The organism is Paenibacillus paludis (assembly GCF_042610515.1).
Taxonomy (GTDB): domain Bacteria; phylum Bacillota; class Bacilli; order Paenibacillales; family Paenibacillaceae; genus Paenibacillus_AQ.
In genome coordinates, this window is the sequence record NZ_JBGJZP010000006.1 from 288,358 (window position 1) to 346,028 (window position 57,671).

The 57,671-nt window shown below is 41.3% G+C and carries 64 protein-coding genes, 2 tRNA genes and 3 pseudogenes (1 of these 69 running past the window's edge); 64 read left to right on the top strand and 5 right to left on the bottom strand.

What is annotated here, in order from left to right:
* The 8 genes from pyrC to ACAN56_RS14130 form a co-directional block, all read left to right on the top strand.
* Positions 1 to 392, top strand: partial view of a dihydroorotase gene (gene pyrC, locus ACAN56_RS14095; RefSeq protein ID WP_379143801.1) — the 3' portion only. 892 nt of this gene lie to the left of the window's left edge; only the last 392 of its 1,284 coding nucleotides appear in the window; its start codon lies off the left edge, out of view; its stop codon occupies positions 390 to 392.
* Positions 393 to 522: 130 nt separating this feature from the next.
* Positions 523 to 1,701, top strand: coding sequence for a glutamine-hydrolyzing carbamoyl-phosphate synthase small subunit (gene carA, locus ACAN56_RS14100; protein WP_379143506.1), 1,179 nt, complete (start codon positions 523 to 525; stop codon positions 1,699 to 1,701).
* 1 nt (position 1,702) lies between these two features.
* Complete coding sequence (carB, locus tag ACAN56_RS14105; protein WP_379143508.1) at positions 1,703 to 4,924, top strand: carbamoyl-phosphate synthase large subunit; 3,222 nt, start codon at positions 1,703 to 1,705, stop codon at positions 4,922 to 4,924.
* Between the two features lie 133 nt (positions 4,925 to 5,057).
* The gene (gene pyrF / locus ACAN56_RS14110) at positions 5,058 to 5,831 is read left to right on the top strand and encodes an orotidine-5'-phosphate decarboxylase (protein WP_379143803.1); all 774 of its coding nucleotides are present in this window, start codon (positions 5,058 to 5,060) and stop codon (positions 5,829 to 5,831) included.
* Positions 5,828 to 6,469, top strand: a complete 642-nt coding sequence (gene pyrE, locus ACAN56_RS14115; protein ID WP_379143510.1) for an orotate phosphoribosyltransferase — start codon at positions 5,828 to 5,830, stop codon at positions 6,467 to 6,469. Before pyrF ends, pyrE begins: the two co-directional genes overlap by 4 nt.
* A 188-nt stretch (positions 6,470 to 6,657) precedes the next feature.
* On the top strand, positions 6,658 to 6,822 hold the full coding sequence (locus ACAN56_RS14120; protein ID WP_019909365.1) for a hypothetical protein: 165 nt from the start codon (positions 6,658 to 6,660) through the stop codon (positions 6,820 to 6,822).
* An 82-nt stretch (positions 6,823 to 6,904) separates the two neighbouring features.
* Positions 6,905 to 6,981, top strand: a tRNA-Met gene (locus ACAN56_RS14125).
* A gap of 46 nt (positions 6,982 to 7,027) precedes the next feature.
* A tRNA-Ile gene (locus tag ACAN56_RS14130) sits at positions 7,028 to 7,101 on the top strand.
* A gap of 110 nt (positions 7,102 to 7,211) precedes the next feature.
* Here the strand turns inward: ACAN56_RS14130 and ACAN56_RS14135 are convergent.
* From ACAN56_RS14135 to ACAN56_RS14145, 3 genes are all read right to left on the bottom strand, one after another.
* Positions 7,212 to 8,363: a tyrosine-type recombinase/integrase gene (locus ACAN56_RS14135; protein ID WP_379143513.1), complete on the bottom strand. Its 1,152-nt coding sequence runs from the start codon at positions 8,361 to 8,363 to the stop codon at positions 7,212 to 7,214.
* Positions 8,364 to 8,426: 63 nt separating this feature from the next.
* Positions 8,427 to 9,392 carry an ImmA/IrrE family metallo-endopeptidase gene (locus ACAN56_RS14140; RefSeq protein WP_379143515.1) on the bottom strand — a complete coding sequence of 322 codons (966 nt, stop codon included), beginning with the start codon at positions 9,390 to 9,392 and terminating at the stop codon, positions 8,427 to 8,429.
* A complete protein-coding gene (locus tag ACAN56_RS14145) occupies positions 9,370 to 9,780 on the bottom strand; it encodes a helix-turn-helix domain-containing protein (RefSeq protein WP_379143517.1) in 411 nt (136 codons plus the stop codon). The genes ACAN56_RS14140 and ACAN56_RS14145 overlap by 23 nt, the downstream gene beginning before the upstream one ends.
* 147 nt (positions 9,781 to 9,927) lie before the next feature.
* Between ACAN56_RS14145 and ACAN56_RS14150 the strand changes: the two genes are divergently transcribed.
* The 7 genes from ACAN56_RS14150 to ACAN56_RS14180 all read left to right on the top strand — a co-directional run bounded on the left by ACAN56_RS14150 (position 9,928) and on the right by ACAN56_RS14180 (position 12,467).
* Positions 9,928 to 10,179: a helix-turn-helix transcriptional regulator gene (locus ACAN56_RS14150; protein WP_379143519.1), complete on the top strand. Its 252-nt coding sequence runs from the start codon at positions 9,928 to 9,930 to the stop codon at positions 10,177 to 10,179.
* 2 nt (positions 10,180 to 10,181) lie between these two features.
* Entirely contained in the window at positions 10,182 to 10,481 is a 300-nt protein-coding gene (locus tag ACAN56_RS14155; RefSeq protein ID WP_342436775.1) for a hypothetical protein, read from the top strand.
* A 323-nt stretch (positions 10,482 to 10,804) separates the two neighbouring features.
* Entirely contained in the window at positions 10,805 to 11,086 is a 282-nt protein-coding gene (locus tag ACAN56_RS14160) for a hypothetical protein (RefSeq protein WP_379143521.1), read from the top strand.
* 80 nt (positions 11,087 to 11,166) lie between these two features.
* The gene (locus ACAN56_RS14165) at positions 11,167 to 11,295 is read left to right on the top strand and encodes a hypothetical protein (protein ID WP_379143523.1); all 129 of its coding nucleotides are present in this window, start codon (positions 11,167 to 11,169) and stop codon (positions 11,293 to 11,295) included.
* 144 nt (positions 11,296 to 11,439) lie between these two features.
* Complete coding sequence (locus tag ACAN56_RS14170; RefSeq protein WP_342436772.1) at positions 11,440 to 11,835, top strand: hypothetical protein; 396 nt, start codon at positions 11,440 to 11,442, stop codon at positions 11,833 to 11,835.
* Positions 11,836 to 11,895: 60 nt separating this feature from the next.
* Positions 11,896 to 12,096, top strand: a complete 201-nt coding sequence (locus ACAN56_RS14175; RefSeq protein WP_379143526.1) for a hypothetical protein — start codon at positions 11,896 to 11,898, stop codon at positions 12,094 to 12,096.
* A gap of 164 nt (positions 12,097 to 12,260) precedes the next feature.
* On the top strand, positions 12,261 to 12,467 hold the full coding sequence (locus ACAN56_RS14180; RefSeq protein WP_379143528.1) for a hypothetical protein: 207 nt from the start codon (positions 12,261 to 12,263) through the stop codon (positions 12,465 to 12,467).
* A gap of 5 nt (positions 12,468 to 12,472) precedes the next feature.
* On the opposite strand, the gene ACAN56_RS14185 is transcribed toward ACAN56_RS14180, so the two are convergent.
* Complete coding sequence (locus tag ACAN56_RS14185) at positions 12,473 to 12,838, bottom strand: hypothetical protein (protein ID WP_379143530.1); 366 nt, start codon at positions 12,836 to 12,838, stop codon at positions 12,473 to 12,475.
* Positions 12,839 to 13,306: 468 nt separating this feature from the next.
* Between ACAN56_RS14185 and ACAN56_RS14190 the strand changes: the two genes are divergently transcribed.
* From ACAN56_RS14190 to ACAN56_RS14350, 33 genes are all read left to right on the top strand, one after another.
* Entirely contained in the window at positions 13,307 to 13,474 is a 168-nt protein-coding gene (locus ACAN56_RS14190; protein ID WP_379143532.1) for a hypothetical protein, read from the top strand.
* Between the two features lie 77 nt (positions 13,475 to 13,551).
* Complete coding sequence (locus ACAN56_RS14195) at positions 13,552 to 13,827, top strand: hypothetical protein (RefSeq protein ID WP_379143534.1); 276 nt, start codon at positions 13,552 to 13,554, stop codon at positions 13,825 to 13,827.
* Positions 13,828 to 13,932: 105 nt separating this feature from the next.
* Positions 13,933 to 14,151, top strand: coding sequence for a hypothetical protein (locus ACAN56_RS14200; protein ID WP_341377927.1), 219 nt, complete (start codon positions 13,933 to 13,935; stop codon positions 14,149 to 14,151).
* 66 nt (positions 14,152 to 14,217) lie between these two features.
* Entirely contained in the window at positions 14,218 to 14,376 is a 159-nt protein-coding gene (locus ACAN56_RS14205; protein ID WP_379143536.1) for a hypothetical protein, read from the top strand.
* A gap of 183 nt (positions 14,377 to 14,559) precedes the next feature.
* Positions 14,560 to 14,685 carry a hypothetical protein gene (locus tag ACAN56_RS14210; protein WP_379143538.1) on the top strand — a complete coding sequence of 42 codons (126 nt, stop codon included), beginning with the start codon at positions 14,560 to 14,562 and terminating at the stop codon, positions 14,683 to 14,685.
* Positions 14,686 to 14,819: 134 nt separating this feature from the next.
* A complete protein-coding gene (locus ACAN56_RS14215) occupies positions 14,820 to 15,521 on the top strand; it encodes a Rha family transcriptional regulator (protein WP_379143540.1) in 702 nt (233 codons plus the stop codon).
* A 400-nt stretch (positions 15,522 to 15,921) separates the two neighbouring features.
* The gene (locus ACAN56_RS14220) at positions 15,922 to 16,131 is read left to right on the top strand and encodes a hypothetical protein (RefSeq protein ID WP_341377932.1); all 210 of its coding nucleotides are present in this window, start codon (positions 15,922 to 15,924) and stop codon (positions 16,129 to 16,131) included.
* A gap of 27 nt (positions 16,132 to 16,158) precedes the next feature.
* Complete coding sequence (locus ACAN56_RS14225; RefSeq protein WP_379143542.1) at positions 16,159 to 17,535, top strand: replication protein; 1,377 nt, start codon at positions 16,159 to 16,161, stop codon at positions 17,533 to 17,535.
* Between the two features lie 56 nt (positions 17,536 to 17,591).
* Positions 17,592 to 17,774 carry a DUF6906 family protein gene (locus tag ACAN56_RS14230; RefSeq protein WP_379143544.1) on the top strand — a complete coding sequence of 61 codons (183 nt, stop codon included), beginning with the start codon at positions 17,592 to 17,594 and terminating at the stop codon, positions 17,772 to 17,774.
* A 184-nt stretch (positions 17,775 to 17,958) separates the two neighbouring features.
* Positions 17,959 to 18,234, top strand: coding sequence for a hypothetical protein (locus ACAN56_RS14235; protein ID WP_379143546.1), 276 nt, complete (start codon positions 17,959 to 17,961; stop codon positions 18,232 to 18,234).
* Positions 18,235 to 18,370: 136 nt separating this feature from the next.
* Complete coding sequence (locus ACAN56_RS14240; protein ID WP_379143548.1) at positions 18,371 to 18,820, top strand: hypothetical protein; 450 nt, start codon at positions 18,371 to 18,373, stop codon at positions 18,818 to 18,820.
* Positions 18,821 to 18,864: 44 nt separating this feature from the next.
* Complete coding sequence (locus ACAN56_RS14245; RefSeq protein ID WP_379143550.1) at positions 18,865 to 19,077, top strand: hypothetical protein; 213 nt, start codon at positions 18,865 to 18,867, stop codon at positions 19,075 to 19,077.
* On the top strand, positions 19,070 to 19,708 hold the full coding sequence (locus ACAN56_RS14250) for a hypothetical protein (RefSeq protein WP_379143552.1): 639 nt from the start codon (positions 19,070 to 19,072) through the stop codon (positions 19,706 to 19,708). Before ACAN56_RS14245 ends, ACAN56_RS14250 begins: the two co-directional genes overlap by 8 nt.
* Before the next feature lie 143 nt (positions 19,709 to 19,851).
* Positions 19,852 to 20,517: a hypothetical protein gene (locus ACAN56_RS14255; protein WP_379143554.1), complete on the top strand. Its 666-nt coding sequence runs from the start codon at positions 19,852 to 19,854 to the stop codon at positions 20,515 to 20,517.
* 57 nt (positions 20,518 to 20,574) lie between these two features.
* The gene (locus tag ACAN56_RS14260; protein WP_379143556.1) at positions 20,575 to 20,799 is read left to right on the top strand and encodes a hypothetical protein; all 225 of its coding nucleotides are present in this window, start codon (positions 20,575 to 20,577) and stop codon (positions 20,797 to 20,799) included.
* Entirely contained in the window at positions 20,783 to 21,085 is a 303-nt protein-coding gene (locus ACAN56_RS14265; protein ID WP_379143558.1) for a DUF7678 domain-containing protein, read from the top strand. Before ACAN56_RS14260 ends, ACAN56_RS14265 begins: the two co-directional genes overlap by 17 nt.
* A gap of 34 nt (positions 21,086 to 21,119) precedes the next feature.
* The gene (locus ACAN56_RS14270; RefSeq protein WP_379143560.1) at positions 21,120 to 21,305 is read left to right on the top strand and encodes a hypothetical protein; all 186 of its coding nucleotides are present in this window, start codon (positions 21,120 to 21,122) and stop codon (positions 21,303 to 21,305) included.
* 55 nt (positions 21,306 to 21,360) lie between these two features.
* Positions 21,361 to 21,669, top strand: a complete 309-nt coding sequence (locus ACAN56_RS14275) for a zinc-finger domain-containing protein (protein WP_379143562.1) — start codon at positions 21,361 to 21,363, stop codon at positions 21,667 to 21,669.
* A gap of 155 nt (positions 21,670 to 21,824) precedes the next feature.
* Positions 21,825 to 22,190 (top strand): hypothetical protein, encoded by a 366-nt coding sequence (locus tag ACAN56_RS14280; RefSeq protein WP_379143564.1) that lies wholly within the window; start codon positions 21,825 to 21,827, stop codon positions 22,188 to 22,190.
* 349 nt (positions 22,191 to 22,539) lie between these two features.
* Positions 22,540 to 22,719: a hypothetical protein gene (locus ACAN56_RS14285; protein ID WP_379143566.1), complete on the top strand. Its 180-nt coding sequence runs from the start codon at positions 22,540 to 22,542 to the stop codon at positions 22,717 to 22,719.
* A gap of 65 nt (positions 22,720 to 22,784) precedes the next feature.
* Positions 22,785 to 22,979, top strand: coding sequence for a hypothetical protein (locus tag ACAN56_RS14290; RefSeq protein WP_379143568.1), 195 nt, complete (start codon positions 22,785 to 22,787; stop codon positions 22,977 to 22,979).
* A gap of 234 nt (positions 22,980 to 23,213) precedes the next feature.
* Positions 23,214 to 23,351: a hypothetical protein gene (locus tag ACAN56_RS14295; protein WP_379143570.1), complete on the top strand. Its 138-nt coding sequence runs from the start codon at positions 23,214 to 23,216 to the stop codon at positions 23,349 to 23,351.
* A gap of 495 nt (positions 23,352 to 23,846) precedes the next feature.
* Positions 23,847 to 25,427, top strand: a complete 1,581-nt coding sequence (locus tag ACAN56_RS14300; protein ID WP_379143572.1) for a diadenylate cyclase — start codon at positions 23,847 to 23,849, stop codon at positions 25,425 to 25,427.
* 84 nt (positions 25,428 to 25,511) lie between these two features.
* Entirely contained in the window at positions 25,512 to 26,750 is a 1,239-nt protein-coding gene (locus ACAN56_RS14305; RefSeq protein ID WP_379143574.1) for an ABC-three component system protein, read from the top strand.
* Positions 26,747 to 27,250 (top strand): ABC-three component system middle component 4, encoded by a 504-nt coding sequence (locus tag ACAN56_RS14310; RefSeq protein WP_379143576.1) that lies wholly within the window; start codon positions 26,747 to 26,749, stop codon positions 27,248 to 27,250. The genes ACAN56_RS14305 and ACAN56_RS14310 overlap by 4 nt, the downstream gene beginning before the upstream one ends.
* Before the next feature lie 3 nt (positions 27,251 to 27,253).
* On the top strand, positions 27,254 to 29,317 hold the full coding sequence (locus tag ACAN56_RS14315) for a hypothetical protein (RefSeq protein WP_379143578.1): 2,064 nt from the start codon (positions 27,254 to 27,256) through the stop codon (positions 29,315 to 29,317).
* A gap of 699 nt (positions 29,318 to 30,016) precedes the next feature.
* A complete protein-coding gene (locus ACAN56_RS14320) occupies positions 30,017 to 31,303 on the top strand; it encodes a hypothetical protein (protein ID WP_379143580.1) in 1,287 nt (428 codons plus the stop codon).
* A gap of 12 nt (positions 31,304 to 31,315) precedes the next feature.
* The gene (locus ACAN56_RS14325; protein WP_379143582.1) at positions 31,316 to 32,629 is read left to right on the top strand and encodes a hypothetical protein; all 1,314 of its coding nucleotides are present in this window, start codon (positions 31,316 to 31,318) and stop codon (positions 32,627 to 32,629) included.
* Between the two features lie 215 nt (positions 32,630 to 32,844).
* Positions 32,845 to 33,102, top strand: coding sequence for a DUF7662 domain-containing protein (locus ACAN56_RS14330; RefSeq protein ID WP_379143584.1), 258 nt, complete (start codon positions 32,845 to 32,847; stop codon positions 33,100 to 33,102).
* Positions 33,103 to 33,222: 120 nt separating this feature from the next.
* Entirely contained in the window at positions 33,223 to 33,459 is a 237-nt protein-coding gene (locus ACAN56_RS14335) for a hypothetical protein (RefSeq protein ID WP_379143586.1), read from the top strand.
* A gap of 231 nt (positions 33,460 to 33,690) precedes the next feature.
* Positions 33,691 to 34,233, top strand: a complete 543-nt coding sequence (locus ACAN56_RS14340) for a DUF429 domain-containing protein (RefSeq protein WP_379143588.1) — start codon at positions 33,691 to 33,693, stop codon at positions 34,231 to 34,233.
* A 34-nt stretch (positions 34,234 to 34,267) separates the two neighbouring features.
* Entirely contained in the window at positions 34,268 to 34,486 is a 219-nt protein-coding gene (locus ACAN56_RS14345; RefSeq protein WP_379143590.1) for a hypothetical protein, read from the top strand.
* Positions 34,483 to 35,766: an RES domain-containing protein gene (locus tag ACAN56_RS14350; protein ID WP_379143592.1), complete on the top strand. Its 1,284-nt coding sequence runs from the start codon at positions 34,483 to 34,485 to the stop codon at positions 35,764 to 35,766. Before ACAN56_RS14345 ends, ACAN56_RS14350 begins: the two co-directional genes overlap by 4 nt.
* A gap of 423 nt (positions 35,767 to 36,189) precedes the next feature.
* On the opposite strand, the gene ACAN56_RS14355 is transcribed toward ACAN56_RS14350, so the two are convergent.
* The gene (locus ACAN56_RS14355) at positions 36,190 to 36,486 is read right to left on the bottom strand and encodes a hypothetical protein (protein ID WP_379143594.1); all 297 of its coding nucleotides are present in this window, start codon (positions 36,484 to 36,486) and stop codon (positions 36,190 to 36,192) included.
* Positions 36,487 to 36,928: 442 nt separating this feature from the next.
* Between ACAN56_RS14355 and ACAN56_RS14360 the strand changes: the two genes are divergently transcribed.
* From ACAN56_RS14360 to ACAN56_RS14435, 16 genes and pseudogenes are all read left to right on the top strand, one after another.
* A complete protein-coding gene (locus ACAN56_RS14360; protein ID WP_379143596.1) occupies positions 36,929 to 37,120 on the top strand; it encodes a hypothetical protein in 192 nt (63 codons plus the stop codon).
* A gap of 282 nt (positions 37,121 to 37,402) precedes the next feature.
* Entirely contained in the window at positions 37,403 to 38,038 is a 636-nt protein-coding gene (locus ACAN56_RS14365) for a recombinase family protein (protein WP_379143598.1), read from the top strand.
* 47 nt (positions 38,039 to 38,085) lie between these two features.
* Positions 38,086 to 38,769, top strand: a complete 684-nt coding sequence (locus ACAN56_RS14370) for a DNA-methyltransferase (RefSeq protein ID WP_379143600.1) — start codon at positions 38,086 to 38,088, stop codon at positions 38,767 to 38,769.
* A 739-nt stretch (positions 38,770 to 39,508) separates the two neighbouring features.
* Positions 39,509 to 39,775: pseudogene (locus tag ACAN56_RS14375) on the top strand (GBS Bsp-like repeat-containing protein); the annotation flags it as partial.
* A gap of 45 nt (positions 39,776 to 39,820) precedes the next feature.
* Positions 39,821 to 40,054 (top strand): annotated as a pseudogene (locus ACAN56_RS14380) (GBS Bsp-like repeat-containing protein); the annotation flags it as partial.
* 81 nt (positions 40,055 to 40,135) lie between these two features.
* A pseudogene (locus ACAN56_RS14385) lies at positions 40,136 to 40,669 on the top strand (GBS Bsp-like repeat-containing protein); the annotation flags it as partial.
* A gap of 68 nt (positions 40,670 to 40,737) precedes the next feature.
* Complete coding sequence (locus ACAN56_RS14390) at positions 40,738 to 41,778, top strand: RICIN domain-containing protein (RefSeq protein ID WP_379143602.1); 1,041 nt, start codon at positions 40,738 to 40,740, stop codon at positions 41,776 to 41,778.
* 79 nt (positions 41,779 to 41,857) lie between these two features.
* Positions 41,858 to 42,979, top strand: a complete 1,122-nt coding sequence (locus ACAN56_RS14395; RefSeq protein ID WP_379143604.1) for a GBS Bsp-like repeat-containing protein — start codon at positions 41,858 to 41,860, stop codon at positions 42,977 to 42,979.
* A gap of 84 nt (positions 42,980 to 43,063) precedes the next feature.
* On the top strand, positions 43,064 to 45,052 hold the full coding sequence (locus tag ACAN56_RS14400; protein ID WP_379143606.1) for an RHS repeat domain-containing protein: 1,989 nt from the start codon (positions 43,064 to 43,066) through the stop codon (positions 45,050 to 45,052).
* A 233-nt stretch (positions 45,053 to 45,285) separates the two neighbouring features.
* Entirely contained in the window at positions 45,286 to 46,695 is a 1,410-nt protein-coding gene (locus ACAN56_RS14405) for a hypothetical protein (protein ID WP_379143608.1), read from the top strand.
* A gap of 264 nt (positions 46,696 to 46,959) precedes the next feature.
* The gene (locus ACAN56_RS14410; RefSeq protein WP_379143610.1) at positions 46,960 to 52,401 is read left to right on the top strand and encodes an RHS repeat domain-containing protein; all 5,442 of its coding nucleotides are present in this window, start codon (positions 46,960 to 46,962) and stop codon (positions 52,399 to 52,401) included.
* Between the two features lie 80 nt (positions 52,402 to 52,481).
* The gene (locus ACAN56_RS14415; RefSeq protein WP_379143612.1) at positions 52,482 to 53,012 is read left to right on the top strand and encodes a hypothetical protein; all 531 of its coding nucleotides are present in this window, start codon (positions 52,482 to 52,484) and stop codon (positions 53,010 to 53,012) included.
* Positions 53,013 to 54,013: 1,001 nt separating this feature from the next.
* Positions 54,014 to 54,817: a recombinase family protein gene (locus ACAN56_RS14420; protein WP_379143614.1), complete on the top strand. Its 804-nt coding sequence runs from the start codon at positions 54,014 to 54,016 to the stop codon at positions 54,815 to 54,817.
* Positions 54,818 to 55,002: 185 nt separating this feature from the next.
* Positions 55,003 to 56,241 carry an IS110 family RNA-guided transposase gene (locus ACAN56_RS14425; protein ID WP_489685701.1) on the top strand — a complete coding sequence of 413 codons (1,239 nt, stop codon included), beginning with the start codon at positions 55,003 to 55,005 and terminating at the stop codon, positions 56,239 to 56,241.
* A 127-nt stretch (positions 56,242 to 56,368) separates the two neighbouring features.
* Positions 56,369 to 57,007, top strand: coding sequence for a hypothetical protein (locus ACAN56_RS14430; RefSeq protein WP_379143618.1), 639 nt, complete (start codon positions 56,369 to 56,371; stop codon positions 57,005 to 57,007).
* Between the two features lie 12 nt (positions 57,008 to 57,019).
* Positions 57,020 to 57,535, top strand: a complete 516-nt coding sequence (locus tag ACAN56_RS14435) for a DUF2247 family protein (protein WP_379143620.1) — start codon at positions 57,020 to 57,022, stop codon at positions 57,533 to 57,535.
* Positions 57,536 to 57,671 lie beyond the last annotated feature (136 nt).

Consider the following 57,671-nt stretch of genomic DNA (forward strand, 5'->3'; position numbering starts at 1 on the left):
GGACGCTGGATATCATCGTGACCGATCATGCACCGCACAGCGAGGAAGAGAAAGCGAAAGGCATGCAGCTTGCACCGTTTGGCATTGTCGGATTTGAGACAGCATTCCCGCTGCTCTACACCGCTTTTGTGGCAACCGGCAAATGGGACCTGTCCCTGCTGGTGCAGCGGATGACCGCTGATCCGGCCCGGGTGTTCCGGCTGAATACAGGCCATCTCACGGTTGGGGCGACTGCCGATTTGACGCTGATCGACCTTAAGGAGGAACAGGAAGTAGATCCGGCTTCATTTGCCAGCAAAGGACGCAATACTCCTTTTGCCGGATGGAAGCTTAAAGGCTGGCCGGTTATGACATGGGTAGACGGCACAGCGGTATGGACTAAAGCTAATTAATGAACTGGTGGAGCGAAGATGCCGGCTGTATGGGGCAAGGTGAACATGCGGCGGCATTTTGGCGCGTTACACTCCGCTAATGATGCAAGGCATAGAATCAGACTACAGAAACAAGAAGGAGTGGATGGGAATGCAGGCGAGATTGCTGCTACAGGACGGAACGCTGTTTACAGGCACCGCATTTGGCGCTGAAGGCGAAAAGACGGGCGAGGTTGTTTTTAACACAGGAATTACGGGATATCAGGAGGTGCTGTCGGACCCTTCGTACTGCGGGCAAATCGTCACCATGACTTATCCGCTGATCGGAAATTACGGCATTACCCGTGATGATTTCGAATCTGTGCGTCCTTTTGTACACGGCTTTGTTGTACGCCGCCATGAGGAAGTGCCAAGCAACTGGCGCGCCGAATACAGCGTGGATGACCTGCTGAAGGAATATGGCATTCCCGGAATCAGCGAGATCGACACGCGGATGCTGACCCGCATTATCCGCCACCACGGCACGATGAAGGCCATTCTAACCACTTCCAACAAACGTGTGGAAGAGCTCATGGAAATGATGGGCGACACGACCATTGAGGAGCTGCGCAATCAGGTAGCCCGGACATCTACTACCAAAACGTACAGCAGTCCGGGGAACAAAGAACGGATCGTGCTGGTCGATTACGGCGCGAAGACCGGTATCCTGCGCGAACTGAACAGCCGCGGCTGTGATGTTGTAGTCGTGCCGCATGATGTGACTGCAGATGAGATCCGCCGCCTGAACCCGGATGGCATTCAGCTCTCCAACGGTCCTGGGGACCCTAAAGACGTGCCGTATGCCGTCAACACGATCTCCGAGCTGCTCGGCGAATACCCGATCTTCGGCATCTGCCTGGGTCACCAATTGTTCGCCCTGGCTTGCGGCGCCGACACAGAGAAGCTTAAATTCGGCCACCGCGGCGGGAACCACCCGGTTAAGGAGCTGGAGAGCGGACGCTGCTTCATTACCTCGCAGAACCATGGCTACACAGTAAACGAGGATTCAGTTGTCAATACCGAGCTTGAGGTTACGCATATCAACAACAATGACAAGACAGTCGAAGGACTCAAACATACCCGCTACCCCGCATTTTCGGTGCAGTACCATCCGGAAGCGGCGCCGGGACCGCATGACAGCAGCTATTTGTTCGACCGTTTCCTGGAAATGATTGCTGATCACAAAGCGAAGACGCCAGCAGGCTCACGCCAGGCCCAGCTTGCCGCAAATGCCAGAATCACGGCACCACAACCCAAAGCACAGCTTGAAGCCGTGAAAGGAGCTCTATAACATGCCAAAGAACGATAAACTTAAAAAGATTCTCGTCATCGGTTCCGGCCCGATTGTCATCGGCCAGGCTGCCGAGTTTGACTATGCAGGAACACAGGCCTGCCAGGCGCTCAAAGAAGAAGGCGTGGAGGTTGTGCTGATCAACAGCAACCCGGCCACGATCATGACCGATACCAATATGGCCGACAAGGTATACATCGAGCCGATTACACTTGAGTTTGTTACGGCGATTATCCGCCAGGAACGCCCGGATGGCCTGCTGCCGACACTGGGCGGACAGACCGGCCTGAACATGGCCGTGGAACTGGCCCGAGCAGGTGTGCTGCAGTCGGAGAATGTGAAGCTGCTGGGCACACAGCTGGAATCCATCGAGAAAGCAGAAGACCGGGATTTGTTCCGCGAGCTGATGCGCGAGCTGGATCAGCCGGTACCAGAGAGCACAATTATCACGACTGTGGAAGAAGCGATGGGTTTTGCCGCAGGAATCGGCTACCCGCTAATCGTTCGTCCGGCCTATACGCTCGGTGGAACCGGCGGCGGCATTTGCGACAACGAGGAAGAGCTGCGTGAAACCGTCAAAGCGGGTATCCGTTACAGCCCGATCGGTCAATGTCTGGTGGAGAAAAGCATCGCCGGTATGAAGGAAGTTGAATATGAGGTTATGCGGGACGCGAACGACAACTGTATCGTTGTCTGCAACATGGAGAACTTTGATCCTGTCGGCGTACATACAGGCGACAGTATCGTTGTGGCACCAAGCCAGACGTTGTCCGACCGCGAATACCAAATGCTGCGCAGCGCGTCACTTAAGATCATCCGCGCGCTGAATATCGAAGGCGGCTGCAACGTGCAGTTCGCGCTTGATCCGCAAAGCTATCAATATTATGTCATTGAAGTAAATCCCCGGGTCAGCCGCTCCTCGGCGCTGGCGTCGAAGGCGACCGGTTACCCGATTGCCAAAATGGCAGCCAAAATCGCTCTCGGCTACACCCTGGATGAAATTGTTAACCCGGTTACAGGACAGACATACGCCTGCTTCGAGCCGACACTGGACTATATCGTCAGCAAAATTCCGCGTTGGCCGTTTGACAAGTTCACATCGGCGAACCGTAAACTGGGCACGCAAATGAAAGCAACCGGCGAAGTCATGGCGATTGGCCGTACCTTTGAAGAGTCGATTCATAAAGCAGTCCGTTCCCTGGAAATCGGTGTCCACCGTTTCCGCCTGCCGGGCGCAGAGCAGCTGGAAGACAGCGTGCTGCGGGGTCGTCTCGCCAAAGCGGATGACGAGCGGCTGTTCCTGATCGCGGAAGCGTTCCGCCGCGGCTACGGCCTGCAGGAGATTCAGGATATCACCAGCATTGATTGGTGGTTCCTGTCCAAGATTGAAGGCCTGGTGAACTTCGAGGATGTGCTGCGCAGCGAAGAGACGCTGAGTGCCGAAACCTTGTATCAAGCGAAACGCAAAGGGTTCACTGACCGGGCAATTGCCGAGATCCGGGCGGAAGGACGTCCGGGCGGAGCTCAGACGAAGGAAGTGGATGTTCGTGCTATGCGCCTTGCGCAGGGACTAACTCCAGTCTTCAAGATGGTAGATACATGCGCGGCTGAGTTCGAAGCCTCCACACCTTACTACTACTCCACTTATGAGACGGAGAATGAGGTTATCCATTCCGACAAGCAGAAGGTTATCGTGCTCGGGTCCGGACCTATCCGGATCGGTCAGGGGATTGAATTCGATTATAGTACCGTACATGCGGTCTGGGCGATCCAGAAAGCCGGCTATGAAGCTGTAATCATCAACAACAACCCTGAAACAGTATCGACCGACTTCAACACCTCGGACCGGCTCTATTTTGAACCGTTGTTCTTCGAGGATGTCATGAATGTCATCACCCAGGAGAATCCGATTGGCGTTATCGTCCAGTTCGGAGGACAAACTGCCATTAACCTTGCTGCGCCGCTGGCTGCAGCCGGTGTAAATATTCTCGGCACCAGTCTGGAAAGCATCGACGAAGCTGAAAACCGCAAGAAATTCGAAGCGCTTCTGGCCCGTCTGAATATTGCACAACCTAAAGGCAAGACGGTAACCGATGTGAGTCAAGCCGTAGAAACAGCTCAATCGCTGGGATATCCGGTACTTGTACGTCCTTCCTATGTACTGGGCGGCCGTGCAATGGAGATTGTCTACAACGATGCGGAATTGCTGAGCTACATGGTTGAAGCGGTGAAGGTGAATCCGGAGCATCCGGTGCTGATCGACCGCTACATGCTGGGCAAAGAGGTCGAAGTTGACGCGATTTGCGACGGCGAGACCGTAGTCATCCCTGGTATTATGGAGCATGTAGAACGTGCGGGTGTCCACTCCGGTGACTCCATCGCTGTCTACCCGCCGCAATATCTGGATGAAGGCCTGAAGCAGAAAATAAGCGAAATCACCATCAAGATTGCAAAGGAACTGAAAACGATTGGCCTTGTCAACATCCAGTTCGTCATTTACCAGAATGAAGTATATGTGATCGAAGTGAATCCGCGCTCTTCGCGTACGGTTCCTTTCCTGAGCAAGGTAACCGGCATTCCTATGGCCCATCTTGCTACCAAGATCATTCTCGGCAGCAAGCTGAAAGACGATGGCTACACCGAAGGCCTCTGGCCGGAAAGCGACTATGTGTCGGTAAAAGTGCCGGTGTTCTCTTTTGCCAAGCTGCGCAGAGTGGAGCCTACCTTAGGACCGGAAATGAAATCGACCGGCGAAGTCATGGGCCGCGACAAGCTGTATGCCAAAGCGCTCTATAAAGGTCTGATCGGAGCAGGCATGAAAATTCCGGCAACCGGAGCAATCATCGTTACGGTAGCAGACAAAGACAAAGCTGAGGCAGTTGAGCTGATGAAGGGCTTCCACGCCATGGGCTACAAAATCATTGCCACCGGCGGTACGGCGCAAGCCCTTGAACAGGCAGGCCTGAACGTGATGAATGTCAACAAGCTGGATGAAGGAGAGCCGACGATCCTTGATCTGATCCGCGGTGGTCAGGCCAACTTTGTCTTCAATACGCTGACTAAAGGCAAAACGCCGGAGCGCGACGGTTTCCGCATCCGCCGCGAAGCGGTAGAGAACGGTGTCGTATGTATGACCTCACTGGATACAGTAACGGCGCTGCTGATCATGCTGCAGACGATCAACTTCTCGTCGCAGTCCATGCCAGCTTTTGTCGGACAATAACCTATAGATGTATGAGCAGCCCTTTCGGGCATGCCACAGGAACGGTTTGCGTTATCGCAGACCGTTCCGCTATGCCCGGGGACCCGGTAACCGTTAAAAAATGACCAAAGGAGCTGAACCGTACGTGAAACAAATGGACTCACAGCAGCTTGAACACGAGAATATCGGAGAAATTACCAGACGGGATGAAATGGCTGGGCGGCTGATGATTGCCCTGGATTATCCTGATGCAGCGCAAGCGAGGCTGCTCATTGAGAAGCTGGAAGGCATTCCTTGTTACATGAAGGTTGGGATGCAGTTGTTCTATGCAGCCGGACCAGACTTCATCAGAGAACTGAAGGCCCGCGGTTATTCCGTGTTCGTCGATGTCAAAATGCATGATATCCCCAATACGGTGCGGGGTGGGGCGGAGAGCCTTACGATGCTCGGTGTGGATATGTTCAACGTACACGCCTCCGGCGGCTCGGCCATGATGGCTGCAGCCCTGGACGGGGCTGCCCAGGCGGTCAGCCTGCACCCGTCGCTGAGAATGCCGCTGATTATCGCAGTGACACAGCTCACCAGCACCAGTCAGGCAGTGATGAACAGCGAGATTGGCATTGCCGGGAATGTAGCGGACACCGTGGTGCGTTACGCCAAGCTGGCGGCTGAGGCCGGCCTGCACGGCGTGGTAGCTTCACCGCAGGAGTCGGCAGCGATCTCTGCAGCGTGCGGACCGGAGTTCCGCACGGTTACCCCGGGCATTCGTCCGGCAGGGTCTTCCCTGGACGATCAGTCCCGGGTGATGACGCCGGGACAAGCTATCCGGCAAGGCAGCCACTACCTTGTAGTGGGCCGGCCTATTACGGCTGCGGCGGATCCGCGCGCAGCCGCACTATCTATTATTGAGGAGATGACTCAAGCATGAGCACATTATCGAATACAAGCCAGCAAGTCGCCAGCTATCTGCTGGAGATTGGGGCAGTGGCGCTGCGTCCGCAGGAGCCTTTTACCTGGACCTCCGGCATCAAGTCGCCCATCTATTGCGACAATCGCCTGACCTTATCTTTCCCGGCAGTGCGCGGCTACATTGCCGCTGGCTTCGCAGAGCTGATCAGAGCCAGCTACCCGGACGCTGAAGTGATTGCGGGCACAGCCACTGCGGGTATTCCGCATGCGGCCTGGGTGGCCGACAAGCTGGATCTGCCGATGGCATATATTCGCGACAAAGCCAAAGGCCACGGCAAGCAGAACCAGATCGAAGGCATTATCTCTCCCGGACAGAAGGTCGTTGTGATTGAGGACCTGATTTCTACCGGCGGCAGCTCCATTAAGGCGGCGCAGGCGGTACAGGAGGCCGGAGGAGAGGTGCTGGCCGTACTGGCCATCTTCAGCTATGAGCTGGACCGGGCCACTGAGGCATTTGCGGCAGCAGGTGTGCCGCTGCAGAGCTTGTCCAACTACAGCACATTGATTGATGTAGCACTGAGTCAAGGCACAATCGCTGAAACCGATGTAGCGCTGCTGCAGTCCTGGCGCAAAGATCCGGCCTCGTTCGGCGTGTAGCAGAATTGTATCCGGAATGTTAGCCGGGGTTATCCGGCAATGTTTTTCAGGCCCTCACCGCAAGGTGAGGGCCTTGCTGTTTTTTTATTGGCGGATACCGTATTCGGCGGCTTATATTTTAAAAACTGGGCATGATAACTTCAGGGAAGGAAGACATCCATTATCGTAACAAAGGAGAAGAAGGCATCATGAACTGGATATACTTCGCGAAGCTGTTCAGGACGAGATTTCAAGCAGGCTGCCTGGCCAAGAGGCTGGAGCAGGACGGTTGGATTTACGGCTATCATGATCCGCGATTTGTGGAAATTTATCGCTCCCGCAAGGGCCGCTACGGGGTGCGTTTCCTGCCCTGAATAAATTAACAAAATCATCCTTGACTTTAGTGCCTGGTATATTGTATATTAACTATTGTCGCTGTTTGAATATGATTACTGACGCGGGGTGGAGCAGCCCGGTAGCTCGTCGGGCTCATAACCCGAAGGCCGCAGGTTCAAATCCTGCCCCCGCAACCAATTTATTTCCTACAGCCATTGTATATCATACGGATACTTTAGATCCGGGCCCTTAGCTCAGTTGGTTAGAGCGGTCGGCTCATAACCGATTGGTCACAGGTTCGAGTCCTGTAGGGCCCACTTCACTAAAACCCTTACCCTGTAAGGGTTTTTTACTGTATGTAGGCAGATAAAGTGAGAATGAAAAGTCTTCCGGGAATCTGCTGAAAAGGCAGATGGTCACATTTTGGTCACGGCGTTGAAAGATCCTCAGGATTCTTACTCAATGTCATCTTGGAATCGATCAGATCAGCAGCATCTCTCTGCATATCAGGGAGTAGGTGAGAGTAACGATCCAGATAGATCTGAACACTGCTGTGTCCAAGACGCTCGGCGCCGATTTTGGCATTTATTCCATTGTTCAATAACATGGAAGCATGTGAATGCCTAAGATCATGGAAACGAATCTTGGGTAGCTCTGACTTTCCTGTTAAGAATGCGAACGTTTCTGTAACTCGTCGCGGCTTAATGGGCTCGCCATTAGCATAGCAGCATACAAGATCATGATCCTTATAGTTGCCTACCCCAATGTTTTGTTTGTCAATTTCAATCATCTGCTGACGATGCTTTAGGTCAGCGATAAGCATATTGCCAATAGGAATTCTACGAGCTGAACTTGAAGTTTTGGTATCTTGAATGATAATGCCTTTGGAGGGTGTCCAGTTCACCGTTTGTTGAATCATCAGGCTCTTGCCTTCCCAATCGATGTCTCCCCACCTTAGCCCAAGGACTTCTCCTTTACGCATGCCTGTATGAATAGCCAGGGAATAAACAATATGATGAACATGGCCTTCAGCGGTATCCAAAAAGTGCAGACACTGCTCCATGCTCCAGGTCTTCATCTCCTTTCTCCGCAGCTTAGGAGCTTCTACCTTGTCCAAAGGGTTCGAAGCAATCATTTCCCACTTCACAGCTTGTCTGAATGCCTTACGCAGGATAGCGTGGATATGGCGCACGTAATCCGGAGAGTACTTTTCAAGTAGTCCATTGTAAAATCTGTTGATGGTCAAGGGTTTGAGTTGCTGCAGTTTTTGCCTTCCGATAACCGGGATAATTCGGCTATTAATAATCGATTCTTCAACATCGTAAACTGTGGCTTTATATTTCTGCAGGGCATATTCTTTTAGCCATATCTCGAAAAAGGCTGCAATTGTCATGTTGTTCTCAGGGATATATTCGCCTTTATGCACACTGGACAGAAGCGCTACCAATGCCCGATCGGCTTCTTTTTGTGTAGGAAAGCCTCCTTTCTTTTTTTGCATTCTTTTTCCTGTCCCTTGATCCAATGGAAGATCAACGACATAAGTCCATGTTTTTCCTCGCTTAAATACCTTTCCTTTCATGAGTTCCTCCCACTATGAATTTTTCATCAGTATATTTTTATGTGCATCACTCCCTTCAAGATTTTAGAAGTTCAAAGTATCGTCAATGGCTTCCATTGATAAATATAGCCGTGTCGACAATTTGCCGTGTCGCCATGCCACGCGCGATAAGTTTATAGCAACGAAGCCTTTGCGATCGGCATGGATAGAGAGATCGCCGGAAAGTATAGTTGCTGAATCATGGGACATATAAGATGGCATTTCGCAGCTTTCATAATTTCCATCAACCTCAATCTCTAAAGGGTTGTCCCAATCAAAGCCTTCAGATTGTTCGATGATAAGCGTATGCGGCCGGGAACAGTCGCCATCCCAATTGTAATAAGCACGAATATGTAAGTTGGCTCGATTCGATGTGTAGCTTTCTGAGGAGTCACGAATGATTTCATGAGTGATACCTGCTGATTCAATGGCGGATAAAAATACACCTTGCCTAACACGATCTTCAATTTCTTCATAGCGTTTCTTGGCAAAATCTAGCGGAACACTGAATTCCCGGGATATGTATCCTATTGCTTCACTTCTCACGGATGACAACCTTAACTTTTCAAGCATAAAGAAGGGGATGGCGGCGTAGAAAACAAAACGGTCTGCTTCACTCTCCTGCGCTTTGGTGAATAGCTCGGGCATTATTGTTTGATTTCCAGCATGGCGGAGCATATGGCATAGTTCATGAAGGAATTCAAGACGCTGTTTATCTTCAGGAAGGCGGTTATCCAGGAATATGGTGTATACGTCTGGGGAAACTTCAATTCCTTTGCTTTTTTTATTATGGTAATGGACCCACACATTGAATTTTGCTGCCAATGATTCGACAGATAAATGCTCAGGTTTTGTGATCCGATGCCCTTTGTACAATTCATTTATCTTTTGTTCGAGTGGGGGAGTCTTGTAATTCATAATCATGTTGTTCACCTCTAAACGGGATCGTATGTTCTTGTTTTGATTAAAAAGAAAAGCCATTTCTGGCTTAGGTATTTCTGTCAGCTTCACCTTGAATATCTCCAGGCTTCCGGCCTTTCTCTTTCTCCTGAAGTATCTTGAAAATTTCTCGCATTTCTTCACGGCGCTCTTCCGGTGCAGATAGATAATCTCTGAAGAAAATACCGTGCTCTGGATTATTGATAAACGCTTCAAATTCAGTTTGATTTTTAGAGTTCACAGTCCTGGACTTAGGTATATCTGTTCGGCCAAAGAGATAGTCAGTGTCAACATCGAAGCGATCCGCAATGTCATTCGCGAATTTAAAAGGAGGCTCCCTTTCGTCCCGTTCATACATACCAATTGCACTCTCACTCAATTTGAACAAGACTCCAAAGTCCTTTTGAGTAAGATTATTATCCGTACGAATTTTACGTAATCTTTGACCAAATGTCGCCATCGTTTCATCACCCGTCTATACAATAACACATAACGTGTTATTTTTTAATAAAGAACACAAAACGTGTTGACAGCACAAAACGTGCGGTGTATATTTATTTCAACAACACGAATCGTGGCTTTTTTAAGAGAGGCGGTGTGTAAAGGAATGAAAGAATTAATTGCAAAGAGACTGATTCGACTCCGTGGTGAAGCATCCAGAGAAGAAACTGCGAGTGCAATTGGTATTAGCATAAGTGCACTCCAAATGTATGAGAACGCACAAAGGGTTCCAAGGGATGAAATTAAAGTGAAGATTGCCGCGCACTATAAACAATCGGTACAAACTATTTTTTTTGATCTTGAACCGCACGAAACGTGCCTTTTAAACAAACACTCTGCTACCAAAGAGGTGATCTAGTCATGGCAAAGGCATTAAAAACACCTTCAACATTTGCTGAAGCCCTTCGCTTAGCTGCTGATTTGGCAGAACAGAATGAAAAGCTGGAACGGCAACTCACAGAGCTTCGCCTGAATGGAGAATATCCAGAAGTACTCCGGCCCGTTCATATCCAGAAGCTACTAGGTTTCAGCCCCCCGAAAGTGAATGAGCTCACCAAGCATCCGACATTCCCTCACTTGAACCGCAACCGCCAAAAGGGTGAGGCTGTTACCGTCCTTAAATCAGATCTGTATCAGTGGCTGAAGACTGAAAGGTACTAATATGTAAACCCGCCGAGTTGTACCGACAACAGTGATTGGGGATTCGGCTATGGGAATTGCTTAAGAACATCATACATCAGGCCTCTGTCCAAGTACAATTTGCTTTAAAACGTTAGTTAATAGAGTGTCAACACTAACATGGTATGAACTTGAACAAAAACGGATTTATTCAAATTGATATCGGAGGATAGCAGACTCTATGAAGATATTCCTCCTATATAGCCATGGGTTATACCGCGATTATTATGATCTTCAGTGCGTATCTTTGCCTCAAGTCCTGACACAGAATAATGCTTGAATAAATAATTGAGGAGTAGTTGTATATGGGAAGCTTTAAGAACTTGCTTAATATCCAACAGCCTTTAGAAAAGTCAAATGAATTTGAAGACATTGAACAAAGAAAAAACACTCTTTTCAATGATGATACTAAAAACATAGAAACCATATTACAAAACTGCTTCGACGCTGGATTTGAACCGAAACTACTGTCTGGAATAATCGACACGTATCGTCTCGACCATTTAAACGATCCACTATTGTTAGCTTTCATTGACGATTTGGAAGTAAGGTACGTTATCTCATTCGATTTACCAGGACTTAATTGAAGATCAGATTTAAGAGAAAATTTACACTTAAGCCAAATAAGCAGGTAAGACAACGTTCTTCAACCAGGAGGTGAATAGTGATGGCCATGAAGAATCAACATACCGTCACAATAACGGGTGGGCCATTACTTAAAGCTAACATTATCAATGCTCTTAAGTATCTGGGGAACAAAAAACTAGATGAAATGAAGAAGAAAACCGCAATGTAATTAGATTTAATTTTACTCAAGCTCATATATCATACCAGATTATGGGTTTTTCGTTAAAATCACAAAACACACCAGGATTGCAGTAATTATACAATTTTCCTTTTTTAAATCAGCAAATAATAAATTATTGGAGAGGGAGATATTATGGCGAATTTTAAGAATTTACTTTCCATTCAACAGCGCCTAGAGGAAAAGTCAGAGCAAATCGAAGCAATCAAACAGAGACGTCGCACACTATTCGCAGATGTTCCTGCCAATGAAAAGGAGATCATTTCTTTACATTTTGAAATTGAATTAAAAAAGCTCGAACTCTTACATATCAAACGAGAACAAATTACCGAGTTGAAGAGCTCCACGGATGTGTACGACAAGACTATGTATTTACACCAGTTAACCCGGCTTCAAAGTATCAATGAGAAATGCATCACACTATTGGTGAAACGGCTATTTGAGGAAGGTCATGGACTAGAACTAAAAAAAAGAGGGCTTGTCAGGGAATGTACCTATGTGAATCCAATGATTTTACATCAGAAAGTGTGAACCAAGGTGAATTTCTTCACTAATGACTATAATGACTATTCCTTGATGAGGAACTTTCAGATGAGTGATACAAATAAGCAAGAGTTTGCAGAAGCACTTGCTGATAGGTACATACAGCTTAAAAATCTGCTGAAACTATCGACGGAAGACCCCAAACGTCAGGAAGCCCAGAAGGAGTTTGATCGTTTCCAAAATGTCATTAATGATCTCCCAGCAGATATCTTTCGATTGGTCATGGAACGAGTAACCATAAGTGATTAAGGAGAACAGGCTTCGGCCTTGTCTCTCTATCAACTCTGATGAGGTAGTGGATAGAGAGATGCGGCTGACGTATCCAAATAGCTAAACGCAATTTTGCGTTTAGCTCTAGCAAGGAGAAGCGCACTTCATTATCAACAAAAATATTATGTAGGAGGAAAATTCAAATGAGTACTGATAACAATCATAACTACTCTTCAAAAGATTTACACAAAGAGATTACAGGATGGAACTTGCCAGAGAACCCGAAAGATTTTGCTAATATGGTGTACGCTCTTGTTTTAGAAACAGATATAGAGATCGCTCAGGCTCAGGGCAAATTGCAAGTTATTTTGTCAATGTTACTTGCGTATTCCGAGAAGGGGAATTCGTAAAGTATTTAAGATTTATACTTCGAGTATTCGTTATACGCCTCGATCAAAGGTTCAATGTAAATCTGACCAGTTGTATTTGTATTGAATTCATTTAGGAAGCTTGTGTTGAACAAATAGAATTCATGAACAATATCTTCAAATGCTGGAAGTTCTCCTTGTTTGAAGTCACTTCTGTAAAATGAATCTGCATGTTCAATGAGAGTAAATGCTTCTGTTAAATAGGCAATTGAAGATTGACGGTAACGGTCATTGTAGTTGCTGTAATAGGGCTTCCCATTTTCATCTAAATTAGTGAAGCCGCTGTAAGCATTTAAAACTTTTACCCAAAAACGATCTACGTAATCATTGATGGTTTCAATTCTGTTAGTCAAATAAATCCCTCCAAATAAAAAGTGTGTATCTTGATATTTTAGCATATTTTAGGACATTTAGTTTAGTGATTTGAAAATATACATCTCATGAGTAGTAGCCATAGCCGAGTAGATCAAACTTTTTAAATACACTCAACGCAAAAGTGCGTTAAGCCCAATTAAGAGAACGGGGATGTGGATTTGAAGTCCTTAGTAAACGATAAGCCATTAACCAAAAGTATGGTTGGAGAACGGATTTGGGCCTTGAAGTCGGTTGATTCTGAGGCATTTGCGCGGGAGCTTGAAGCGTATTTTGCACTGGGTTATCCAGGGTTCAGGGTGGTATCTGATGACTATCCCTATATCTTTTTGAGTGATGAAAGGGCACGAGAGTTAGCGAGATAGAAGAGCTGGTTAAGGGCAGTTTGGTTTTTTATTAACCAGACTCATGAGGAACTTATCGATCCAAAAATCAAAGGAGGATGCGTAATGGAACAGTGGAGTAATAATGCATGTCTGGGATACATCTTGGCAGCTCTGGAGCGTAAAGGGTGGGCGAAGGAACAGATTAGAGAAGTAACTCGTGCAGTGTATCATGAATTTGATTTCAAGACTGTCAAGGAAGCTGCCAATCTATATGAAAGATCATTTGACTAACTGCCATTACAAAGATTTAAGAGGAAACACTCGTGAAAGAATAATTAGGATCTGCTAACAACGAAAGGAGTACATATATGGGGGCTATGAGTTCATTGCCAGTGATCACTGGCAGAGCTGCTGCAGAATACCTGCAGGACTGGCTGCACATCTCAGCGATTGTGAAGGTAGCGTCGGACGACAGGAAGCATCTCTACTTCAGAGGTAAAGATCCGATTGGAAGACGGATGGAGTACCGTGTGGAGGCTATGGCTGAAGCAGATTACCATAACATTTACGAACGGACTCCAGATCCGGAGCAATCGGAAGCATGGGAATGGGCCGATGCGATCCCTGTGAGGCGTGAGGGCTAGCTCTTCAGAACTCTTAGGGGAAGGCGAAGGTCAAGCCAACTAGCAGTGTTAGGGGCTACAGCCCCACATCCTACAGCCGGAGGGCTTTAACCTTGGAGGATACTTATGGAAGAATTAATTCGCAAGGCCATGCGTTCAAGCTTGATTAACTCAAAAGAGGAAGCCCAGGAAGCGATTGAATTTGTTTCCAAACTGCTGAATTTGCAGATTAAAGAAACAATCGATAAAGAGCCGTATGCGAAAAATTGGATTGCAAGAGCTGAGGAAGCACTCCGGCTCGTCGATAATCTCTCTGAATTTGTTGACGAGAATCTGCCTGCCTGATGATGGCTCCAGTGGATTAATTGACTATTACGGGGCTACGGCCCCTCTAAAGGAGGAAATGAACAAATGAAATTCACCGCTAAAGAAAAATATGCTCTTGAGTCAGCGTTGGATGGTTACATTCTTCTAAGAGACATTCAAAAATGGCGTAGTGATGTAGCTGTGGAGGCTTGTAAGGAGTTATTGGCGTCGGCAGAATCAGCCATGGCAAAAATAAAATCATAATCCGCCTGATGAGCGCTGAGAGCGTCTTGGACCGGCTGCGGGGCTGGTTGAAACCTACCGGACGATTTATCCGGGATGGTCGCGGAATCCGCCATAGAGGAAAAGAAATCCCACTCCCTATGATATGTAAATAAACAGATTAGAGCTACATTACAAGATGGCTAATGGAGAGGAGGGAGAAGGATGGATAGCCAGACGGCTGCAAATTCACCTAATGAGGAGCGAACATGGGAAACAACAGAACGGATCAACAACGAGAATTGGACTGTTTCCGATAAGGTTATTGATTTGTTTATAATTGAAGGTTAGTGTATTTCCCGAGCCAATCAAATTATGGAGTTGGTAAAGCGCAGGCTGCTTGAACGCCCCTTGGCATAATACCTAATGGTTCTATGAGGACCAGGTAGAATCAAAAAATGTATGTATTACGAAAGGATGTGAAGATGCTGAAAGACGTTATCCATAAAGTGGAAATAAGTAATAGAAAAGCTTCCTCAGTCCTAGAAGAAGATAGAAATTTTGTCTATGTTGAAAATGGACAAGCCATGACAGACAGTCGAAGTATTGCGGACAAGTTTGGTAAGCGTCATGCGGATATTTTAAGAAGTATTAAAACGCTCGAATGCAGTGCTGAATTTACTGAACGCAATTTTGCGCTAAGCGAGTACATGGACAAATCGGGAAGAAAGAATCCGTATTACAAGGTGACTCGTGATGGATTTGTATTTCTGATTACAGGTTTTACGGGTAGGGAAGCTGCGAGGTTCAAAGAAGACTATATTGCCGCCTTTAATCAAATGGAAATCCAGTTACAGGGATTGCTTGCTTCGGCACAATCAAATCCTTTGGTTATAAGTGAAGTGGCATTTACTCAAATGAAGGAACGCGTAAAGGAAGTAGAGCAGCAACTGAACCACGTAACCAAAGAGATCACTCTCATAACGTGTGAACAGAAGATGTTGCATGCTGCTATTAGACGCAGGGTCATTTTGATGGCTAATCAACCAAGCCAGCGTCCAGGGGTTTTTAGACAATTGTACCGGTCAATCTATGCCGAATTTGAGGTTACCAGCTACAGGGATATCCGCAAAGGAGACTTGGAGAGGGCGCTGCAATATGTAGAATGCTGGAGACCGTTAGCTTAACGCGGTTTTGCGCTCAGTAGTAATACCCTCATTTACTGAACGATTCTATGCGTCAAGCGGACTGAACGCAGTCTTTCGTTAAGCGATCTCATCATTATTGCAGGATGAACGCAAAGTTGCGCTCAGAACTAGGAAGCTAAAGGGAGGTGAGAAAGCATTGGGGGAAGACATGACATTGCCACTACTAGCAACGATCTGGTTTGAACGTAGTCCGCTGCAGCATCAGGTGTTGGTGAAGAACATTATGCGATGTGAACATGAAAAAAGGTACATAAGCACTGCGAATGCTCATGTACCGGGTCCAACTAGCGGATTGATTATCTCATAGAACTTTGCATGGCGCAACACTGCCACTTAGCGCAATTTTGCGTCCAGTGTGAAGTGTGAGGAGGGCTGAGCCTTGGAACATGTTGAGCAAGTAGACCTGTTTGATTTGATCGATGTTCAACAAGACCCAAAACCCGTTGTCCTAAATGGGATGTATTACGAGCAGGCGACAGGTAAATACGTTTCGTTTGTCTGTGGGCGTAGGCACTATGAGATCCCTGCGAAAGGCTGCGGGTTGAATCGGGAATGGCAAGAGCGGACAAAACGTTTCAGAGCGATCTAAGCGTAAAAGGATACAGGAGGGGATGCCGTGGATTCCAGTGTTAATCCTCAGCCAACGGATGCACACATCAGAATATCGCACGAAATACACCGAGAGCTGATCCGGCGGAAGTTTTCTCAGCGCCAGAGGAATGTCATTGATTTTATTCTGACCTTGAGCTGGGGATGCGGGAAGCCATCGGCAATCATTCCGGAATTGAAGAATTTTCAAGAAGCAGGTATCGGTAGTAACCACATCCGTCAAGTATTAGACGGATTAGTCGCCGGAAATGTCATCCTATGGGATCAACTTATGAATATTTTCCAAGTCAATAAGCACTATGACCAATGGGAAATTGATACAGTGTCCAGTTCTGCAAAGAAATTCAAAGAACTGATTAATATGAATCTTGCCCGGCCTTCACCCAATTTATTGAAGCCTTCGATTCCTAAAAAGGGAAATGAGTCCCCGGAAGAGGAAACGGGTGCCTCAAATGGGAATCCAGTTCCCGAAAAGGGAAGTGTTATCCCAAAAGGGGAACCGAGTTCCGGAATGGGGAATCCTCCGGTTCCCGAAAAGGGAAACGAGTTCCCAAAGAAGGAATCATTCATTTCCCAAAAGGGGAAACGCACACTTCCCAAAAAGGGAAACGTCAGGCGCGATTATCCTAGTCATATCAACGGGTTCAGCGTTTCTAAAGCTAGTATTAAAGCTATCTTTAAATCTTTTAAAAGAACTACTACTACAACAATAACTACAAGGGAACCTCTAGATTTGCTAGAAGATGCTGATTCATTCCAAAGTGCCATGATCAATTACTCAAATAACTTTCTGGCAGGTAAAAAGGTTGCCCCGTTTGACGAAGAGGATTTGAAATCACTGTTTGACGACTTCGGAGGGGCATGGCTGCATGCAGCAATGAGGGCGGCTTATCGAGGTGGGCCGGAAAAACAGAACCTGTCCTATATACGAGGCATTTTAAATGGCTATCAACATCGTGGTGGCACGACTAGCCCACAAACCGAGAAGACGGACGCATCTTTTATTTCTCCAGGGAAACCCAAGACTCCTAAGGGATCGGGGAGAAATACCAGTAGAAGTGGAAAGCAGCAGATTCCGATATCTGTCGATGATGGCAGTGAAGATCCTCCTACTCCGGAAGAAATGGCTGAAATGATGCGGAAAGCTCAGGAAATAAAGGATGCCAAGGCATCAGCAAAGAGATCCGGGGGAGGGCGAAACGATAGCGGAAAAAGCAAAAAGCCGCAGATTGAAATTTGTACTCCGTCAAATCAACCACTTACTGCTGAAGAAATTTCTGTGCAAGATGAGGTGTTTGCCAAGCTTCTGGCTGAAGCAGAGGAATATGAGAAGAAACAACTAGAAAATCAGGAACAAGCAAGTTTATCGATAAGGAAAATCTAATAGAACATAAGGGGTAACTTGTCACTTTAACTAACTGAAGGGGAGTCAGGCTAACTATGAAAACTGTCAAAGAATCGAAAAAGAACCGGGGATTTCGTCCAACACGGCGGCAAAAGCAAGTGATCAGCCTGCACCGTCTTACTCCTGAGAACTGGTTAGTGCTTCGTGCTACACCTGAGCAGCTGGAGCTGCTGCACAAAAAGAAGGGTACTACTCGCGTAGTGAACTGCTTGTCGTAATTAAAGAATCATCAGAAAGATTGAACTTTGGGGAAGCAGTAGGCTCCAGAGAGGATACTCACGGTTTAAAAACAGAACATACGATCTCTTTATATTATAAAACGGTAGTTAAAGGAGGATTAATCCGATAGCAGCCGGGCAATTCGGGCAGTTACAGCTACTTTAGGAAGGAGGTACCGTTGATATGAACCAGTGTACCGCGAGTCCGATTCACCCACGTACCGTGGATATGATTAACAGTGCACTCCAGCATCTGCTTCTTAAAGACAAGGAATGCAAAATTGAGCGCCTGAAATTGCATGTATGCCCAGATTCTGAGATGGCACAATATCATTCCATTCCCACGGCTTTCGGAACACTCAGGGTATGTCCCAGCATTTATGTGACCAAAGGTGTGGCTTATGTGCTTGAAGATTCAGGGCGTGGGGAAAAGGCGTTTGCCTGGGTTTGCCGCAGATAATAAAAGGCACTAGCGATACCCAACATCGGTACGTAGTTTTGTATGATCGTACAGATGCTAACGGAGTGATTAAGGACAAGCTACTTCCGCACGAGGTAATGAGAACCAACTAACCTACAAAGGAGAGATAAATGACATGGCAAAACAACCAAAGTTTAAGAAATCAGGACTACAACCGGAAGACAAGGTAATCATGCATTCCTGCTACGAAGCACGTAAGGAAGAAAATAAGGATAAAGTTTGGACGGTGAAATCGGAGCCGTGGGACCTGTGCGGATCAGAAGTGGTGCTGTTGGAAGGAAAGAGCGGTGGCTTTGCTACTGAGTTTTTGAAGAAGGTTGAACTTCACGCCGTAGCCATCGGACCGGATCGGACAGAAATTGTAGTAGGGCATGAGCCTAATGAAGCATTAGCAGTATGGTACCGCAATTATCACAACATCCCCGAGGTTGAATGGAAGGATTACAAGGTATCTGATTTCCCAATGGACAAAAAGCTGGAGTGGGCGGATGAGGGCGGCATGACATTGCGAGAAATGATTCGCGGTATGTCAGAGTTCCCCGGAGTTGTAGGATTTCAGGACTGAGGGAGGGTTAACCACCCTCTCCCCTAAAAAGGAGCTGATAAGCGATGCACGCTGAATGCAAATATTGCGATAACCCTATGCCTCCAACAACTTGCGGCGGCGACCTGGTATGCAGCAGATGCGGCGCAGAATGGGCGGATGCACGCATGATTTGTGAGGATGAGGAATACGAGTCGCTGGATATTGACGAAGATGATGGCCCATTATTTGACGATTACGATTACGATGACGATTGGGAGGATAACCAGTATGAATGAGGCACTGAATTTATATGAAATTTCATATCCCGGATACTTTGACGAATTTCCTGATTATTCAATATTGAAAACAGCGAAATCATCTGGAGCAGCCAAATATGATGCATACCTTAGCTTTAGTGACTGTGACCCGGATATGACCTTTTTCGATTATTTGAAGATTGCTAGGGTACGCAAGGTTGGGCAGTCGAAACCAGCACCAAGCGAAACTCCGTTCCACTCTCAACATAGGATTGATATTGTCAACGCATTAATCAAAGAGATCGGCAGCAGAGGGCGGAAATTCCTTTACTCGGCCAAGTACGATCGATACGCACAGCTTAATTGGGCTTCAGGCAAACTTTGGCTGGTAGACGACTACACCGGGACCCCATTGCTTTTGCATGAATCGATGCCCGATGAACACTACCATTTCAGCCACGGTGGCACGTTGTGGGGCTTGATGTGTGACTTCCGGGATTATATCAATGGTGACGATGATGCTAATCACAACAACGGTTATGGCGGCCTGTATTGCCCACATTGGGGATACCCAGAAGAGGACATGCAAGCAGTCCGGTATATGGCTGTGGAGTTGGGATACTTGAAACCAAGAGAGGCTGCTCAGAAAGCAGCGACTAAGCGAAATTGATTTGCCTTCATTGCGGCAATAGGTGCCATGAAGTAGGAGAGTACGCCTTCCAGTGCAGCGTCTGTAAAAAGAAATTTGAACAAAGTTCTTGGGATTTTGAGTTGGAAGAGACAGAGGGCTTATCGGGGGGGGAGTGTGGGGGATTGAAGAACTTTCAGGTCACAGAGCTAAACATCTCATTGGTGCCGGTAGATTGGTTGTTTGCCCGATACCAAAAGTTGAAAAAATCAGTGAAGACAACTTCTTCACATGCTGTGCAACAGGAACTGATGATCATAAAGGAGCATTTGGAGAAAACAGGTAAATCATCAGTCAGTAGTTGCGATGAAGAAGTGGAACAAATTGAAATGAATATACCTGTAGCCATTCGGCAGCAATACGTTTCTATCGTAGAGTACCGCTTAAAGCAATATTACCAAGCAAATAAGCGTAAACACTGGTTAGACGTAGAACTTCAAAAAGTTAAGCCGAAGGAGCCGAAAGTTACAGCTGGAATGGAGCTTACCGGTGTCAGTGGCCGATCAGGACTTCCGCATTCTTCCACCGAGCACGCAGTCATGAGCATGTTTGATAGAGCTGAACGCCTCCAGGATGAGATTTGGGAGGTGGAGGATCAGTTATATCCCATGGAAAAGGCCTTGCGTAGTCTTGATCCTGATCAACTCAGGCTTATTGAGGCTAAATACTTTTGCCGCGAGGAAGCATTGGATGAGTATCTCATGAACAATTTCAACTGGTACCGCGCTAAATATTATCAGGTTAAAAAAACAGCACTTATTTTACTGGCCCAGTCCTTACGAATTATTTAAAGAATGATCAGGGAGTCTATTTTGCTCCTTACCTATATTGTAGAAAGGATGAGTGGTATGGACTTTGATTATCCAGTATTCAATGCAGCGCAAATGCTCAGATTTGTTAAAGAGGATGCTTATCTCAAATGGATGTATACCGATCTTTTGAAAAAAGGGCATGCCTCTGAAACAGCACTAGAAGTCCTGTTTAACGGAAATGTATTGGGGGATTCTGCCATGACTGATGAATATGAATCATTTGCCAAAGAAGGAGAAAAAAATAATGCTAATGGTATATAAAGGTCGCCTGTACGCAGGGGACATCTTTGAAGGAGAGATTCAAGGCCTCTTTGTACAAGTACAAGTTTTTTCAGAGCCATCCTCGTATGGGATATCAGAAGGTCGAATCAGTCGGTTGACCGTGTATCCGGATCAACAAAAAGAGTTCTGTAAAAGGCTGGCCAATTATGATCGGGGCTGGCATGGTAAACCTCCAGAAGACAGCAAGATTCGTGCAGTTATTGAAGCGGTAGTTAGGTGGTTTGATGATCAAGTACTAGACTGGTCTATTGAGGCCTCACGATAGATTCCGATGAGTCCACCAGGTTAGGAGGTAAGTTATGGAGCTAGGTTTGTTTGAACAAATGCTTTTGTGCCGGGTATTAACAGAAGCAGATTATAAAGAAGTTCAATATGCACATTCAAATGATAGATGCCATGTGTTTCACACTGATATCGGTTTGGTGGCTGTCGATCGGGAAACGGGGAAATTCGATTCCAAGGATTATAAACAGATGTTTCGATAAAACCGTGTGTGAAGAATGGTAGATGCATACGGTTCAACCAGGAAGGAGCAGTAACATGTACCGGACGCAGATTGTTAATGAAATAAGCGATGCACTGCAATACTGCGCGAGCTGCCCGCAACGTGTGGCACTTATGCAAGAGTTCGGAAGCATTTTTTCGCGAATTGATGGTTACTGCAACAGGGAATGTCCGGTAGGCGGCCTGCTGCAGCTTAGAGGCAAGGAACTGGAAAGGGGCGTACGCAGTGAAGCGAATCATCTATGTTGCCGGAGTGAACCGGAAGCACCTGGCAGAACAAGCAAGCAGCGTCCCTTACTGGCTCCTGAGTGCCACGCTGCTACGGAAGTATCCATCTTGGCTTGAGCGATATCTGAGATTCAGAACGGTTATATGGGACCCCGGGACGTTTACAGAGGATTGCATATCTTATCAAGGTTACCGGGCTTATATTGACCATATGTGAAATCCCGGCACCAATACATACAATATGACGAGATAGGCAACCCAGAGGCGACGGAATGGTATCTGAAGGACATGCGGAGCCGAGGCCCGTACCCATCCTGCAGCCAGGCGGCGATGAAAGTATGCTGCAGACGGAATCACTGCTCTTTATTGGCGGGCTGGTCCCGATGAACGAGCTCAGCCGTATGCAATATCTGGATGGACTGCTGAGCAGCAGCATTCGGGCAAAGCTTCAACTTTTGGGAATGATGCGGCATGAATGGTTCGCGCCGTACTCGGCGGCTATTCTGGGCGACAACACCAGCTGGATACCACGGAGTGAGTGGAACCGACGGAAGACTCCGGAAGAATGGATGCGAGAATACGGTGAGCAATGGGTGCTACATCAGCCGCGAAAGACGGTGCAATTAACACTATTCTAGGAGGATATAAGTGAGGGGTATTGTCATAGTGAACACAATATGCGTACTAAGGGGATTATTGAATGGAATGTCCACATTGTTCTGAGGAGACTATGGATTGGACTAATTTGGAATGTAAAAGTTGTGGTGCAAATGAGTCAAATGATTATATTCCAGATAATAGCAAATTAGGGATTTGTAAAAAATGTTCCAATGAAAAAATGATCAATAAAGATGAACTTTGTAACCACTGCTTTGTCTTTGGAAAATAAAACACTTCACCATTATTCACGATATCGCTGGATGTAAGGATACTTAATGAAAAAAATCGTAATCAATAATAGACAGAAACTGTTAAGGAGTGAGAATAATGAAAAAAATAGGTGTTCATGATGTGTTTATAGGTTGTGGTGCTAAAGAAGATGAACCTGAATGTGAGTGCGAATGGGCTACTTGTAATTGCGGTTATCCTGATTGTTTGGTAAGGGAAGATGGCACCTACCATAGCGGAAATTGTGACCATGATACAAATCCAAGAGCTTACGATTAGTAGTTCACACTTCGAAGACACTGAGCAGTTGACGCATGCTGTGAATCAAGAAAGGGGTAAGGGAAATGGAAAGATTCTATACAGGTGGAACGGAATATGTCTTGGATTTTTCAATTCGCAAAGGACAGTATCAGATTTGCGAAATACTAGATGATGAAACTTGCGATTTTAATGTCGTGTACTCTGGCAATTATGCTGATTGTCAGAAACATGCAGCAGATATCAAAGCTAGAAATGCTGATTTTGATTACGATCTATGAAGAAAGCGACTAATTGCTGCTGGAGCACTCCTGATGAAACCTATGTCGGAAAAATCGTATGTTCGCATTGTGAAAGGGAGACTGTGCTAGTCGATGTATGTATTAACTGTGGCTGTGGGGATTGTGACGAAATGGATAGATGCGATTACGATCCTGAATATGACGATTTGAACATTTAGTGCGCCGTACGAAGACACTGGCGGTAGACGCATATAGCGAAGAAGGGTTGATCGTATGAAACAGAAAGTTTGGTTTTTATTAGACGGCATAGACACGGTAGAAACAGTCGATGTCGATAGCGATAAAGAAATAAAGGCGTATTTAGTCGAGGAACATATGACGGACGAAATTCTGATTTATCACGTTGAGTAATGCACGTTACGATGAAAGGAAGATTCATTTGGGCGGAAAATGTGGAACTTGTGGTACTTATTTACCCTGCATATCAAGTCGTATCTGTGCAGAATTGTTGGCTTTTGCTGATTTTGGTGTTAGCTTTTGCTATTTTTCTTGAGTTATCAACCTATTAGTGAATCTCTCATTGATTTTCCTATTTATCGCACTTCCATATTACAATGCGTAATTTGGTTTTTTTTGTATTTATAGCAGGACTTTCCCCTTAATTTGTAGAAATTTATGGAGATGAAATTTTTCACCAAAAATAGATTTATTAGCGTCCATCCAAGCATTTTTCTTTTCGTATGTATTCAGTAACTATAAAAGTAGCCTAAGCAAGAAGGATTACAAGTAGAAACTCTTTTATCTATTTGACATGATCGTCGGATGGCGTAATAAGTACAAGCTGAAAAAATAACTTAAAAAAATATGAGTAGTCCAAAAAAAATTCCACAAAGATGGTGGTGTCTTATGGAAATACCTAATGAAACTGATGCAATTGATTTTGTGATTAACTTATATAATTCTTTAAATCATTATATATCAGACTTTATTGGTACAGATATAGAATTTTATTTTGAGGAGCAAAACGAAGAAGAAGAAGAAGAAGAAGAAGAAGAAGAAGACAGTTTTTCATTAGGAGCTAGACTTAATTTTAAATCTTCAATGAGAGAGTTTGATGAAGAAATATTCGATACATTATTGAGACCTATAGAACTTACAATTGGGAAAATAATTAATGAAGGTGAGTTGAAAGCGAAGTTAAGGCTTTCAATTGTTGAAGATTCTTCTATGAATTTGATCTTTCCTACACATGATGAAGAAACTGAAGATATTAAGTTAAGGCAATTGGAATTTATCGAAGAACTTAATGAAATAAGCTTAAAAACATATGAGGCAGCTCCTGTTAGTGTGGGAGTTTTTTATTGTTTGAATGATAAAGCTTTCGATGAACTAAATGAATTCGACTTCGAATATATTCCAATTCAAAACAAAAAGTCGCTTAAGTTATTCATTGAAGGTGAAAAACCTTTATTAAAACTCATTGATAATAAATCCTTATCCTTGGTCGTCAATAATGAATTTCAAGTAGTAGGGTTTGTAAAGAAGATAAAAGACAGCAAAAGTATTTATGAAGTAATTGAAGCTGTCTATTTTTCTAAAAGTATTCCTTCAATCTTAGTTGCAAGCTTGAAGGCGTACAATGCTCTCATAGAAAAAAGTGCAACCCAAATTTATAAGGAAAGAGAAATGTTCGAGGAACCTTTCACAGATGATGAATTATCAGCAGTCTTGGGTAACGTCATGAGGTTATTTAAATATCCAGATGAGGAATTAGAAAAGTTAATAAAGACCAAAAAAAATAAATTTGAAAACTTTATTTTTATAGAAATTAATAATCGTGAGATACAATGGCTCAGTCAATATAATTTTGTTCTTTCATTAGAAAATAAAAGATGGAAAGCAAAACAATATGGCTTATTGTTTTCTTTACTATTTAGTTTTTCTAGCCCCCAAGTACTAAATATTTTAGGAATGTCCATAAGAGATAAATCAACCTTACTTTCTTCATTTACGGAAAGAGCAAAAAAAAGCCTGTACTTATTTAGTCTTATACGTAAATTATCTAGAAATAATAATGGAGCATTATTCGTTATTCTAAATAATCCAAAAGAGAAACTGGGGTTAAATAAAAGAGAAGTTAGACAACTTTTGAAAAAACCAATTTTTAAATTAAAAACAACTGAACCTGAATATAAATTGATTCTTTCAGGAACTCATGATCAATCAAAAAATATTGAAGAAGTAGATATGCATTTGTTGGAGTCTATAGCTTGTATAGATGGTGCAGTAATATTGGATACAAACTATAATATTTTGTCCTTTGGTGAAATGATCCAGCCCGCTAAAAAGAGCAAGGACAGTGAAATTGCATTTGGTGCGAGAACTAATGCTAGTATTAATGCTTCTTACTATGGACTAGCGATTAAAGTTTCTGAAGATGGTGATATTTCAGTTTTTAAAGACGGCAACATCGTACTTAAAATTTAATAGCATTTCATTGGATTCTATTCATAAGGTAGCCCGCTCTAGGGCATATTAAAGTAAGCAAAGAATATATGAGGTGAATGGAAGATGGACGAATCAACTTATAGTTCTCCTAAAAAGAATATTGTTCTATTTCTACACGGATTCACCAGTGGTAATGCTACTTGGGAATCTGATGGATTAACACTACCTGATTTGCTATTAAAAGATGATGAGATTAAAAATAACTTTGATATGGCTTATGTTGATTACTATACTAAAATAGCTGATTTTAAAGAAGTTAGGGCTGGATTAAATATTTTTAAGATGCTGTTTAAGAACAGATCCACATATGTCCCAATAAATAATGGAGTCATAACTTTAGGTGATTTTGTTTATGATAAGATTTTTTTGAATTACGATGATTATGAAAATATCATTATTACCGGACATAGTATGGGGGGATTAATAGCTAAATATTGTATATTGGAGAATATAGAGAGATATGGATCTAATCAAAAAATAAAATTATTTTTATCGCTATCTACCCCGCACATGGGGTCCAATTGGGGTGCTTTAGGTAAGAATTTGTTTAATAACAAACAAATAATAGACCTTGCTCCATTGAGTGATACGTTAGATGAACTAAATCGTGATTGGCATGACAAACAAGAAGTGATCCCAAGAACTATATATTTCTATGGTAAAGACGACCTTGTTGTAAATGAAAATAGCGCAGTAGCATACGGAGCAGAAAAAAGTGATATTTTTGCTTGTGATGATGACCATTTTTCTATTACTAAACCAGATAGATTTCAGAAAAATACTATCTTAGCTATAAAAAAAGAATTAATTAAATTCATACACAAGGTAAATATGGAAACAAGTTTAGAAATAAAAAAACTAAAAGATGGAAAAAGCTTAGATAATGAAATCTTTGCTATTAAATTACTTATTGCAGATGTTCATTCAGGACTTGTTGAAGGAGCGAAAGAATCTTTTTTTAATGCCGAATATGCTACACGTGCTTTGTTAGCTCAGGGGATAACCCAGGAAAAATTAGATAGCTTATATGTTTTAATACATGATGTTTATATTGACGCTTTTTCGAAATTATGCAGCAATGAAATAAAAGACAGTAATGCGTTAGTACGTGAAGTGAAAAACCAAATTCGTGATAATAATGACACTTTTTTATCAGCAACGGAAACACATAAAATTTTAAATGCTTACCACAAGAATGGGATGCTTCAACAACTTGCTAATAATTTTGATGAAGATATTTGGTGGGCAAAAGGCCATAATATTAAAAATTTCGAGGAACTGAGAAGGAACAAAAGCTTATGAAAAAGGTCCCTTTTATTATTCCTGAACTAGACTTAGGAGTTCGTATACAACGCTTAATGGTAATAATTCATAAACTGGGGTTGAATAAAAACAAGAAAGCAGTTCTTGATAATGAAAAGATAGCTATTTTCGATTTTTTGGTTAAAAATCCATATATCTTAAATGAAGTTTTGAAAACAGAGGGAAAGGCAAATACTATTGATATAGGTGAAACAGATTATGGCACCATAGATTCGCTTTATCCAAGTGTTATTTCACTGCTTGATTATGGGTCCATAAAAGGATACCTTCAAATTCTTGTAACATTAGATTTTATCGAGATACAAGTGAATGAAACAATCTTTTATATCTCTACCACAAAAGGCGAAAGATTAATCACTGAAGATGAATCTCCCTACTTATTAAGAATAGAGCAACTTAGTTTAGCTGTACTTCCTCTGCGGAACTTCTCAACATTACAGTTAATAAAGAAAATCAGACCATTTATTAAAGGAGTTTAGGACATGGGAGAAAAGGTCATTGTTTCATCCCCTTCTTTATTTGTTGAAAAACTAGTGATTGTTGGGAGAAAGAAAAATTATATCGTTTCATTTACAAAAGGATTAAATATCATTTATGGTGATTCAGACACGGGGAAGTCGAGCATTCTTAATATAATTAATTACTGCCTTGGTGGTTCTGAAATTGATATGTATTCGGAGTTAGAGATGAATGGACTGTATTGTCTTCTACAAGTAAGTTTAAACGGAACGCAATTCACAATAAAGCGTGATTTATTTGATACAAGTGCTTTTGTCGAGGTTTTTAATTCTGACATTGCAAATATAGATACCATCTTTCCAAGAGAATATGGTCCGAATTACAAAAAATCTGGACAAGATGGCTATTTTTCTGATTTTATGCTACAGGCTTTAAATCTTCCTATTATTAAGGTCAGACAAGCTCCCACAAAAGATGATTCTTCTCAGGTTCGTTTGAGCTTTCGAGATATTTTTAAATATTGTTATTTAGATCAAGATGATGTGGGGAGTAAGAATTTACTAGATAATAAGAATTTTTCCCAGTATAACAAGGTTAAACAAACATTTAAATTTATACATAAACTATTAGACACTCAAATAGCTGATTTAGAGGAAGACATAGGTAATAAAACTGCTCTAAAAAAGGAGAAAGAGGAAAGTTATAAGAATATATCTTCATTTTTTCGAGAAACACAATTAGGTACTCTAGAAAGTTTAAATGAAGAATTAGAAATTATCGCAGATAAAATGGACAAGGTTCAAAGCGATATCAAAACAATAACAAGTAATATGACATCCGATACAATGCAATTCGATGAAATACGTCAAACAATACAGCAATTTCAAGATAAGATAAATCAAAAATCAATTGAAAAAAGAAACAAAGAAACCCAACTGGAACAAAAATTACGTTTGAAAAAGAACTATCAATTGGATAAGGAAAAACTTGAATCTTCTTTAAACATCACAAAAAGGCTTCCGCGAAGTGAATCAATTAATGTTGATTGCCCTATATGTGAAAGGGGAATGAGCTTTGACTTTTTACAAACTAAATTAGGAGCTAACTCTACTAATACTATTGAAGTGGAAATTAGACATATAAACTCTCATATTAAATCAATCGAAAGTTTTATTGAAGACGAACGGCAACAAATTACAACAATCGATAATCAAATTAGATTACTCGTAGAAAATCTAAATAAATACAAGGATTTTCTTGATATTGAAACTAATAAATTTATATCTCCTTATGTTCAACAGCGTGATATTGTAATGTCCAGCAAGGCTTCATTAATTGAAGAAAAGAAAAAAATAGAGCATTTTAAAAAATTAAGAAAGCAACTGAATGAGCTATTTAATGAAGGGGAAGTACTTAGCACTCAAATACTTTCATTAAAAGGGCAACTTGAAAATTTAAAGCTAACTACACCGTCAATAAATGCAGTATTACAAGATATAACAGATCATTTGGATGAGTTTTTAAAATTTATCCCTATAAGAAATCCTTCAGATATTTCTGTGAGTGAAAAAACATTTCTACCTGTAGTTAGGAATCGTGATTACGTGAAACTTACATCTGGAGGTTTAAGAACCCTTGTAAGTATAGGTTTTCTTATGAGCATTTTAAAGAATTCAATTCTTAAAGATACCTATTATCCACGATTTCTAATGATAGATACAGTGGGGAAGTATATTGGTAAAACAGCTACAAGAATTAAACTTTCAGAGACCCCAGTTAATCAAAATAATTTAGTAAACCAATATATTCAACAACAAAATGAAGATACAGATGTAGCAGAAGATTTAATAGAAAATATAACTGATCCTCACAAATATAAGAATCTATATGAATTTTTTATTGGATTCAATAAAAAATATAATCATCAAATGCAGATAATTATTGTGGATAATGACCTTCCGGCAGATGTAGAAGATGAATTGCAACAATTTGTTGTTAAACATTTTAAAGTAGATGGTAGCAATGAATGTGAAATTGGTCTAATTGATGATGCTCAATTTGAACATCAATTAAAGCTGCAGAAATAAGAATTTACAATGTATTGCTGAATTTGTTAATTTAGCAGTAATTGACTTTTAGCAAAGAATTGATTATTGTGAATTTATATTAATCTAACGGAAGCACCGTAAAATAAGGCATCAATTTGATGCCCTTTTTTAACGGTGCTATTTTTATGTGAAGGCGGGCTACAATGAAAAAAATAGAAGATTATTACGAGTCTGTACCTTGAAACAAATTGAAAACTGTCTTCAATCGCGCGTTGAAGTAGAGGTATGGTTTGAAGATAGGTTTGAGGGTAGAGGGGTTATAAAGTCATACAATGAAAATTGCTTGCGCTTAGGTAATGAGCACTATTTTCATAAAAATGTGACATTTATACTTTTAATAATTATTTTTATGTAGTACCAAAAACCTAAATATTTTTGGAGATATTGTTATTATACCTAGAATTAAGTCGTAGGTAAATATATAATATAGGTAAATATTGTATGGTTAAAAAACAAAAGCAAGACAGAATGTGATCTATTAACTGAGCTATTTCATGGAGGGTTTAAAAGAGAGACGTTCTTATAAAGTCTGATGTAGCACTCTATGATATTCAGAAGTTAAGTGCTGGCTAACATTAAGTTCGACCCAGCATATTATTAGTTTTAGAAAATGAATAACTGAACTTTCTAACTTAGAATATACATAATAAATTTGACTAGATGATTGGAGACAAAATGATGGGGAATTTAAAAGAAGGCTACTGGGCAATAGCAACCCAGAAACATTTGAAAAATTATAAACCTGATAGTCCTCATTTAGATGAGTTCGATTCATTAAATGTAGCAGGAAAAGCTGGACGGTTATTGGGGATTATTAGAGGGAATTCCATTATTGATAATGTTAAAAAGCTTGAGAAAATGGCTTCTTCAGTAGGTATTGGAAAGCAAGAATTACACAGAACCATTCTTCCTGAAATTGAAAAAGCATCAGATCAACAAGTTGAAATCAAAAGAAATTCGACAGGGGATTTTCAAAGACTAGAAGAATATGTCTTGGCAAACAATCAAGTATTAGGTATAACAGGTCAAGTATATGAAAATTTGAATCCTTCAGATATCGAAAGAATTGCTGTTGAAACTCTAGACCAAACAAAAAAAATTCCTTTATTACAAAGCGAGTTAATGAATCTTCTGGCAGGGCAGACCTTTACTGAGGAAGATATATATTTAGCTTGTTCTTTACAAGAACAATTTAGACTAATTCAAAAGCTCACTAAGACCAAAGGAAAAGAGCCTATTTATAGTAACGAATATGTTTGGGGTCCCAATCATGAGAAAATTGCAATGACAGTTTCATCTTTAGATTTAGGTAAAAAACATACCCTGAGAGATGTTGTTGATACTATTCAGAACTATCAAGGGTACCCATTAGAGAAATTACCTATTCTAGATGTGGAATTACTTGATATTGCTAAAAAGGTTGGAATGATAAATCCAACTACAATTTCATCAAAGCGTGGAATATCTAAAGAATTTGCGTTCAGTACTAATTTACTGGAAATATCCGGTTATAATGATGATATACTCGATGATGTAAAAGTCCTATTGGCTTCTATTCGATTTGGTCAGAATTATACTGAGCATTCAACCATATTTAGTCCAGAACGCTTTTTATCTAATTTTATTTCAAGGATGGAGACTTCACCACACTCAGCAAATGGAACGGATTACATACTTCTTGAGAAAAGAGGTATCGTACAAGTACAACAAGTATGGGGCGACCGATATAAAATGAAGTTAATAAAAAAAGATGTTGCTCAAGAAGCCTTGAAAATTATAAAAGATCCTTTGTTTAATATGAATTTTTCAAGTGATAGGGATCATGCGCATGATATATTGGCTGTTCAACCGTATGATAATTTCAAGTCTCCAGAAGAATATCGCTTAGAAATGGGTAAATCCACTGAAAATGTTGCAGAAGCTATGGATTATTTAACTCGTGTCCTCAGAGACGAGAATTTATAAGGGGGAGATATGATGAGCAAAGAAAAAGATGAATTAGTAACACCCCCGTTATCTGAAGCAATATCAAATGGGAAAGTAGAATCACATAATGAGCAACAATTGGAATTTTCGCTCGGTGATAATAAAAGCACCAAGCCCCAAAATAGTAAATCGAAAAATTATAGTAAAAACTCCACTTCAAAACCAAAGAATAAGGGGAATGAGGTTGGTGAATTATTAGAGTTTAGAGCCAAAAGACTTTTATTTCACATGGGTTACTATCCTCGAAGTAATATTATTGTCAAAACATCACTAGATGATGAAAGTGAGACGATTACTGATTTAGATGTTTATGGGGTATATGTTCATAAGGATTTTCGATCTAAGAAAGTTTGGGTAGATTGTAAGGCTGGGATGGCAAGACCTCATGAAAGAATTTCGTGGATAAAAGGAGTACGTCAGTTTGTTGATGTAGATGATATTTTATTCATTAAATCTAATATAAGAAGTCCTATAAAGAATTTTGCACGCAAGAACAACATACAAATATTGGAATTGCATCAACTTGAAAAATTGGAGCAAGATTATAAAATTAAAGCAAATAATTGGATGGGGTCTTGGAATCCTTCCACTATTTCTGGAAAGTTAAAAGAATTCACAAGTATATCAATTCCAAATAATACCCAATATAAAAAGATTGGAACATTTATTTCAATAGAATATTGGTCATATGATATTTATACAAGACTAAAGAAAAGTATGGCTGCTCTACGAGAAGTTGCATCATTACCCTTCGAAGCAATGAAACCAAACGAATTGATGGCTTCTAAATGGGCAGTGTATGAGGTGACTATACTATTTGCATTGTCAGTGTTAAGTATATGTGAAGAGCTTTACTATTTGGATGACAGAGAAAGAACTAGTGCATTATACGAAGAAGTTGTTAATGGAGGCATTGATGCTAAAAAGAGGAATGAATTAGTGAATGCCTCATTTAGAGCTGCATTTGAAATCACAAAATCAAAATATCCTGATTTTGTGATTCCGAATATAACTGACTTAGCTAAAAACAATCCCCCTTCGTATTTTCAACCTTTAAACGACTTATTATCAAGAATTGTGCATAACCCACTAGATTATTATGATGTTCTAAGACCGCTTGACTTTGTATTAATGGAAAATGAATTATTAGACCGGAGAATAAACTTGTCTCTACTCAATGAAATGTTTACAAATATTGAAGGCAATTTTAGAGGGATGAAGACTATAATAACTTTTGTAACTCAGGTTTTAGGTGTTCCATCAAATATGTATATACAGTTTAATACAACCAAATCTTCAATATAGAGGAAACAATGATTTAATGAAAAGAGGATGTGGTTCTTTGGCTACCTTTAAAGAATTAATACCCACTTAATGGAGAAAGAGCATATATTTAATAAAAGGCGTATTCCGAAGTGGTTTTTAGTGGTCAAGATTGTTGAATGAAACTCCCCACAGCTTGCTGTGGGGAGTTTCATTAGGGTCTTTCTTTAGAAAATTCTTGAAGGGAAGTATGTTATGTGAGTAAGTACGAGCCATTAAGAAAATACCTTGATACAGCAACACTAACCTTATCTTATGATGAAATTGAAGAGATTCTTGGCTTTAAATTGCCTCAATCTGCCTATATTCATGATGCCTGGTGGGATAATTCCACCAAAAGCCATACCCAAACGCATGGCTGGATTGAATCTGGCTGGATAGTTGTTGAGAAGCAACTTGGAGTATCAATAACTTTTCAAAAAAGAAGCTCTGAAGAGAATGAACATAAGTTATAGACTTTTAATCAGAATGAGTTAATGCTATACTTCAAATAATCAAATACATTAAAGACGGAAGCACCGTCCAATCGCTATTGCGATATGGAGGGTGCCTTTTTGTCTTTTGGGAGGATAATAATGAAAAAAGAATTACGTGAGATTGTAACAGATGAGCAATTTAGCTGTTGTTTTTTGTCGAAGGTAAGGGTGCTTTTGTGTTGTGGAGATGATCATAATAATGCTGACGAATCGGTAATTGTAGGATTTAATACTGATATTATTAAAGCAGCAAATGGCTCCTACTACGCAAGAGGAGCCTGTCGTGTGCTTACTTCTGAAAATTACTTTCGACTAGCGCATCCCCAAAAAAAGTGAAATGTAAGATGTAAGGTAGATGCAGGGGAAGAAGTGTATTTGTCGAATAATAGCATTACACCCATTTAGTTCATTTGAATTAGATATCGGGACTACTAATGAATAGTAGATGCTTTCACTCTGCACCTTCCCCACATCTACACCTGAATTTCACCTTACACATCCAAAAAAAAAACACATTGCAAATCGTTTACTTGTAGTATTGTCTTTATTTAAAGGAGGGATATCGACTTGTCTTTCATTGGAATTGATGCTGCGGGAAGTCGTTTGGTAGTAGCCGAACTCAATGGTCGCAAACTTAAGATTTATTGTAAAGATAATCTCAATTTTCTTTTAGAAGAAAAGGAGTTAGAAAGAGTGTTAATAGATATTCCAATTGGATTAGCTGATAAATCAGAATATCGCCAATGCGATGCTTTATGTAGAGATTTGATCAGCGGGCGTAGCTCTTGCTTTTTTGCACCTGATATTAATGCTTATTCGAAGTGGATAAAAATAGATAAACAAAAGAAGAAGTTAAACAAGATTCAGAAAGAATTGAACCAGAAGTTAAGTAGAGTCAAGTTAAGTTCACAGGTAGTGGCAATAATGCCTAAGATAGAAGAAGTAAGAACGTTTTTAGAAACAAACGGTAGAGCAATTAAGGGCGAAATATTTGAGTCTCATCCAGAACTTTGTTTTTCAGGACTAAAAAAAGGCGAACTTTCTAAGAAGAGTAGTGCGACAGTACTATCAGAGGCTAAATATTCTAAAAGAGCATATAGATATTGTTGAAGAGAAAATAAGGGAGCATGTGTTAGTTTGTAAGATGAATGAAAGATTAGATGATGTTTTAGATGCCATTGTGTTGGCGTTAGCAGCTCAAATATCAGTTACAAAAAAGACCACTTTCAGAGAACTTGGGGACGCTCAAGAAGCAACGAATCTAAATAATGAAAAACTCAAAAGGAATTTGTCAATAGGCTTAGAACCAGGTACTTGTTTTAAGCGTTCTATGATTTATGCTGAGTGGAAGGTGATGAAATGAAACATCAGAATGATGGAATTATTTGTTTTGAATGTACGGAGCTGATTAAACCTTTATGGCGGTATAAGATAAAAATTGATGAGTTAGATCAAGCTACAATCCATGTTGTGGGATACAATCAGCCAACCGAGTATAGTTGCATACGTTGTAACAAATACTTACTAGGTGGAGAGTTATACTTCAAAGACTCTGTTGAATACGCTAGATTCGTTCAGGTCGCGTCAGGAGCATTTGCTTCCAAAATCTCAGAGGAGATATATTGCTGTGGAAATTGTAGCGGATATACTATGGAAAAACATGTTTATAACGTAAATCAGGGTGAGCCATATGATTTGATTAATGAAAATAAATATGGCTCTTATATTGCTTCATACTTAGAAGATAATGACCTTCCTGAACATATAATTGAATTGGTTTCAAAATTACTTGTATGTCAGGAATGTGGGTATGGATCACCTAGATATCCTTATGGTGATCCCAAAAAATATTATAGATTTGATATGTGGGATAAAATATATTTTGAAGAAGAAGTGGAAGATTTTTGGGGATGGAACATTATTCGATTTGCAAGTAAATTTAATATCACTATTAGGGACTATGAGCTTGAAGAGTTTAAAGAGTTTTTGAAAAAACAACCGATGTTAGGTCTTGCAAACGAAACTGGAAAGAAGCTTTACGATGCTATTAAGCAAAGTTTATTTTCAAAAGAATTTGTAGTTTTAGCTAATAACAAATCTTTGTTTAGAGGAAGAGTAAGGCATCAGGATGAAAAATCATACTTAGAACATGAATTTTGGAGTCCTCCGCAAGGTAAGGCAACTCATGGAAGATATAATTCAATTGGTAAATCAGTTCTGTATTGTAGTGACCAGAAAGAAGTATTAGCATATGAGCTTCATCCAACTAACGCACAAATTATTGACATAGTTTCTTTTGAGGTGAATAACGAATTTAGATTATTTGATATGGATAATGCTTTTGAAAAATTTGAGGGATTTATAGCTACTCCAAATTCAGAAAGTAATTTATTGAAACAAGCATATCTTTTTACTAATTTTATTGGCTCTTGTTGCGAAGAAGTAGGGTATGATGGTGTTAAATATAGTGGTGTTGGGAATGTTAATTTGAATTACACTAACTATGCGCTTTTTGAAAATGAAAAACTTAGAACATTTTTAAGTGTTGTGGGCGTTGTAGAACAATATAAAGTTAAAGTGACTTATGAAAATAGTCAATATCGGGAAAAAAGTATTGTGGAAATGCTGAATTTAATTAAATAGAATTTATTTATGCTTAAATCGATGTAATCACAAGTATAAGTTCAGTGAGGTTATTTCATTTCTTTAATACATAATGTTTATCCAAAATTTTCACTTATAGATACTCCTGAAAGCTTAGGGATTGATAAGGACAATCTGGATAAATGTATGGATAGGATATCTGAACTACAATCATCAGATTATCAGATTATACTCACTACTCGATTAGGTGAATATCCAGCCTCACTATCAGGCTTTGTAAAACAAACAATTCCTGATGGTGAATACTTGTTACAATTGAAATAGTAATTCTAAGCAGAAACCATATTTGCTAAGGTTTCTGCTTTCTGTTTGAAATCATATCATTTTGTATATAGCGTCAATCTGGAATATTATTATTGTATCGAACATTCACACGTGTATGAAATCATACAGCCCCTTCATTCAAGCTTCCACAATTTCATCTTTTAACAACTCAGAGGCTTTGACAACAACCCATTTAGGCAACTTAATCGAAGCAACAATGATTCGAAGGGCTTCAATATGCTCATTTCTTTCGAATAGCTTTCTGGATAAGTTGATGCGAATAATTTGGGCTTTGAGGGAATGTGCATCTGGATTCTCATTGCACATCCGTACTGCAAGCTCCTCCTTGTTGAGGTTAAAATTCTTCAAGTCATTATAGTAGGTAATAAAAATTTCTTTGCCAATTGAATTTAAGTGATTGTTAATTTTGGTCAATTTAACCACCTCACTCTTTTTTTTAAGCGTAGCATAAAAATGCGTGATTTTGTCTTTGTAGTTTTAAATATAACATTGACAATTAATTTGCAATTTTATTAATACAGGGAAGCACAATGTATTTTAAGCAACTGATTAGTCTCATATACCATCAGAGAGGCAAAGGACTGCATATGTAGTTATTACTAAGAGAATTAAACTATTTTGTAAATTTACATTATTTTTACTTGTTTTGAATGTACATATACAATAAAGCATCAGCATCTAAGAATAATGCACACTGTTAAACGCTGATGCAGCAAGGGATTGAATCTATGCACAGTCCAATTAATAGCGATAATGAAAGGGCTAGAATTACCAGTTTACAAAGGGTCAAAATAATTATTTTGGTACGCAGTACGAAGACACTGATCGGTAGACCATAAAGCCAAGGAGGATTGAGATGATCAAAGCTGAAAGGGTCGAGCAGTTTTATATTTTGAAATGGCTAGAAGCAAATTTCGTAACGGAGTTACTGGAAATAAAGATAGTTGATAGGTACACAGTGAAGATAAAAGATGCGGACAATAAAATTGCTCGTGTTACTTACGCTGGCACAGACAACATCACACTAACTAACGATACAACATATTAAAGAGTACGAAGAAATTTGCTCTTTGGGAAAATAGCATATTAAGTTGAGCAATTAGAGTACGTGTGTAAACGATATAAATAGATTTTCATTTATGAGTTTCAATTTGAGGTGACCCAGGTCACCTTTCTATTTTAATGAAGAAACAGTTCCAAAAAGCATGCATTTTGAGACAGAGGAATAACTGGGCATTAGTTCGTTTCAAAAAGCCATAAAATCAATTATGGAACGTCTCAGTGATTCAAGGGGTCATTTGAGACGTTTTTTCTATTAGGAGGGGTTCCATTGAAGATTGCATACGGAAGAGTTTCAACGAAGGAGCAAAATGTAGAGCGGCAGCTTCTGAAATTCCGGGAGTTAGGGATCGAGGAGCGATTTGTTTTTGTCGATAAACAGAGTGGCAAAGATTTTGATCGTCCACGCTATCAGGCGATGCGGCTTATGCTACGGGAAGGAGATCTGGTTTATTTGGATGCACTGGATCGGCTAGGCCGGGACTATGACGGTATCATTACCGAGTGGAAGCATATCACACGAGAGATCTGTGCGGACATTGTATGTCTGGATAACGAAATACTATTCGACTCCCGAAAGTTTAAGACGATGGGAGACTTCGGAAAGGTCATGGAAGATCAATTTCTAAGCCTGCTGGCATATGTGGCTGAGCAGGAACGGAAGAAGAATCGTTCGAGACAGGCTGAAGGCATTGAGGTCGCTCGAAATGATGGGGTTACCTTTGGTCGACCCAAATATGAAATTGATACCAAATTTATTGAAGTGTATGAGGAATGGAAGTCCGGGGGATTTACTGCAACGGAAGCGATGAGAAGGATCGGAATGAAGAAGCCTACATTTTATCGTAGAGTGAAAGAATATGAAAGTAAGTTGCCTGAAAATAATAGGAACCTATGTTCCTATTAATCCGTATATAACCATTGGAACTAAATACACCAATGGGAGGACTTAAAATGTTATATTTGGATAGTTGTATAGAAGGTGCTCAAAAAGTAATTGCAGATGAAACCGTAGATTTAGTGATCGCCGATCCACCGTATAATTTGAAATTCGGAGGAACAAATTATACTAAAAATAATAAACCTCGTTTTCAGATTTTCGCCAATGATAACCTACCTTTTCCCGACTACCGCAGATTTTGCCTCGCTTGGCTGAAGCAAGCCTATCGAATCCTGAAACCGGGAAGTCATGTGTACATCTTTATCGATTGGCGCACCTACCCGGACATGGTCCGATGGCTTAAGATTACCGGGTTTACCATTAAGAATTGCATCGTATGGGATAAGAAAAACATGGGCATGGGGTGGCAATACCGGTATCAACATGAATTTATTATTATGGCCGTGAAGGGCAAGAAGAACGTCAGACGGATACGCTCACGGAATCAAACGGACGTATGGCAAATCCCCCGGATTCCAGGGAATCAGACCATACATCCTACAGAAAAGCCTATAGACTTAATGAAACGGATCATCGAGAACAGTACCGAGGAAAATGAGTATGTCGTTGATTTATTCGCTGGAAGCGGTGTTATTCCAGAGGCTGCAGAGAACTTAAACCGCAAATGGGATGCATTTGAAATTGATCCAGGTTGGGCTCAGGTCTCGTTAGAGCGATTGAACCGCGAATCTACATAAGGCATACTTTTTACGATCATTCATAGCACGATTTAATCTCTTTGGAGTTATTAATTAACGTCCCCGTACTTAAATAATAATGATATTGTTGGTGGAACGTACGTGTCATTTTATGGATATGCTTATCAGTGACGACAAGAGTTGTCGTTACAGTTCTCCCTAGTATAGGTATGAACCACATGCAGCGTTTCGATCCTTCCCAAAAGTGTAGGGTGCGAATAGGAAATCTGCTTCAGTAAATAGTGTAATGTTAACCACACGTGAGTCACATTCTCCATGTGGTTTTTTCTTATGAGATAGCATTCGACATTCTGAGGGAGTAACAATAATATTACTTAATTACCAACTAAATGTATATTATTTAATGATATTTATATTAAATAAATTTACACAGAATTTTATAACAAAGTTCGACAATTTCTGAATATATGATTTGCTATAATGAATCGATTCACACTTGAGAAACGAGAGGTGTTATTTATAGATGAGCTGTATTAAAGGGATCCTGAAGATTGTTGCTATTCTTTTCATTGGAAATTTAGGTTTGGGATTTTCGCCAGTTCAAGCTGAGGAGGCAATGAACTATCCCAATTACATTGTTTATAACTGGGCCATTATTCAAAAAGAACAAACCATAAATATTTACAACACGGGGAAATTAGACTCTTCCATATTAAAGGATAATTCGATAATCAAATATACATATGATTCAAATGGGAATTTAATTAATAAAAATAAAATGACTTCTTCCTCTGAGCCATATAAAGTTAGTTTTTCTTCTCTTTCTTATGATATTTATTTAAAAGGAGTTCCTGACAACGTCAGTCAAGTCCGCTTTCCAACTTGGACATTAAACAAAGGTCAGGATGATATTGAGTGGATAAACGGCGAGAAGGTATCCGAAGGAATTTGGAAAGGGACAATCCAATTTTCAAAACATGGAAATGAACTAGGAACTTACATCACCCATATGTATGTGGATAATGATTCAAAGGGGATTTCAGTTCAGGTCGTATCCACTACTTCAGTAGCAGGGCCGCAGAATGCAAAATTAAGTGCCGGTTACTATGAAGTCACCGCAAAAGGTGTGGGTGCCAATATTGAACAAGTGAAATTTCCAACTTGGACAGAAAAAAATGGCCAGGATGATTTGGTAAATCCATGGATTGTTGGAGAAAGAATCAGCAGAGATACCTGGAGAATTAAGGTCCCATTCAGCGAACATAACTTTGAGACAGGACTATATAACACTCATGTCTACGCGTTTGATAAGTATGGAAATGTTGGGGGAATTGGGAGTTTCTCCACAAATGTTTCAGGAGGTATAGGTGGAGCTTCAAACTCGGACCTGTCAGGTGTCTCCTACGATGTTTTTATCTATGGAGTTGACGATAACGTGGTCAAAGTTCAGTTTCCGACGTGGACTGACAGTGGAGGGTCTGATGATCTTGAATGGATTAACGGGGTAAAGGTAGCGAAGGGTGTTTGGCGAGGTACAGTAATATATTCTAAGCATAACAATGAGACAGGGAAATACTTTACTGATATCTATACCGATGGAAAATATAGTGGTGGAACCACATTTGAAGTGAAAAATGAATCCAAAGTAACTGTTCCAGCGGAAGTAGCCTTAAGCAAGGGATCTTATGAAGTTTTTGTCGAAGGGGTTCCTTCCAATATAAATGAGGTTAAATTTCCAACATGGACAGAAGCCAACGGTCATGACGATTTAGAGATTCCATGGGTTCAAGGAGAAAGAATCAATCAAACAACATGGAAAGTTAAGATACCATTTTCTAAACATAATAATGAGACCGGGAAATATATCACTCATATTTATAGTGTCGATTCTTATGGCAATCAATATGGGTTTCGGAGTGTACAAGTAAATGTTAAATAAGCTTGTTCTAATCTAATATGATGGCGCTTGAGAACTTACATTATCAAAAGGATAGGAAGATGTTATTAATGAAAAAGTTCATATTCTTTATAGTATTTTGTATGTGTATCTTGTTTTACCCCAATACAACTACTGCGATGAAGTATACCTATCTAAAAACAGGACAGCTAGGTCTTATCAGCATTTCTGAAGGTAAATATATGGATTTTCAGTACGACAACAATGGAAATATGATCGGAAGGAAAAGCTTAACCTGCAAAAGTTCTGAGTTCAAGCTAATCAATGTAAATAGTAATAAAGCTTTGGATGTTTTTGCAGGGAACACAAGCAACGGTACGAAAATACAGATTGAGGAAGATAATGGGACTGATGCGCAGCGCTGGTTGATTTGTAATGCACCAAATGAAACCTATAAATTAATCAATGTGAATAGTGGAAAAGCGCTTGATATTACAGGAGGAAAAACGGCTGAGGGTACATCCGTTCAACTTTGGAATGATAATGGAACCGAGGCTCAAGCATGGCGTATGGTGGATAACGGTGATAGCTCTTATACACTTTTAAATGTATACAGTAATAAAGTGCTTGATGTAGCAGACGGGAGCGTGAGCAACGGATCAGCTGTTCGGATTTGGGCATCTAATGGAACATCGGCACAGAAGTGGAGACTGGTCAAAGCAATTTCTAACGGAGCTGAATTCAAAGTGTTGAATTATGGAAATCAAAAAGCGTTAGATGTCACTGGAGGAAACACTGCTGATGGCACCCCGGTACAAATTTGGACAGATAATAGTACTGCCTCTCAACGATGGCAGGTGTTCGATACGGGAGGCAACAAGTATAAACTGATTAATGTAAACAGTGGGAAGGCGCTTGAAGTGTCCGGGGGAGGCACAAACAATGGATCAGCTGTACAGGTATGGACAGATAATGGAACGGCTTCTCAACATTGGACAATAAATGAGAATGAAGATGGTTCTTGTACACTGAAGAATGTAAACAGCAACAAGGTGCTGGACATACCCGGAGGAAGCAGTGCGGATGGAACACGCTTGCAGATATACACAGACAACGGAACATCCTCTCAAAAATGGAAGCTAGTAAAATGAAAAGCAATAGTCTTAACTTAGCCCGTTATTCCTTATCTTAAACAGCTGCAACCAATCATAGAATCTTGGAGGAACTTTCTTGAAGAAATCAACAATAGTGACCATGTTTGCCAGTGTGCTTTTAACTCTTTTTAGCTTTACTGCTCAGACTTCAGCGGCTGTGGGACCGGAGGGGATCGATTCCAATTATCTGATTGTAGATATGAATGGTACGCCACAGCGGCAGAAGATCAGCATTTACAATCAGAGTCGGCTTGAGATGGAGATTCTTCCGGATAATTCAATGATTCAGTATACCTATGATGCGAATGGCAACCTTCTTAAGCGAAGTAAGGCCACACCCGCAGAACCGTATATCTTCAGCACTTCAGCAGTCTCTTATGATCTCTATCTTAAAGGGGTTCCTGACAGTGTTCAAAATGTACATTTTCCAACATGGACGGAAGACAAAGGGCAAGATGATATCGAATGGATAGCGGGTGTGAAAGTTGCCCCAAACCTCTGGAAAGGTAAGGTTATCCTGTCGAAACACGGGGGGCAAAGAGGTGCGTACAATACACATATCTACGCAGACAATCAGTTAGTGAAAGGTCTTAATACTATCATCCAAGATACTACAAAAATCATCTCTCCTCAAACAGTGTCATTAACTGACGGATATTACGAAGTTTATGTGGAAGGAGTCGCACGAACAATTAAAGAAGTACGGTTTCCCACATGGACAGAGTATAAAGGTCAAGATGACATTAAGGATCCATGGATCATCGGAGAAAAGGTAAACGACACGACATGGAAAATTCGCATACCCTTCAGCGAATATAATTTCGAAACAGGAAACTATTCAACACACCTTTATTTTTTTGATCAATCTGGTAACATGCTTGGAGTCGGAGGAACGTCAGTTGCTGTTAAGGGAGGTATAGGTGTATCAGGACCGAAAACAGCCAATATCTCGGCGGGTTCATACGATGTTTTGATATACGGACTAGACCCTAATGTGAAACGTGTTCAGTTCCCTACCTGGACTTCTAATAAAGAGCAGGATGACCTTGAGTGGATTGAAGGTGTGAAGGTTGCCCCTGGAGTCTGGAAAGCCACGGTAGTCTTTCAAAGACATAACTCTGAGGTGGGAAGCTATATCACGCATATCTATGCTGATAATAAATATGTTGGGGCTTTAGTTTGCAATGTTAATCGTTAGATGAGGTGCAAATAGAAGAGATAGCAAATGCCAAGTAGTAATTAGAACGAAGTTGGAAAAGTGGAGAGGAAGATTGGAGTCAGAATGAAAACAAATAAAATTACAAGCTATGTACTGCCATTTTTTATGATTATTGTTGTATTCAGCATTTTTCAGAACAAGGCTTTTGCTGCAGAGAATGTAGTGGCTCCTAAAGAATCATTCGAAAGTGGTACTTTTAACGGAACCAGCTATCTCCCTGTGAATGGGACAATTACCAGTGATGCACAAAAGATAGTGAGTGGAAGGTACTCCGCCTATTTGAGCTCTCAGGCATCAGAAGAGTGGAAGGAATTTTCCTATACAGATCAAAGCAAAATTAAATTCGAAAAAAACACAACCTACTCGGTGACTTTTTCCTACAAATCATTGGATATGCAGCCGCTGGATGCGAACCGTTTTTTTTATTTCCTTGCTCGCAGTACTGACAACCTGGAAGACAAGCAGTTTACAACCTGGAATGATGCAAGTGGGGGAAACGGCATAAAAACGATGACGTTCACAACCGGAAATAAAGCTAACTATTACTTAATTTGGGGAATCCACGCAGGGGGTGCCCTTTCTATTGATGATATAACAATCGTGAAGAAAATTTCCGCACAGAGCGAATCATTTGAAAAGGGTTCATTTGATCAGACTAATTTCCTTGCCGGATCTGGTGTTATTACGAGTGACTCAGAAAAAATAGTTAATGGTCAATATTCAGCTTACCTCTCTTCATTAAACACAGAGGATTGGAAAGCATTTTCATATACGGATACTAATAAAGTGAAGTTTGAAAAAAATACGACCTACAAAGTTACATTTTCCTATAAAACTATCGATATGGTGCCAACCGGAAGTGATCGCCGTTTTTATTTTTTAGCCAGAAGTACGGATAATACAGAGGACAAAGGCTGGACGGCCTGGGGTGACGCTAGTGGGAATAGGGGAAGAAAGTCGATAACATTCACAACAGGAAACAAAGAGAATTACTATTTGATCTGGGGAATATTTAAAGGCGGTGCCCTGTCCATTGACGATATAGAAATCACAAAAGTAAATGAATCCTTTGAGAGTGGTTCGTTTACCAATACTAATTTCAATGCTGGCTCTGGAGTCATTACTAATGAATCGTCCAAAGTGGTTACTGGACAATATTCAGCTTACCTTAAATCACTGGCGACTGAACCAACAAAGGAATTTGTAAATACAGATCTTAATAAGTATAAATTCGAACCTAATACGACTTATTCAGTAACTTTCTCCTATAAATCAGCTGACATGGATTCCTCGAACGCCAACCGGTATTTCTATTTCCTGGCCCGAAGTTCAGACAAGCTAGAAGAGAAAGGAATGACTACCTGGCAGAACCCTGGTGGCAGTAAGGGCAGCAAAACTGTTACGTTCACGACAGGGAGCAAGGATAATTACTATCTGGTTTGGGGCATCCGTCAAGGTGGCGCTCTTTCGCTGGATGATATAGAAATCTCTAAAGTAAGCGAATCTTTTGAAGGTGGCTCGTACAGCGGGACTGGCTTTTCACCTGTATCCGGAATGATTACCAATGAATCCTCAAAAACCGTCAGCGGTTCATATTCTGCCTATTTAAGCTCCACAGCTTCCCAGCAGTGGGCGAATTTCGCAAGTACAGATTTGGATCAAGTGAAGTTTCAGAGCAATACGACTTATTCAGTGACCTTTTCTTATAAATCTATTGATATGGATTCAACCAATGCCAACCGCTATTTTTACTTCTCAGCACGTGGCCTAGATGATATTGAAACCAAAGGCTGGACTACATGGAATAGTGCCTCGGGAACAAAAGGAGTAGAAACGGTCACCTTTACTACCGGGAATCAAGAAAACTACTATTTGTTCTGGGGAATTTATGGTGGAGGCGCTCTCTCCATTGATGACATTATTATTAAGCAAGCGACAACTTATCTATACGATGATAATGGAAGGCTGGTGCAGATCAAACAACCCAACAATAAGATTACTTACTATAACTATGACTCAAATGGCAATCTGAAGGGGACTCGAACGGAATAGGCTACTATGCGCTGAAAGTAATTTACGAAAGAGGAATGCTAATGAAGAAAAGATCAGCTGTATGGATATTTGGCGTCATAATTTTACTATTATCAGCTTTCTTTATAGAACCTCCCTTTGTATTCGGAAACGCGGGCAATAATCAAAATTATACGTATGATTCCGCAGGAAGACTAAACTACATAGATTCAAGAAGCGGAAGAGTTAGCTATCAATATGATTTGCAGGGGAACTTGACTTCAAAAGTTAATGAAGTAAATCTCGTTGGAATGTACACCGGTACAAGTTCAATATTTTCCGCCACTTCCCAGTACAGCAGCACGCAAGGACAAGGGAACTGGTATTACCAGGAATGGGATGGGACGAAATATACAGATCTGAAATATAAGAATAATCAATGGGAGGGATTAACCCCCTATACGATTATTTTGAATGATTTTCAACATCCGGATCAGACGGATTCAGTTAGAAAGTGGGTTGCACCTAAGTCAGGGATGATACAAATTTCGGGAATTGTAGCAAAGAGTAATACAACAAGCGGGGACGGGGTCGTTGCTAAGGTATTGAAAAATGATATACAGCTATGGTCAAAAACAGTTGCCTATAATGATTCAACCGGTTACGAAGTGGGTCTGACCGTGGGGGTGAGCAAAGGCGATGCGATCTATTTCGTAGTAAATAAAAATGCTGAAGCTTCTTATGATGGTACCACGTGGAAACCGGTAATAGCATACATGGAGGCCAGCTCCGCTCAGGACCAGTATAGCAGTACGCAGGGGCAAGGGAATTGGTATTACCAGGAATGGGACGGGACGAAATACACAGATCTGAAATATAAGAATAATCAGTGGGAGGGACTTACCCCCTATACGATTATTTTGAATGATTTTCAACATCCGGATCAGACGGACTCAGTAAGGAAGTGGATTGCACCCAAATCAGGGATGATTCGAATTTCAGGAAATGTAGCGAAAAGTAGTACAGGCGGAGGGGATGGGATCGTTGCCAAGGTATTAAAGAATAAGATGCAGCTTTGGTCAAAGACAATTGCCTATAATGACGCTATTGGTTATGAAGTGGGTCTGACCGTGGGGGTGAGTAAAGGCGATGCAATCTATTTTGTAGTTAATAAAAATGCCGAAGCCTCCTATGATGGTACGACGTGGAAACCGGTAATAGCATACATGGAGGCGAGCTCCGCTCAGGATCATTACAGCAGTACGCAGGGGCAAGGGAATTGGTATTACCAGGAATGGGACGGGACGAAATACACAGATCTGAAATATAAAAATAATCAATGGGAGGGACTTACCCCCTATACGATTATTTTGAATGATTTTCAACATCCGGATCAGACGGATTCAGTTAGAAAGTGGATTGCACCCAAGTCCGGTACGATCCGAATCTCAGGAAATGTAGCGAAGAGTAGTACAGACGGAGGGGACGGGATCGTTGCTAAGGTATTGAAAAATAAGATGCAGCTTTGGTCAAAGACAATTGCCTATAATGACGCAGTCGGTTATGAAGTGGGTCTGACCGTGGGGGTGAGTAAAGGCGATGCAATCTATTTTGTAGTTAATAAAAATGCCGAAGCCGCCTATGACGGAACAATCTGGAGACCGGTAATAGCTTATGTGAATTGAATTAGGGGGTGGACCGCTCTTGCACTAGATTCGTGCTTTGCTATACATGACTTTAAAAATGAATGATAGTTAAACAAAATGGATAATTGCTAAATTGTTCTCGTAGTATGACTCCATTTGATTCTGGTTCACACCGTATTAAACGACTGGTGTCAATTTGAAATTTGTATGTTTTATCCAAAAATGCGTTTAATGTTGAACTAGCTGCCACCTGTTAGAGCATGTGCAAGCTATATATTTCATTTTAATTTGGGAGAGATAGATATGAGCCGTAATTCTTTGTTTAAGAAAGTTTCGCTTTTTCTACTGATTTTTATTTTAATCTTTGATAGTTTGGCCGGTGTTTCTAATGCTGCTGGCATAAGCAGTCAACAAAATACCATTATTAATAATGTGGAAACTCCTCGAAATATGGAAATCCAGGGCGGAGGACTCCTTAGTCCTTCTCCATCACCATCACCAACCTCTCATACGGATAGTGAAGTACTACCTGAATTCACACCCACACCCACATTGGCACCGACACCCACCTCCGAAATCTCGGCGCTCCCCCTAATCGCAGAGGGGAATGAAATGACTGAGTCCAAGTCGAGTGTGGAAACCTTGGAGAATCAACCTGCTGAGGGTTATGATGTAATGTCTGAGCCAGATGTGAAGACCCTTTTTCAGAAATATTCGATGCTTTACAATGACAAACAGGTGAACTTGGACCTGGAACAGATTCGACAATTATTTGCTTTAGGTGCTTCTATCTCCGATGTCTATGCCATTGCCTTGTTGCATGACATGTATAATGAAGATTCGCTCACACTATGGGAACTGAAGCAAAAATCCAAGGATAGCTGGCTAGAGATAGAGGATAAGCTCAGATTAGAAAACTCACCGTCTGTACCGGCCAAGGTAACTGATGGAGTGTACAAGGATGAAGAACGAACATCTTTACTATTGATGCCTAGAGTCACAGATGTGGTCTATGAGGAACGGCCGCTGGTGTCATCGGATCAACCCAAGGTTAAGTACAGTGCATTGGTTTCGCTCAGCGGCACAATAGACGACGCGATGAGCGAGCTGGGGTTGAAGGATAAATATCAGAAATTTAATCAACAATTTTCTGACCAACAAAATACCTCAGAGAGCATCGATCCGATAACCGGAATGCTTACCTGGAGGAGCAACCAGATCAGTCTGCCGGGAAAAGATGGCTTGGATCTAAATCTCGGTGTGATCTATCAATCCAACGGAGCGAGTCAATTTTATCCTGCAACCATGTATGATCCTAGCGAAGGAAGAAGCATTAACACCGGGGCATGGGACGATGATCAACGTTATAACTATTTGGGCCTTGGATGGACATTTAATATACCTTCCTTTAAAGGAGATTATTATAATGACGGAAAAGGTGGTCAATATGAGTCCAAATTTATATTACCGACAGATGGATCTGATGCATACTATACACTTAAGGATTACCCCACGGGTGATGTAAGAATTACCCGCGGCAGTTCAGGCACTACTTTGGTGTTTCCAGACAAATCGAGAGAGTATTTTAATTCAGATATGATGATTCAAACAGACCGGTTTGGTAATACAATAACTTATTACTATAATTCCTACGGAAATGTGAATAGAATCGAGGATACATTAGGAAGAGTGATTAGCTTTGAATACAAGGCATATGGGTCCGGAACTCCATCTAATGAACCCAATGTAAGAGTAAGGGTTCTCGAAAACGGCTTACCGGTAAAAGAAGTTAAATATTTCCAACAATCCATAGGTTTTAATAATGCTACGGGTCTTATCCGGATTGAAGTCACCAATGATGAGAAAATACAATTTGAGTATGCCGAAAACGAAAATGAATATGATTTCTTTGGTAATATATTGCCCAGTAACAGATCGAATGGCTACTATGAATACATGCTGAAACGGGTGCAGTACAATAATTCATCGCAAACGGTCTATGATTACGAATACGGCGTTCATAATCTATCTAAGTACGGAGTTATTAAAAAATCACGTGTTAGCGGCAGAAGCGATATCATTTTAAGGAATTCCCTGCCTTCATATGTTATGAATCATAATGTCTTTACCTACAGCGGAGACTATAGTGCTTATGGGGTAACTAATGACCCCGAAAACCTGCCTGCAGGATATCATTTTTCTAGCACCGTGACTGCATTGGACAAAAATAATGCACCACAGCAGAGGACAATCACTTCATTTAATCATCTGAAGCAAAATGAATCAGTAGAGAGCAAGATCATAAGCGGAAGCCAGGCTGGACAAAGAATACTTACCCTGTACTCCAATTTTTTGACCGACTACAAGTATAAGCCGACCTTAATTGAACAGCGGGAATATGAAGGTGATGCAGACACTAACCCTAATACCCTATATACAGATTTAACCTATGACTCTCTGGGATACGTACAAACTGAAACGTTACCTTTGTCAAATGAAAAGCGGAATAACGCTGCTCTTAAGCAGAAATATACCCTATCATATCAATATGACCCGAAATTTAAGCTGCTGTCTTCAAAGAGCTGGTATCAAAATGAGACCGATGGGACCCCGGTAAGTGAAACAGTTGTTTACACATCAGATGGAAGAATAGAGAAAAGTACGAATGCAGCAGGAGAAGTTACCATTTATTCCTATCTAAAAGATAACAGTGCTTTCACAGTCACTGCCGAGAACTGGAAAGGTGGTCTGCGGGTTGCTAAGTCTGTGCTTGTGTACGGGGCGGCGTATAACTTTGCCTATCCAACTGAAAAACAGCAGTGGTTCAACCTCGGACAGCCGAATCAGCAAATTGTTAAAACTCAAATGAGTTATGACAAAGGAAACGGGCTACTGATAAGTGAAATCAATGGCAATCAGCAGAAAACCACCTATACTTACGATGATCTTGGCAGGCTGTTAAAAATAACCAAACCTAATTTCACAAATTCAAATGGGGACAAGTATTCTGAAACAGAGGAATATAGGTACTCATATAATCAGATCTCTACGAATTTTGATTCAGTGAATGCCGGGACCTACAGTTTCGTAGTGGATACGGAACATACGTTGACACAGACATCTAATGGAAATACGGTCAAGTCTCACGGCATTACATTTTACAATGGTCTCGGACAAACAATATTGGAAGAGCGCAAAGACCCCAATGCAGGAAGGTATACCCAAACACAGTATCATTACGACGAGTGGAATCGTCCAGTGTATGTCATCGACCCAGCCAGGAATACAATGACCGTCAGTTACGATGCCTGGGGCAGGCAGAACCGAGCTACGAATGCTAATGGAGACCTCATCGTCAGCGATTATGCCCTGAAAGCACGCACGAGCACGAGCTATTTGCAGGATAAGCTGACAGGCGAAAGGCTGAATTATGCAGAACAAGGCTTTGATGCCTGGGGAAACAAAATTTCAGCCTCCACCTATAAAGATTGGCCCGCAAATCAGCAAAGGATTAGTGAAACCTATCGATACGATATCGCAGGAAGGGTCACAGGCTATACCGATCCGAACAGGAACCTGAATGAGGATGGAGTTACGACCTCCTACACCTACGATGCCTTGGGCCGATTAATTGCCGTGAAGGACGCCTTGAACCAGACGACAACCTATACGTATGACGGCAACGGGCAACTGTCCAAGGTGACGATACAAGCCAAAGGCGGTACGCCGCAAACCTTAAATACGAAAACGTATAATGAGTTGGGACTGGTTAGCGTGAAGCAGGATGGAGCTTCGCAAACGGAAAGCTCCACCTACAACAACTTAGGACAATTGGAAACGAAAACAGACCGCAATGGCAGCACATTCGGGTATGTGTATGACGAAAGAGGCCAACTGAAAAAGAACACCATCCGCGGGATCCTTAACAATGTAGCACAAACGCAGGAAACGAATGTGATTTTCGGTGACGGGTCCCCGGAGAAGCAGACGATCCAAACGCGTACGAACAATGCAGTCACCGCGACTCAAACGCAAACCCTGGATAGTCTTGGACAAGTGCGAACTGCGTATTCGGTGTCGGGAAACCACTCCGCGATGATCGGGAATCAGGTCGACGTGATAGGCCGGTTTACGCAGATCAGTGACACCTACATGGGCTTTTATACCAATTATCAATACAATCAGCAAAGACTGGATAAAGTGCAGACCAATGGAAGCTCTACCCTTAGCAGCGATCCGTCCGTAAACGCGCAGTACAGCTACTATGCGAATGATTTGGTCGACAGCATTGTGTATCCAACACTGAGCGATGGAACTAAAATTGTCTCGAAATATACGTATAATAAAGCGCTGGGCTGGACGGAGACTTTGAAAAATACGAAGGGCAGTTCTGTTCTTTCGGGCTACAGCTACAGCTACGACAATAATGGAAACCGGATCACAGTAAGGGAGTCTCGTAAAGACGGAGCGGTGCAAACGAGCAGCTATGGTTACGACCCGCTGAATCGTCTGGTGTCGATTACCCGCCCGGATGGAAGCAGGATTGCGTATACGTACGATGTGCGAGGAAATCGGCAGACCGTTTCCGATACGAGTAATGGCAGTCCTAATACTACTGATACGAGTTATACGTATGATTTGCAGAATACCTTAACGGGAGTGAGCAAGGGAGGTAATGCGACAAGCTTCCAGTACTATGCCGATGGCATGCGCTACCTAAAGACCAATGGCAATACCCAGACCCAGGTGAACTATAATTTCCAGGGTCAGGTCATTTCGGAAGAGAAGATCGTCAGCGGAGTCTTTGTGGAACAAGCTAACTTTGTGCGTGGCGACCGGGTATTGGTGAAGAAGGATAAGAAGGCCTCGAAGGATTATTATTACCTGTATAATGGTCATGGTGACGTGGTGCAGATTGTCAATACGAGTGGAGAGGTCGTCAACAACTACACCTATGATGAGTGGGGGAATATTACCAGTCAAGTGGAAGGCACCTCTAACTCTTTCAAGTACACCGGAGAAGTGTACGATACCGAAACCGGCCTATACTATCTGCGTGCACGGTATTATGATCCGAGTATCGGGCGTTTTTTAAATGAGGATACGTATGAGGGGCAGATTGATAATCCTTTGAGTCAAAATCTTTATACGTATGTGCATAATAATCCGTTGATTTATACAGATCCTAGTGGACATAAAATTGAATTATCAAGAAATGCGACAAATAAAGAAAAGGCAGCGTATGAAAGAACGAAAGCATATTTGGAAACCTCTAAAGATGGTAAAGCCCTTCTTGAAAAGCTCGAAAATTCAGATACAGTATTTACGATTATGTTCATAGATAACAAACAAGATCGCTTTGAACCTTCAACACAAAATATTTACTGGGATATGAGTAGTGGACTTGTTATGATGGATGGAACATCCATTCAGAGTGCTACGCTTGGTTTGGCTCATGAAATGGGTCATGGTGCACAATATTTAGATGGCGATCTTGATACAATGTATAATGCAAAAACTCAAGCTGAAAGAGATGCAGCCCGTGCTAAAATTGAAGAGGCAGTTGTAAAGAAGTATGAAACTCCCATTGCAAAACAGCTTGGCGAACCTACACGCAAAAGTTATCTTGATGCAATTGGGGTTTATACAATGAACAATTCTACCCACTACAGGACTACACATTCATATGCTTGGTATAAGGCTTGGAAATGGGGAAAACAATATACCAAGGATCATAATGCATAGTAGGGACTAAAGCGTTTAAGTGGTGGTTCTCCTCGGTTTCAGTGTGAAGGACCACTGCTTAAAGTATTGGAGGAACTAGGATGAACGCAAAAAAAACCATGATTTCAGGATTTTTTATATTAATAGTACTTACCATTTTTTCCAGTTGTGGAAGGGGTGATATTCTGTCAGAAAAAGCACTAAATAACTTTTCAAAATTAATTGAAGAGAAGGATTTTGATGATCTTAGTCTAACAATATACTATATTAGTCCCTTTATTCTTACTCGCACTTCTTTGAGTGTTGATGATTTGATTAACTTTAATAACGTTAAGAAAATTGTCATCAACGGTAGCGATCTGGAAGGAAATTTAGACTTATTTGAGCAAATAAACAAAGATGATTTGATAAAGGTTAAAAACAAATCTCGCATAAATGCTCGATTTTATTACTTGTTTGAAAATGTTAAAGAAGGTAAGGTACTTGATGTTGCTATGTCGGGCAACGATGGTAGCGTTTTTATAAATGGGCTCGAATTCAAAGGAAATGATATTTTTTACGATATCGTAATGCCATTTTTGCCTGGGGATGTCGTCAAAGAATTGAAAGCCTATATAGGCAGTGGGAATTAAAAAGATTCGGTAACGATTTAAACCACAAGCGAGTGTAACAACTCCAAGTGGTTTCTTTTTTAGATATTTTACCCATACCCAGTGCCGATTAATGCAGGCGGCAAGCACCATTACCTGTTCATGTCCAAATGGGACAGTATAATTCATCAGTTATAGGTTGAGATAAATTTTGGAAAAAAGAAAATGAAAGATAAGGAAAATAGGTTAATTATGGAGGTGTCTGACCATAATTGACCTGTTAAGTTTAACGGAATAGCATTATTTAGGTTATATGAATCATTCGATGTACGTAAGCGGAGTCTCCGAGCGCAGCGAGGGGAGCAGTTCCAAACGTTCCTCCCCATTTGCGTTTAGATGGACACGATACCTCTTTAAGGCGCTGCAGGAGGCGTTTGCATCCGTAAGTAAGGAAAACGTCCGTACTTTCACTAACGCATGTATTTGCCATATTACAATCCGCTGTATACATTTATGCCCCCGCAAAAGCTCTACCCCAAAAACATCTCCGTAATTAACCATAACAAATCCGTCAAAAAGTACTCTTCAACCCATGGCATACACACGGAGTACACTCTTCTCCCCCTGCTTTATTTATGGCAAAGGCTACCCCAAAGGGGCCTTACCCTAAGGAGGCAGAAGAGAATGAGTGCTTATAACTGTCAGGCAACATGGATTGGTAACTAGACAATTTTCTGTAGACTATTTGGATTATATCCGGTTAGAAACACACCAAATTATCGCGTGAACATGAAGCCTAACAGTTTAACGAAACGTGTATAAAAAGTCCCTCCATGGCCCTAAGGCGCACTTGGGTCTAATCTGTTTAAGGTAGCCATAATGTAGAGCTTAAATTAGAGTATCTGCATGGAATTAAGCTCTCCGAAGGCTATTGGATAGCCTGTATGGGAACTTAATACCAATTAACAACGGAGGAAGAGAAAGCTTGAACTCTTCTGCGAAGCGTACCATGCTTGCTTTTATTAAAAGGAATTAATTAGCAGATGAACGTAGTTGGGTATATTCGCGTGTCGACGCAAGGGCAAGTCAAAGAGGGATACAGCCTATCGTATCAGCAGGACGAAATCAAAGCGTACTGCAAGGAGCAGGGTTGGAATTTAATCACGATCTATACGGATGCCGGAGTAAGCGGCGCTAAGGTAGATGAAGAAGCTATAGAGGTAGAGCGGGAAGGTTTTCGGATGATGCTGGATGCTCTCTCTTCGGGTGGTGTGGATTATGTAATTGTCTTAAATACAAACCGGCTATGGCGAAGCGATCTCGTCAAAGTCCTAGTTCACCGGGAGTTTAGGAAATACGGTGTAGACATCAGGAGTATTGAGCAGCCGACATACAGTATTCATCGTAAAGACCCGAATGACTTTCTGATGAATGGACTCATGGAACTGCTCGACCAATATCAGAGATTGGAAATTGCCTTGAAGCTCGGTCGTGGAAGGAATAAGAAAGCACAGCAAGGCGGATATGCCGGGGGTCGCGTAGCTTTTGGGTATTCAGCCAAGCGAGGCACGAAAGTGATGGAGATTAACCGAGTGGAAGCGTCAGCCATTAGGCGGCTGTTTGAAATGAGAGAGCGTTATTCGGATTGGACATTGGCAGAGTTAGCGAGACGGTTGAATGCCGAGGGTTTCACCACCCAACAAGGTAAACGGTTCACGAAGGTTCAGGTCAAGCGAATCCTTGATCGTAAAGAGTTTTACGGCGGGATATACCGCTACGGAAACGTGGAGGCTGTAGGTGTCCATCCAGTAATTCTGGAAATGGAGAACAGTAGCATTTCTCATTGATTTAAGAGTATAAGGAGTGGCTAAAACAGAAGTTGATTTATGAGTCGATGAAATAAAGAGCCGTGTGAAGCCATGAGGAAGAAACAGGATTTTGCTAACGTATCTTTGCGGCTCGTCCGCTCGAACTGAGGATGCAGACCTGTTTCATCACTCTTGATTTCCCGGTTGACTTCAAGGAGTGGACAATCATAATAAAGCCGGATCAGTTAGTATATGTAGGCGTTGACCTGCATAAACAGCACCACACAGCCGTCATTTTGGATTGTTGGAATCATAAGCTAGGAGAAATTAAGTTCGATAACAAGCCTAAAGCCTTTCCGCTACTTGAAAAGGAAGTAAAGAAGCATACTCCGAAGGGAATGTCTGTGGTTTACGGATTAGAGGATGTAGGCGGTTATGGTAGAGCACTAGCGGTCTACTTGACAGAAAAGGGCTGCTTCGTGAAGGAAGTTAATGCGAAACTGGCGAACAATAGACGTAAGAGTCACGTAACCATACAGAAGTCAGACTCCTGGGATGCAGAATGTGTAGCGAAGGTCGTACGGGATGAACTGCATAATCTACCGGATGCCAAGCCGATTGACTTGTACTGGGCCATTAGCCAACTGGTAACCCAGCGTAATTGGCAGTCGAAGAATTTGACTGACGCGATTAAGCGACTTCATCAGCAGCTAGGCTATCATTATCCAAGTTACAAAAAGTTCTTCTCAGAAATTGATGGGAAAACCGCCTTAGCCTTCTGGCATAAGTACCCTTCCCCAAATCATCTGTCAGGTGTGAAGGTGGAGGAACTAGCCCTGTATCTCCGAAAGCTGAGTAATAACGGTTTATCCACCAAAAAAGCAGAGCAAATCCTGTCTCTTATCGCAGATGACGGCGACACAACTCGTGATTTCCAAGATAAGCGGGATTTTATTGTCAAAGGCCTTGTGCGAAACATCCGCTTTTACAAACGGGAAATGAGGCGGGGCGAAGGAGAGGTCAGGAAGCTGATGGACCAGTTAGGCTTCCAACTGGAAAGCATGACAGGTATTGACCTCGTCACGGCAGCAGAACTGGTAGCAGAGATTGGTGATATCTATCGCTTTGCTACGCCCGATAAGCTGGCCAGATTTGCCGGAATCGCTCCGGTAATCGTTGGGTCAGGAAACAAGGTCAGAAACTACAAGAGTAAGCAGGGGAATAGAGTATTACACGACATCATTAAATTGCTTGCGATCCGTCAGCTTCTGGTTACACGTTCTACAAAAGTACCCCGGAACCCCTACTTTCGCTGGTACTATGAGCAAAAGTTAGCCGCAGGAAAGACCAAGCAGCAAGCTATTGTGTGCATTATGCGGAAGCTAGTGAACGTAATCTTTTACTTGATGAAAACCCAAGCGTCATATGTAATCCCAGAAGTATCCATACCACAAGCAGGATGATATAATTTGGATGGGCGGCGATTGGAAATCAGTCACCGTCCTCTTTAATTAGAATAGTCGCTTTATAAACTAGGATACGGTTGAGGGGCAGATTGATAATCCGCTGAGTCAGAATTTGTATACGTATGTGGAGAATAATCCGTTAACACATATTGACCCTACAGGGCATTATACCGAGAGTCAAGTAGATTTAATGCTTACAACTGCCCGTATTGCTGGGAGCGGATCACAACTTTATTGGGACATTAGAAAAGATCTTGGCGACCACAAACCAATGATATTCTTTGGTAATAAGCAAAGAGAGAAATGGTTAAATCTCTTTAATATAGCTACATCTTTTGAAAGTAGCGATGCACAGGCTTCATGGGCAAAGAGTCAATTAATGAAAGAATATGGCGAAGAACAATCAATAAACGATGCAGTTGTCGGTGCGATTTTAGGCATGACTGGAGGAGGCGGGAAACCCTTAAGTCCTCTCGTGGCAGCAGAAAGAATAGTTAAAGCCGAACGTGTGGGTACTGCGTTGACTAAATCAGATGCAGGTCATCGATCCGCTAGTTTTTTAACTGAAAAGATATTAGCAATGGGCAAAACTTTCATAGTTAAAGGTAACGATGGATTCGAACGGACGTTACTTCAAGTTAAGGGAGAATTGAATGGGAGTTCAGGTATATATGAATATATAATAGATCTAGAAGGAAAGGTTACACATCAAAGATTTATTGTTAAAGGTAAGATTACTGGATATCCAAATCAAAAACCATGAAAGGTGATACTAGTGAATACTTTAAATCTCCTGATTCCATACAATTATATTGTGAATCTGGGTAATCTGACGTGGAGTGATCTATTCTTTGCCATTAAACATGGATATTTGAACCCAGAGGCAGCAACTGAACATGCAATGTATGTGATTAGCGAGGAGCAATTTCCATCACAAGACGTCATCGACCTAGCTTGGTTAAAAAAAGGGGAAGACGTTCATCCATATTTTGATAAGTTGTTAGCTCCAATGTCTATGGAAGAATATAGTATTGCCCAAGAAAAAATTTTATATGTAGTATTGAAGTGGGTTTTTGAAAACAAGGAGCACTATGCAGATCCTTTTGAAGTGGTTGAAACTATTTATGCAGATTTTGATTATCCAGAGGAGATTTCTCAGTTTGTACGGTATATGCCCTCAAATCAGCCTCTACTTGATTTGGTAGACTTCAATAAAGAAAGATTATACAAGAATTGGAGTGATTATTTGGAGAAACAAAAAAAGAAGTATTCTGTGTCGGATGAAAGGTAACACAAAAATTAATTTGATATATGGAGACGATAAGGTAGGGAATTCTTCTAAAATCGCTAATTAGAATATTTTGCAGATTCGACTTCCAACCGGAACTTTTCCGATTACAATTCATTTATTGCTTATTATGGAGTAG

Coding starts and splice junctions, on each gene's coding strand:
- ACAN56_RS14265 (WP_379143558.1), top strand. CDS start 20,783: ATGCTAATGGTATATAAAGGTCGCCTGTACGCAGGGGACATCTTTGAA.
- ACAN56_RS14195 (WP_379143534.1), top strand. CDS start 13,552: ATGGGGGCTATGAGTTCATTGCCAGTGATCACTGGCAGAGCTGCTGCA.
- carB (WP_379143508.1), top strand. CDS start 1,703: ATGCCAAAGAACGATAAACTTAAAAAGATTCTCGTCATCGGTTCCGGC.
- ACAN56_RS14210 (WP_379143538.1), top strand. CDS start 14,560: ATGGATAGCCAGACGGCTGCAAATTCACCTAATGAGGAGCGAACATGG.
- ACAN56_RS14295 (WP_379143570.1), top strand. CDS start 23,214: ATGAAACAGAAAGTTTGGTTTTTATTAGACGGCATAGACACGGTAGAA.
- ACAN56_RS14350 (WP_379143592.1), top strand. CDS start 34,483: ATGAAACATCAGAATGATGGAATTATTTGTTTTGAATGTACGGAGCTG.
- ACAN56_RS14240 (WP_379143548.1), top strand. CDS start 18,371: ATGGCAAAACAACCAAAGTTTAAGAAATCAGGACTACAACCGGAAGAC.
- ACAN56_RS14270 (WP_379143560.1), top strand. CDS start 21,120: ATGGAGCTAGGTTTGTTTGAACAAATGCTTTTGTGCCGGGTATTAACA.
- ACAN56_RS14165 (WP_379143523.1), top strand. CDS start 11,167: ATGGCCATGAAGAATCAACATACCGTCACAATAACGGGTGGGCCATTA.
- ACAN56_RS14205 (WP_379143536.1), top strand. CDS start 14,218: ATGAAATTCACCGCTAAAGAAAAATATGCTCTTGAGTCAGCGTTGGAT.
- ACAN56_RS14200 (WP_341377927.1), top strand. CDS start 13,933: ATGGAAGAATTAATTCGCAAGGCCATGCGTTCAAGCTTGATTAACTCA.
- ACAN56_RS14230 (WP_379143544.1), top strand. CDS start 17,592: ATGAAAACTGTCAAAGAATCGAAAAAGAACCGGGGATTTCGTCCAACA.
- ACAN56_RS14160 (WP_379143521.1), top strand. CDS start 10,805: ATGGGAAGCTTTAAGAACTTGCTTAATATCCAACAGCCTTTAGAAAAG.
- ACAN56_RS14345 (WP_379143590.1), top strand. CDS start 34,268: ATGAATGAAAGATTAGATGATGTTTTAGATGCCATTGTGTTGGCGTTA.
- ACAN56_RS14180 (WP_379143528.1), top strand. CDS start 12,261: ATGAGTACTGATAACAATCATAACTACTCTTCAAAAGATTTACACAAA.
- ACAN56_RS14360 (WP_379143596.1), top strand. CDS start 36,929: ATGATCAAAGCTGAAAGGGTCGAGCAGTTTTATATTTTGAAATGGCTA.
- ACAN56_RS14315 (WP_379143578.1), top strand. CDS start 27,254: ATGGGAGAAAAGGTCATTGTTTCATCCCCTTCTTTATTTGTTGAAAAA.
- ACAN56_RS14135 (WP_379143513.1), bottom strand. CDS start 8,363: ATGAAAGGAAAGGTATTTAAGCGAGGAAAAACATGGACTTATGTCGTT.
- ACAN56_RS14120 (WP_019909365.1), top strand. CDS start 6,658: ATGAACTGGATATACTTCGCGAAGCTGTTCAGGACGAGATTTCAAGCA.
- ACAN56_RS14320 (WP_379143580.1), top strand. CDS start 30,017: ATGGGGAATTTAAAAGAAGGCTACTGGGCAATAGCAACCCAGAAACAT.
- ACAN56_RS14290 (WP_379143568.1), top strand. CDS start 22,785: ATGGAAAGATTCTATACAGGTGGAACGGAATATGTCTTGGATTTTTCA.
- ACAN56_RS14400 (WP_379143606.1), top strand. CDS start 43,064: ATGAAAACAAATAAAATTACAAGCTATGTACTGCCATTTTTTATGATT.
- ACAN56_RS14215 (WP_379143540.1), top strand. CDS start 14,820: ATGCTGAAAGACGTTATCCATAAAGTGGAAATAAGTAATAGAAAAGCT.
- ACAN56_RS14145 (WP_379143517.1), bottom strand. CDS start 9,780: ATGGCGACATTTGGTCAAAGATTACGTAAAATTCGTACGGATAATAAT.
- ACAN56_RS14420 (WP_379143614.1), top strand. CDS start 54,014: ATGAACGTAGTTGGGTATATTCGCGTGTCGACGCAAGGGCAAGTCAAA.
- ACAN56_RS14325 (WP_379143582.1), top strand. CDS start 31,316: ATGAGCAAAGAAAAAGATGAATTAGTAACACCCCCGTTATCTGAAGCA.
- ACAN56_RS14415 (WP_379143612.1), top strand. CDS start 52,482: ATGAACGCAAAAAAAACCATGATTTCAGGATTTTTTATATTAATAGTA.
- ACAN56_RS14155 (WP_342436775.1), top strand. CDS start 10,182: ATGGCAAAGGCATTAAAAACACCTTCAACATTTGCTGAAGCCCTTCGC.
- ACAN56_RS14305 (WP_379143574.1), top strand. CDS start 25,512: ATGGACGAATCAACTTATAGTTCTCCTAAAAAGAATATTGTTCTATTT.
- ACAN56_RS14260 (WP_379143556.1), top strand. CDS start 20,575: ATGGACTTTGATTATCCAGTATTCAATGCAGCGCAAATGCTCAGATTT.
- ACAN56_RS14285 (WP_379143566.1), top strand. CDS start 22,540: ATGAAAAAAATAGGTGTTCATGATGTGTTTATAGGTTGTGGTGCTAAA.
- ACAN56_RS14275 (WP_379143562.1), top strand. CDS start 21,361: ATGTACCGGACGCAGATTGTTAATGAAATAAGCGATGCACTGCAATAC.
- ACAN56_RS14190 (WP_379143532.1), top strand. CDS start 13,307: ATGGAACAGTGGAGTAATAATGCATGTCTGGGATACATCTTGGCAGCT.
- ACAN56_RS14390 (WP_379143602.1), top strand. CDS start 40,738: ATGAAAAAGTTCATATTCTTTATAGTATTTTGTATGTGTATCTTGTTT.
- ACAN56_RS14235 (WP_379143546.1), top strand. CDS start 17,959: ATGAACCAGTGTACCGCGAGTCCGATTCACCCACGTACCGTGGATATG.
- ACAN56_RS14310 (WP_379143576.1), top strand. CDS start 26,747: ATGAAAAAGGTCCCTTTTATTATTCCTGAACTAGACTTAGGAGTTCGT.
- ACAN56_RS14410 (WP_379143610.1), top strand. CDS start 46,960: ATGAGCCGTAATTCTTTGTTTAAGAAAGTTTCGCTTTTTCTACTGATT.
- pyrE (WP_379143510.1), top strand. CDS start 5,828: ATGAGCACATTATCGAATACAAGCCAGCAAGTCGCCAGCTATCTGCTG.
- ACAN56_RS14250 (WP_379143552.1), top strand. CDS start 19,070: ATGAATGAGGCACTGAATTTATATGAAATTTCATATCCCGGATACTTT.
- ACAN56_RS14280 (WP_379143564.1), top strand. CDS start 21,825: ATGGTATCTGAAGGACATGCGGAGCCGAGGCCCGTACCCATCCTGCAG.
- ACAN56_RS14370 (WP_379143600.1), top strand. CDS start 38,086: ATGTTATATTTGGATAGTTGTATAGAAGGTGCTCAAAAAGTAATTGCA.
- ACAN56_RS14300 (WP_379143572.1), top strand. CDS start 23,847: ATGGAAATACCTAATGAAACTGATGCAATTGATTTTGTGATTAACTTA.
- carA (WP_379143506.1), top strand. CDS start 523: ATGCAGGCGAGATTGCTGCTACAGGACGGAACGCTGTTTACAGGCACC.
- ACAN56_RS14245 (WP_379143550.1), top strand. CDS start 18,865: ATGCACGCTGAATGCAAATATTGCGATAACCCTATGCCTCCAACAACT.
- ACAN56_RS14335 (WP_379143586.1), top strand. CDS start 33,223: ATGAAAAAAGAATTACGTGAGATTGTAACAGATGAGCAATTTAGCTGT.
- pyrF (WP_379143803.1), top strand. CDS start 5,058: ATGGACTCACAGCAGCTTGAACACGAGAATATCGGAGAAATTACCAGA.
- ACAN56_RS14175 (WP_379143526.1), top strand. CDS start 11,896: ATGAGTGATACAAATAAGCAAGAGTTTGCAGAAGCACTTGCTGATAGG.
- ACAN56_RS14150 (WP_379143519.1), top strand. CDS start 9,928: ATGAAAGAATTAATTGCAAAGAGACTGATTCGACTCCGTGGTGAAGCA.
- ACAN56_RS14170 (WP_342436772.1), top strand. CDS start 11,440: ATGGCGAATTTTAAGAATTTACTTTCCATTCAACAGCGCCTAGAGGAA.